Raw genomic sequence first — 56,558 nt, forward strand, 5'->3', positions numbered from 1 at the left:
CCACCGTACAGACCGTACCCGAAACCGACACAGGTGGTCAGGTAGAGTATACCAAGGCGCTTGAGAGAACTATGTTGAAGGAACTCGGCAAATTGCACGCGTAACTTCGGAAGAAGCGTGACCCTTATATGCGCAAGCATGTGAGGGTGGCACAGACCAGGGGGTAGCGACTGTTTACCAAAAACACAGGGCTCTGCGAAGTCGCAAGACGACGTATAGGGTCTGACGCCTGCCCGGTGCTGGAAGGTTAAGAGGAGGGGTGCAAGCTCTGAATCGAAGCCCCAGTAAACGGCGGCCGTAACTATAACGGTCCTAAGGTAGCGAAATTCCTTGTCGGGTAAGTTCCGACCTGCACGAATGGCGTAACGACTTCCCCGCTGTCTCCAACATAGACTCAGTGAAATTGAATTCCCCGTGAAGATGCGGGGTTCCTGCGGTCAGACGGAAAGACCCCGTGCACCTTTACTATAGCTTTACACTGGCATTCGTGTCGGCATGTGTAGGATAGGTGGTAGGCTTTGAAGCAGGGACGCCAGTTCTTGTGGAGCCATCCTTGAAATACCACCCTTATCGTCATGGATGTCTAACCGCGGTCCGTCATCCGGATCCGGGACAGTGTATGGTGGGTAGTTTGACTGGGGCGGTCGCCTCCGAAAGAGTAACGGAGGCGCGCGATGGTGGGCTCAGACCGGTCGGAAATCGGTCGTCGAGTGCAATGGCATAAGCCCGCCTGACTGCGAGACTGACAAGTCGAGCAGAGACGAAAGTCGGTCATAGTGATCCGGTGGTCCCGTGTGGAAGGGCCATCGCTCAACGGATAAAAGGTACGCCGGGGATAACAGGCTGATGACCCCCAAGAGTCCATATCGACGGGGTTGTTTGGCACCTCGATGTCGGCTCATCGCATCCTGGGGCTGGAGCAGGTCCCAAGGGTTTGGCTGTTCGCCAATTAAAGCGGTACGTGAGCTGGGTTCAGAACGTCGTGAGACAGTTCGGTCCCTATCTGCCGTGGGTGTAGGAATATTGACAGGATCTGTCCCTAGTACGAGAGGACCGGGATGGACATATCTCTGGTGGACCTGTTGTCCTGCCAAGGGCATAGCAGGGTAGCTATATATGGAATGGATAACCGCTGAAGGCATCTAAGCGGGAAACCAACCTGGAAACGAGTGTTCCCTATCAGAGCCGTGGAAGACGACCACGTTGATAGGCCGGGTGTGGAAGTGCGGCAACGCATGAAGCTTACCGGTACTAATAGCTCGATTGGCTTGATCGTTCCCATTGCCAGTGCTCATCAAAAAAAGATGGGTCTGAAAACGTGTTCAAATAAATAAAGGCTTTCTGCCTTCCAGCTTCTCATTGGGCATAAACCGCTAGCGCGGTTTAGCCCAAAGTTGCGCTTTGCCGACCTGGTGGTTATGGCGGGGTGGCTGCACCCGTTCCCTTTCCGAACACGGCCGTGAAACGCCCCTGCGCCCATGGTACTTCGTCTTAAGACGCGGGAGAGTAGGTCGCTGCCAGGTCTGCTAATCGCAACGTTGTTTAATAAAAATCTTCTCGTCACACTCCGAAATACGGCCAGACCGTGTTACAATAGGCCGCTCATGCGGCCTTTGTCGCTTCTGGATAGCACAAACGCTTCTGGAATTTTGTAGGAACCCATAATAAGGGTGCCCACACGCGATAAACCCTTCGGGTTTACGCTGGAAACACGCGATAAACCGCTTCGCGGTTTACGCTGATGACGCAAGCCGGAAGGCTTGCTTTGGCGCGACAAACCCAAAGGGTTTGCGCTGGTGACGCGGGGTGGAGCAGCCCGGTAGCTCGTCAGGCTCATAACCTGAAGGCCGCAGGTTCAAATCCTGCCCCCGCAACCAATCTTCCCAAATACAATATCACCGGCGCGGAGACGCAATCTTCCATCGCGATCGGTAGCAACGCGCCTTTTATCCTTCGGGCTTCAGAATGCAGCATTGCTCCGGCATCGGCACCAGCACCGCGCTGCCTCCGGCAGCCATCGGCTCCGACAAGGCGCCATTGGCAACGATAGCGCCGGCCGGCGTCCTGCATTGATATTGATAGGCACGGCCGAGATAGGTGCGTGTGCCCAAAACCGCCGGTAACCCATCACCTTCGCGCCGAACCGAAAGCCCGTCCGCGCGGCAGCCGAGGACAAAATCGTCCGGAATCGGCCCGAAAGCGTCCTGCGATAGCGTAATACGAGCACCTCCGCCAGCTTCGGCTGTGACGAAGGCACTCTCTCGCTCAACAACACGCAGCCGCAGGAGGTTCTCGAAGCCGACGAAGCGGGCGACGAAGCCGTTGGCGGGCTTGCGGTAGAGGGTCTCGGGTGTGTCGAGTTGCATGATGCGGCCGGCATTCATGATGGCGACGCGATCGGAGATCGAGAAAGCCTCTTCCTGATCATGCGTCACATAAAGCGATGTTGTGCCATTGGCGCGCTGCAACTGGCGGATTTCGACGCGCATGTCGACGCGCAGCTTGGCATCGAGATTGGAAAGCGGCTCGTCGAACATGAGGAGCGGCGGCTCGATGACGAGGGCGCGCGCAAGCGCGACACGCTGCTTTTGGCCACCTGAAAGGGCGCCGGGCAGGCGGTCGCCCAGGCCGGAAAGACCGACGCGCTCCAGCATGTCAGCTGCCTTCAGCCGGCGTTCCTGCGTCGGGATGCGGCGTTGCTTGAGGCCGAAGGCGACGTTTTCAAGCACCGTCAGATGCGGAAACAGTGCGTAGTTCTGGAACACCAGCCCGATATCCCTGGCATGCGCCGGCAGCGTCGTCAGATCGCGGTCGCCGAGCTTAATCGCGCCGCTGGTCGGCTGCAGGAAGCCGGCGACGAGCCGCAGCGTCGTCGTCTTGCCGCAGCCGCTGGAGCCGAGCAAGGAGACCAGCTCGCCGGCTTCAACCGAAAGCGAAAGATCCTGCAGGACGGCCGTCTTGCCGTAATGGGCGCTGATGGAATTAATGGAGAGCGATACGGTCACGGGCGGCTACTTTGTCAGGAAGGTGAGGCCCAGGGTTGCTTCGACGATCGCCATGACCGCGACGGTCACGAGCATCAGAAGCACGGAAACCGAGGCAATGGTCGGGTCGAAGAACTGCTCCATATGGGCAAGGATCTGGATCGGAAGGGTGGAGATGCCAGGTCCGGTCAGAAAGACGGAGACCGAGACATCGTTGATCGAGGTGATGAAGGCGAGGATGAAGGCGGCGATGACGCCGGCGCGGATATTCGGCAGCACCACGGTCAGAAATGTCTTCAGGGGCGGACAGCCGAGGCTGATCGCCGCTTCCTCGATCGAAAAATCGAAACTTGCGAGGCTGGCGCTGACGACGCGCACCGAATAGGGCAGCACCAGCAGCGCATGGCCGATCAAGAGGCTCGGAAAGATCGGCAGACCGAGCCCGATGGTGATCGATTTCATCAGCGAGAAGCCGAAGACGATTTCCGGAACGAGGATCGGCAGCACGAAAAGCGTCGAAAGCCAGCGCGGCAGTTCGACCCTGTAGCGGCTGATGGCATAGGCGGCGGGAATGCCGATCAGCAGCGACAGCGCGGTTCCGAGGGAGGCGAGCTCCAGACTGGTGATCGCCGTCGTGCGGAAGGCCTCGATCTGAAAGATATTCGAGAACCAGCGCAGCGTCAGGCCCTGGGGCGGGAAGGTGAGATAGCTCGTGTCGCTGAAGGCGGCGCCGATGATGATGACGAGCGGGGCCAGCAGGAACAGGAAGACAAGGGCGGTGAAAGCAACAAGCGCGGGATGGACCGTTCGGGTCATGATCACACCGCCATCGGGTTCAGCCGCCGTGCGAGACGGCTCATGATTGCGACAATACCGATCGTGACCACCACCATAATGGCGGCGATCGTCGAGGCGCCGACCCAGTCGAAGGTGACCATGGCGCGCTGATAGAGGAAGGTGCCCATCATCATTTGCTTTTCGCCGCCAAGCAGCTGCGGCGTTGCGTACGAGGTGAAGCTGCCGGTGAAAACCAGCACGGCGCCGACGATCAGGCCCGGCGTGGCGAGCGGCAGGATGACCTGGCGGAAAGTTGCGGCCGGCGTTGCGCCCAGCGAAGTTGCCGCCTGGATGAGATCCTGCGGTATGCCTTCAAGCACGCCGACAAGGGTCAGGATCATCAAGGGCACGAAGAGATAGACCATCGCGACGATCACCGAGCCCTCGGTGTAGAGCATCGAGAGCGGCTCGCCGATGACGCCGATCGACAGCAGGATAGAGTTGAGAATGCCGTTCTTGCCGAGAATGATCAGCCAGGCGAAGGAGCGTACGACGACACCGGTCAGCAGCGGAAAGACCGCGGCGATGATCATTACGCTCTTGGCGCGGCCCGGCATCTGCGCGATGACGTAGGCAGCGATGAAACCGACGATCAAAGAGATCGCCGTCGTCATCAGCGCCACTTCGATCGTCCTGAAGAGCACGGTGCGGCGAAAGCCGCTGGCAAAGAAGGCAACATAAGGAGAGAAGATCCCCTTTGCTTCACCGAAGGTCGCCGCGATCGTAATGATAACGGGAACGAGCAGGAAGAACGTTACGGCCAGGATCGCCGGCGTCGCCAAACCCCATTTCATCAAATGCTTCATCAACCGAATTCCGTGAGAATGCCGCAGGAATGCGCGGCAAGCCCCGTTACATGCCGAAAATCTCGTTCCAGCGGTCGACCCAGTCCGGCTGCGCTTCGATCAGCTTCTGATAGTCGATACGGCTGAGTTTGGCGATCATATCGGCCCCATAGGTCCAGAGCTTTGCCTTTTCCGGCGGCAGCACAACCTTGGTCGAGACCGGGGCATCGACGCCCTGTTCGGCTTCCGCCTGCTGCACGTCCTTCGACAGGATGAAATTGATGAACTGATGCGCAAGCTCGACATTTTCCGAGCCTTTCGGGATGTTGACCGCATTGAGCACGGCGATATCGCCCTCCTTCAGATCGGCCCAGGCCATCGTTGGAACGGCCGCGCGCAGAGATGAGAGAACAAAATCCTGCGTCATCGCGACCCTCGCTTCGCCTGTCGAGATCAGGTTCACCAGTTCCGAGCCGGTATTGTAGTTCTTGACCACGTTCGGCTTCAGCGCCTCGATGGCTTCAAATGCCTTGTCGGCATCGGCATAGGGATCGGCGCCCGCATGCTTGCCAGCCTGGAGCACCGTCAGCGGCCCGCCTGTCGTCGTGATGCCCGGCAGCGAAACCGCACCCTTCAGGTCGTCGCGCCACAGATCGTTCCAGGAGGTAATCGGCGGGTTCACCTTCGCCATATCGTAGACGATGCCGATGCGGCCGATCGTGTAAGCCGGGCCGTAATTGCCTTGCGGCGCCTTGGCGATATCATAGAGATCGGCAAGGTTGGGGAGCTTGCTGCGGTCGATTTCCTGGAAGAGGCCCTGCTGAATGCCGAGCTGCGAATAGCTGTCGGTGAGATAGATGACATCGACGCCCTTGCCGCCCCGCAGCTTGAGCTTGTTGAGGCGGTCGGCGTTGTTGCCGGTTTCGAAGACGACGTCGCAGCCACAGATTTTCTTGAAGGGCTCGATGATATTGGCCTGCATCTTCTCGCCATTATAGCCCCACCAGGAGACGGTCAGCGTCTTTGCCTGCGCAAAGGCCGGCATAGCGGTGGCCGCGGCAAGGAGAACAAATCCCGCGGCGCGGGCAAAGGTGAGGGCTTTCATTCTCGAAATCCTTTTGATCAATGAAGTCGGGCTGATATTTCAAGCTTCGAGAATACTATTTTTCGAGCATCGGCTTTACAAGCCCAACAAATGGGCAGGGTGGCAATTTTTGCCTTTGATAGGATGAAACATCTTATGTCGTCACATTGCGCCGCCTGGTTATCGCAATCGTTGATATCGGCGCCCCCTTCCTTCCAGGCGGGAAGGTGGCGCGCCGCAACGGCCTCCTTTCACATGCGATATTCCGCTGGTGGGCAAGCAGCTTTACACGCGGATCGGTCATCTCTACCTTCAACGGACCGAATCCTGCAGGCATGCTTTTCATGACATCCCCGAAAACAAACCTTCCCGACGATCTGCTCGTCAATGCGGCGGACGAAGTGCTGATCCGTCAGGATCTGACGCTGACCGCGCTCGGCCGCCGTCCGGCGGATCGCCTGCTGCGTGTCGGCAAGCTGCTGGATGTGCATAGCCGCACCTGGCTGGACGATCAGGAGATCGTCATCAAAGGCCGGCGCATCGCCTATGTCGGCCCGGCCGGCAGTTATCAGGGGGAGGTGAGCGAGCGCGTGCATGAGCCGCATCTCGCAGCGGTTCCCGGTTTCGGCGAAGCGCACAAGCATATCGAAAGCTCGCATCTGACGCCGGAATGGGAAGCGGCTCTGGTCATGCCGCATGGCGTCACCTGGACTTGCGAGGCAAGCCACGAATTCTCCAATGTCAATGGCGCCCGCAATCTGGAATTCTGGCTGGAAGCGCGCCGCCGCGGTTCGCCGATGAAGATTTTTCCCCTGCCGGGATCGGCCGTGCCGCCGACGGCTTATGAATGGGGCGGCGGCCACTTCGGCTATGACGAGCAGAAGTCGTTCCTGAATGAAAGCCTGATGGTGGCCGGCCTTGACGAGGTCATGGACTGGCCTTCGGTCAGCAATCCCGAGAATCCGGCTTACGATCGTCTCTGGGGTATGATCCGCGCCACCTTCGAGCAGCGCGGCGTTGTCGAGGGACATGGCGCGGGCCTGCGTGATCTGCCGTCGATCAATGCCTTTGCCGGCGCCGGTCTTGCTTCCGATCACGAGGGCTGGTTCCTGGATGAGATCTGGGAAAAGCTGACGCATGGCCTCTTCATCGAGCTCAGGCCGCATTCTCTGCCCGACGTCATCAAGGGGCTGATCGAGAAAGGTCTGTCCGACTGGTCGCAGATCGCCTTCGTCACCGACGACCGCAGCGCCAGTGATACGCTGAAGATCGGTGCAACGGATCATAATGTCCGCCTTGCGATCGAGAATGGGCTGGCACCCGAAATCGCCATTCAATGCGTGACGATCAATCCCGCCCGCCACATGCGGCTCACACCTTGGGTCGGCTCGGTTGCGCCAGGCCGCTACGCTGATATCGTGCTGCTGGACGATGTGACGACGCTGTCGATTGGCAAGGTTTGGGCAGATGGTAAGCCGGCTTCAGAAGGCGGGCTCTTCCTCGGCGTCAGGCCCGAGATCGCCTGGCCCGATTGGGCAACGAAGACGGTTCGCAGCGACCGGATGGTCACAGCTGAAGATTTTCGCATTGCCGCGCCGTCGGGTGCGGCCACGGCAAAGGCGGCGCTGCTGCGGCCGTTCCACTGGGCCGATGATTTCATCACCATGGATCTGCCTGTCAGCGATGGCGCCGTACAGCGCGACCCCGATCGCAACGTCACGAAATTTGCGATCGTCGACCGCTTTTCCGGACAAGCCAAGGTCGCGCGCATGTTCTGGCTGGGAACGGGGCCGCGCACGCCTGATACCGCCCTTGGCTCAACGCTTGGTCACGACAAGCACAATATCTGGGTCGTCGGCTCCTCCGACCAAGCCATGGCCATGGTCGCCAACGCACTGCAGGAGCAGCAGGGCGGCTGGGTACTCGTCTCGGGCGGCAAGGTCGTCGCCCGTGTCCGCTACGAAGTCGGCGGCCTGATGACGGCGCGCTCGGCGGCGGAACTGGATGCGGAGATGCAGGCGCTCTATAAGGCCGGAGCCGAGATCGACTGGATGTACGAGCCGACTTTCTCGCCGCGCTGGTGGCCTGGCTTTCCCGAGCGGCTTTCCTTTGCGACGCTCACCTGCGCGCCCTGGCGCTGGGTGCTGGTCGCTCCCTCGGAAAGGGCACCGGAAGGTTTCGTCAATGTTGCGACCGGTGAAACCCATCCCGTCGTCTGGTAGGGATATCCGGCCGGCTATGCCGAATATCCGCCCGCCGATGAAAGGTGGCAAGGCCCTCTCATGGGACGGCAATCCATGCTTGACGGGGGAGGCAGGCTTGTCAATTATCCGTTCGGTTACTTATGTCGAGCCGCAAGCTGCTGAGGCTGGGCGTGTCAATGACGTGTTGGCTGGCGGTGGCCGGCAACAGTGCGGAGGAGGCTCTGGTGATTGCAATCGATAGTGACACCCCGCGGATAAGATCGGCGTTTTCAACACTCGGATGTGCCGAACTAGAACTGAATGAAGCCCTCGAATTGGCGGCGAACCACGGAATCGAGGCGATAGAAATCCGCGCCCTTGGGGGGACCGTCGATCTGGTCAGCTATTTTACCGAAAGGTTTGGTTCCCCGGCGGGTCTGGCCAAGGTACTGGAGGGCTCCCCCGTGGGCGTCTGCGCCTTCAATACTTCCCTGCGTCTTGTCGGCGCGACCGCACAGGCAAAGGAAGAGTTTCTGCGCTATCTTCCGTGGGCGGAGGCTGCGGGCGTCCGTTCACTCCGGGTTTTCGATGGGGGCGAAACCGCCGATCAGAGCGAGTTGGCCGAGGCATCGGCGACGCTGCAATGGTGGCGTGAGACCGCGGCGCGCGAAGGCTTCCGCGCCGCCATGGTCATCGAGACCCATGATTTTCTGGCGTTGCCGGACGCCATTCCGCGCTTCCTTGAAATAGCGCCCGATTGTGCGCTCATATGGGATACGCATCATACTTGGCGCAAGGGCGGGCAAGATCCTGTCGAAACCTGGAAGCAGGTTCGCCGCAATACGCACCATCTTCATGTCAAGGACAGCGTTTCCCGGCCGGGGCCAAGGTTGCCTTATAGTTATGTACAGCCCGGCACCGGCGAGTTCCCGATGACGGCGCTGTGTTCGGCGCTCGGTGCCGATGGCTATGGCGGCATCGTGAGCCTGGAATGGGAAAGATTGTGGCACCAGGATTTACCGCCCTTAAGCTCAGCCCTGGAGGCGGCGCGGCGAAGTGGCTGGTGGCCCGGGCTGTAAGGGATGAATAATCGTTGAAGCGCATGAATATTTTCATTGGGCTGGGACGAAGAACGCTGCATGGAGATTGACTTTTGCGGTGCTCGTTAATTAGTCTATTAGTAATTTATTAAATAAATATCTCGTCGGCACACCCGCGCCGGTTGACTATGGTCTTCGGCGTAATATTTCCAGCTCGATGAGGGAAGCCTCAATGTTTGAGGTCGACGGTATCTGGACGATGGAAGAGGCAGTTTACCACAGCTATCGCGAGCCGAATGCTTCAGAGCGATGTGCGCCGCACTTGGCTGCTGCTTCCTGATACTTTTCCGCCGCGCCCCTCAAGGGAGATCCGATGGACTGTAATGCAAGGCGAGAGGAAGAGGGGCATGGAGCCCTGATCTTGAAGGCGATCGCTGCCGGGGGGGGCTGGGTTTGGCGGTCTGCTTCTCGGACCCCGCCGGCGAACTGCCGCAGTCTGCTGCGGATACGGGATAGGAGGCGAAAGCCACCGGCTGTAATTGCGCACGCATTGAATGCGGACGTATTGAACCCCCGGTTATCAACCGGGATGGCGCCCTGAAACAGGGCGCAAATCAAAGCGGCGCGACGGCCCCACTGCGGAATCGCGCATGATGCAATTCCAGCGAGGCGTCGCACGAAGAACCAAATCAGATCCGGGAAAAGATCATGGATTCTTTCATTGAGACAAAAAACGCCGCTCCGCCGAAGCCTTCCTCATTCTACGGCTGCGTGAAGATCGTTTCGGCCTATGTCAGTCACAATACCGTCCCCGTTCACAGCCTTTCCAGCCTGATAAAGGATGTCCATGAGGCTCTGCTAACATTGGAGCGACCGGCTTCGACCGTCGATCGCTCCAATCTGGTACCGGCGGTGGATTTGAAGAAATCCGTAACGAACGACTACATTATCTGCCTCGAAGACGGAAAACGCTTCAAAACGCTGAAGCGTCATTTGCGCGTGCAGTATGGCATGACGCCCGAGGAATACAGGCGGAAGTGGGGTCTTTCTCCCAACTATCCGATGGTGGCGCAGAATTATGCCAATCGGCGTTCGGAGCTTGCCAAGATTTCCGGCCTTGGCGCGAGCGGCCCCAAGAAGGAACGCGTCGACTGAGCGATACCGCAACAAAAATGGCGCCCTCGTCAGGGGCGCCATTGCCTTTCGGGGCTTTCCAAGCCGATATCGGTCGTCGGTCAGAAGACCTGGCGCAGCACGATGAACAGCACGAAGGCCAGTGCGATCGAGGCAGGCAGCGTCAGGATCCAGGCCATCAGCATGTTGCGCACGGTCGACCATTGCAGGCCGGAACCGTTTGCCGCCATGGTGCCGGCGACGCCGGAGGACAGGACGTGCGTGGTCGATACCGGCAGGCCGAGATGGTCGGCGGCACCGATGGTCAGCATGGCGACGACTTCGGCGGCGGCACCCTGGCCGTAGGTCAGGTGCGTCTTGCCGATCTTTTCGCCGACGGTCACGACGATGCGCTTCCAGCCGACCATGGTGCCGAGACCGAGTGCCAGCGCTACGGCAACCTTCACCCAGAGCGGGATGAACTTGGTCGCGTGATCGACGGCGGCGTGATAGTTGGTCACGGCCTTCAGGTCGTCGGCGCTCATCGGCAGCAGCTTCTGCTTGTCGATCAATTTCAGCGATTCACCGATCAGGTAGATATCGTTACGAACGTTGCTGACAAGCCCGTTCGGCAGCTTCTCGACGGTCGGATAGGCCGCGATCTCGGCGCTGGTCGAGTGGATGTAGGCCTGCAGCGCAGGCGTGGTCGCATCCGACCAGGTCTTGCTCTTCACGGCATTGCTGACGGCAGCTTTCGGATCGGCCGGAGCGGCAACGCCAGGCTTCACATACTTGCCAAGCACGGTCTCGACCTGCGTTGACGCAGCCTTGTAAGCTTCGAGATAGTTGACATCGGGCGTGCGGTTCAGCGCGAAAGCCGTCGGCACGAGGCCGATGAGGATGAGCATGATCAGGCCCATGCCCTTCTGGCCGTCATTCGAGCCGTGGGCAAAGCTGACTCCGGTGCAGGTGAAGATCAGCAGGCCGCGGATCCAGACCGGAGGCGGTGAATTGCCCTTCGGCGCTTCATAGAGCTCCTTGTTGCGGATCAGCACCTTGGCGACCAGCAGCAATATCGCAGCCATGGCGAAGCCGATGATTGGCGACAGAAGCAGTGACATGCCGACGCTGCTTGCCTGCGACCAGTCGACACCGCTGGTGGCGGAGCCGGCGGGTGCCAGGAACTGATTGGCGAGGCCGACACCGATGATCGAGCCGACAAGGGTGTGTGAGCTCGAGGCCGGCAGGCCGAGATACCAGGTACCGAGATTCCAGATGATGGCGGCGGTCAAAAGCGCGAAGACCATCGCGAGACCGGAGCCGGAGCCGACCTGCAGGATGAGTTCGACCGGCAGCAGCGCCAGGATGCCGAAAGCGACGGCGCCGGACGAAGTCAGAACACCGAGGAAGTTGAAGAAGCCGGACCAGATGACGGCGAACTCCGCCGGCAGCGAGCGCGTATAGATGACGGTGGCAACGGCATTGGCAGTGTCGTGGAAGCCGTTGACGAATTCGAAGCCGAGCGCGATCAGCAGGGCAAGGCCGAGCAATATCCACGGAACGGCAGCAGCCTCGGCAAGGTCGCTGCCGAGGGCGTAGCCGACATACACGAGACCGGCGAGGACGACGACGCCGAAGATCGGCAGAAACCATTTTGCCGAACTGCCGGCGCCATGAATCGGATGATCGGCATTGCCGCCTTCCGCATTGTTTGAAACGAGGTCGACCATCCCAAACTCCCTTGTTGCAATTGATATTGCCGGTGTAAGCCTCCTTCATGAAACTCTCGTGACGCGGGAGCAGGCTGGGGCGAACTGCAAACGCGGGCTGTGGCAGGTCTTTCGGCCCTCGGCAGGGGCCTGGGATTGATCTTGTTTTTGCCGCTAAAACGCCATTTTCGGTTCAGGCGGCGTTCATACCTCCGGCGTTTAAATCCCCATGTAAGGGACTTGGATAGAAGGCCATTTAAGATGAGATCGTCCGTGATTGCGATCGCTGCCTTGTTCGGCAGCCTGGTTGTATCTTCGGCAGAGGCAATGCCTATCCCGGCCGTTGGGACAACGGCCTCGGTGCCGATCGTGAAAGTCGACTATGCCTGCGGCCGTGGCTGGCACCTGACGCGCTGGGGCGAATGCCGTCCCAATCGCTGGGGCCCGCCGCCCCGGCGCTGGGGCTATTACCGGCCGCCGCCGCCACCGCCATGGGGCTGGCACGGCCATCGCCATTATCGCGATGGCTGGGGCGATGGCCGCTGGCGCGATCGTCCGCGCTATTGGTAAGATCACAAACACCGCCGCATCTTGTGGCGGTGTTTTCTTGAGGGGAGTTCCGGCAAAACAAACAGACAGAGCGGCTCTTAAGGCTGAGTTTTCGGCCGTAACGCGCGTGCTGCGAGCCACAATCCCGCGAGAACGAGCAGGCCGGCCGATAAGATCGCGGCAAGGCTTTTCGCATGGACCGCGATGTCGGCAAGCTTCGGCCGGATGAGATCGGCCGTATTGAAGCTCTCGCCGCTGAATTTGCACAGGATGAGCGAGAGGTTATTGCGCACGAGCGCCGTGTCGATGTCGGAGACGAGGTCGTCGACCGGTGCCTTTTCCACTTTCATCACGCGCATTTGCAGCAGTACTGCTTTTGCTGCCGCAAGATAGGCGTGCGAACATTCGTTGAAAGGGCTTTCTTCGTCGCTGACGCTGTCCGGCATCAGCCCCCAGAGGCAATAGGCGCGCTGGATCTCCGCGAAGTTCAAGAGGCGGCGGAAGGTTTCGTCGGTATCCGATACGCTCTCGGCAAGCGAGATGATCCGCCCGTAATAGGGAGCGATCACTGCCATTTCGCCATGGGTGAGGCTGGGGATCGGAATGCCGGTCTGGCTGCCGGAGGAACCGCCATGTGCCGCAACCGAAGCCGGCCAACCCGATAGCATGAGAAGGATTGCAAGCAGGATGGCGCCTGAAGATTGGCGTCTCCCGCGCATGTTGCCATGCGCGGGATGCGATCTACCTATCACGCTAGGCCCGGCGCAGGCTGGCATTGCGGTAGCGTGTCTGCGGCAGTTGGCGTTCTGCCCAGGCTCCGAAGGCAAGGCCGAGCGTCGTCCAGAGAATGGCGTGCATGCCGAGCGACGTGAGCCGGAAGCGCCAGAGCACGACGGCGGAGAAGTGCTCGGGCACTTCGTTGATCGAAGGAAGCAGATATTGGATCAGCGCGATAAAGGCGATGTAGCCGATACCGGCAATGATCGCACCATTCCAGGAACCATATCGCGCCGTCAGCCTGCGTGCGAAGCCCACGGCGACAATCATGCCGACGATCGAGGCAACGATCATGACGAAGAACAGCTCGGTTCTCGCGCCGATCGTATCGGGATTGCCGACGGCCGGCGGGTTTGCCGGATACTTGATGTCGGGCACGACCGAGATCGCGACGAAAGCGGCGAGCCCGAGCAAAGCTGCCGTCGCGCGAGCACCCAAGGGGCTGATGCGGCCGTAGATGAAGGAGAAGACCAGCGCGAACAATCCGCCTATTGCGGTCGAAAAGATAACGCTGCCGGTGAAGAGGCCGATGCCCGCCTGCGTGGCGCGGCTGACGATTTCCGGCTCCGGCGCTTCGCCGGCAGCCTGTGCGGCCTTTGCCTCAAAGCCAATGGCCCAGTCGACCAGCGGTTCGCCGAAGATGTGGGCGAAAGCAAAAACGAAAATACCGGCAAGGGCCCCGACGATCATGCCGCGGAGCAAAAGACGTCCAACCATGTGCTTGACCCCTTAGTGGCAGGGGAAGCCGAGCAGGTGACGGGCGTCATGCACGAATTCATGCACATACATGCCCGAGATGAGCGAGGTCGCGCCTTCTTCTGCGCCGATGAAATAGATCGCGAGCAGCATCAGCAGGCCGGCGAAAATGGCCCAGGGCAGGATTTGGCCGAGCGGAATCGGCTGCGGAACTGCGGAAGGGGCGAAAGTGGTGTCGGACATTGTATTTCCCTCGTTAAGAAAAGCGCGTTCCATTTGCGGAAGGGTTCTTGCGGGAAGGGTCTGGCTCTCGAGGGCGAAGTTTCCGTCTCGATTACAGTGGCGCGACCGCGCCGGGATTCCACCGGCTTCCACACCCGCAAGCGCAAGTTTATAGCTATCTGCCGATATGATTGTCAATCAAGCGCCATAGCGATGCGAAATCGCGACAAGAGCGCGGCAGGGGATGGAAATAAAGGAATCTTATGAAAACGCGTTTGAGTTGGATTTGTCATGGGGCGACCCAAGCCAATCGGAATGGCTGCTTTCCGGATGACGAACCCTTGGAGGCGAAGGCGGCACAGCAGGCTCAATCCTTATCTTTCGGGCTTGCGGCAATCGATCGGGTCTGGGCCAGCCCCGCCTTGCGTGCCCGCCAGACTGCCGCAGTCCTCGGCCTTGAGGCCATCCCCGACGTGGCCTTGCGCGAATGCGATTATGGCGACTGGCGGGGGCAATCCCTTGCCGAACTGCATGAAAGGGATGCGGAATCCCTGGCGCTGTGGATGACGGATATCTCGGTCGCGCCGCATGGCGGCGAAGCCCTGTCCTCGGTCATCAAGCGTGTGGGCGAATGGATGGGGAATCACATCGACGATACCGGCCATATCGTCGTCGTCACCCATGCGAGCGTCATTCGCGCTGCCGTTCTGCAGGCCTTGCAGGCGCCGGCGGCGGCATTCTGGGCCGTCGACGTCGAGCCGTTCGGCATCGTCGAGATGACGAGCGACGGCCGGCGCTGGCAGCTTCGTTTCCCGAAGATGACGATATAGGGCGATAACTGCGCGAAAGCGAAGGGAAGGACCGTGTCGGTCGCTCCACAAAGGTGGAGATGCTACGGTGCTCAGCGCGCCGCCTTTGTCCGCTGCCGCTCGAAATGGACGAGATAGACGGCCAGGGCCAATGTCATGGCAGCCAGTCCATACCAGGTGATGGCATAGACGAGATGGCTGTTGTGGAAAGTGATCTGCGTTAGCCCGCCCACGGGCAATCCGCCGGGATTTTTCGCATCGTCGGCATCGATGAAGTAGGGCGCAGCACTCTGCAGCCCGCGGGCTTCGGCGATGGCCGTCACGTCGCGTGAGTACCAGCGCTCCTCCGCCGGCAGGTTCGAACGCAGCAGCGTGCCTTTGGGCTCGCTGATCCGCAGCAGGCCGGTAACGGTGGTCTCGCCGGAAATCTCGCCTTCGACGCGCGTCGCCGGATTGCGTTTCTCTGTGGGAACGAAGCCGCGGTTGACGATGATGATCGTGCCGTCTGCAAGCTTCAGCGGCGTCAGCACCCAATAGCCTGCGCCGAGCGCGGTCGAGGCGTAAACCTGCGTTTCCTTGTCGTTGAGGAAAGTGCCGCTTGCCTGGACATGCTTGTATTCGGAGTTTTCGGCCGTGATATCGGCCCATTGCGCCGGACCGGGTGCCTGAACCGGCGGCGCATGCACGCGCGCGTCGACTCTCGCGATCAGATCCAGCTTCCAGTGCAGCCGCTTCACCTGCCAGGTGCCGAGCCCGATGAGGAGGGCGGTCAGAAGCAGAAGCAGCGATACCCAAATAACGAGGGTAAGCGTGGAGCGCGGCTTGCCCTGAGATGTGTTCGAGGAGAGGTCGGTCATGGCGCTGGTCTCCGGGGACGCGCTGGCGCATGATTTCGTGCGGTTCAATTCTCTTCGCTGAAGATCATGCGTGGTCGGGAAGATTTGGCTGCGCTTTCCGGCATTTCAAGCATGCAGCGCGCAGCGTCCGGCGGATTTCGCGCCGGGAAGAGGGCGGGCCTTCGCGTGAAGGCCCGCCGCTTGAACTTATGGCATGTTGCGCATCATCTCGGGCGACATGGGCATCATGTTCGCGTTGAGGTGATGCATGACCCAGAGCGAGCCGGAGAGCGCGATGATGACGATCACGATGGTGAAGATCAGCGCCATCATGTTCCAGCCGCCTTCCGAGCGGGTGTTCATGTGCAGGAAATAGATCATGTGCACGACGATCTGGATCGCGCCGAGGATCATGACGATCACGCCGGTGAGAGCCGGGTCGGAGAAGACCTTGCCCATGACCAGCCAGAAGGGGATCGCGGTCAGGATGACGGAGAGGATGAACCCCGTCATGTAGCTCTTGAAGGTGCCGTGTGCCGCCTCGTGGCCGCCATGGCCGTGGGCGTCGCCGGAATGATGCGGATGGTTTGCGTTCGAGCTCATCCGAGAACTCCCATGAGGTAGACGAGGGAAAACACGCCGATCCAGACGACGTCGAGGAAGTGCCAGAACATCGACAGGCACATCAGGCGGCGCTTGTTTTCCGGGATCAGGCCGTAGCGGCCGACCTGCACCATCAGCGTGATCAGCCAGACGATACCGGTGGTGACGTGCAGACCGTGCGTGCCGACCAGCGTGAAGAAGGCCGACAGGAAGGCGCTGCGCTGCGGGCCGGCGCCATCGAGGATCAGGTGATAGAATTCGTAGAGTTCGAAGAAGATGAAGAGAGCACCGAAGATGCCGGTGATCGTCAGCCACATCAGGGTGCCCGACTTGTTGTCCTTCTCCATCGCCAGCATGGCGAAGCCGTAGGTGATGGAGGAGAAAAGCAGCATCGCCGTATTGAGGGCGACGAGCGGCAGCTCGAAGAGGTCGGCCGGGGAGGGGCCGGCCGCATAGCTGTGGCCGAGCACGGCATAGGTGGCGAAGAGGACTGCGAAGATCAGGCAGTCGCTCATGATGTAGATCCAGAAGCCCAGCATGGTGCTGCCCTCCGGATGATGCTCCTCCTTCAGATAGAAGGCGGGTGTTTCGCCGTCCATGGGAGCTTGTGCAGAGTGGGTCGTCATGGTCTTACACCTGTCCTGCGAGCTGCTTCGTACGCTCGTTCTCGGTCTTGACGACCTCGTCGGCGGGAATGTGGTAGTCGCGCTTGTAGTTGAAGGTATGGCCGATCGTGATGACGATCATTGCGACGAAGGTGATGGCAGCGAGCCACCACATGTACCAGATCATCCCGAATGCGAAGCCGATGGAGAGCACGCCGAGGATGATGCCGGTGCCGGTATTCTTCGGCATGTGGATCGGAATGAAGCCTTCGGTCGGCCTGACGTAGCCGCGGTTCTTCATGTCCCACCACGCGTCGTGATCGTAGACGATCGGAGTGAAGGCGAAGTTGTAGGCCGGCGGCGGCGACGAGGTGGACCATTCCAGCGTACGGCCGTTCCAGGGGTCGCCGGTCACGTCGCGAAGCTCTTCGCGCTTCATGAAGCTGACGGCGAGCTGGATCAGGAAACAGCCGATGCCGATCGCGATCAGGACAGCGCCGAAGGCTGCGATGATGAACCAGATCTGCAGGGACGGATCGTCGAACTGGCTCATGCGGCGGGTCACGCCCATCAGGCCGAGAATGTAGAGCGGCATGAAGGCGAACCAGAAGCCGATCTGCCAGAACCAGAAGCTCATCTTGCCCCAGAAGGGATCGAGCTTGAAGCCGAAGGCCTTCGGGAACCAATAGTTGACGCCCGCGAACATGCCGAAGAGCACGCCGCCGATGATCACGTTATGGAAGTGGGCGATCAGGAACAGCGAGTTGTGCAGCACGAAGTCGGCCGGCGGAATTGCCAGCATGACGCCGGTCATGCCGCCGATGGTGAAGGTCACCATGAAGCCGACCGTCCACAGCATCGGCACTTCGTAGCGGATGCGGCCGTGGTACATCGTGAACAGCCAGTTGAAGAGCTTCGCACCCGTCGGGATCGAAATGATCATCGTCGTGATGCCGAAGAAGGAGTTGACGCTGGCGCCAGAGCCCATGGTGAAGAAGTGGTGCAGCCAGACGAGGTAGGAGAGGATCATGATCACGCAGGTGGCGTAAACCATCGAGGCGTAGCCGAAGAGGCGCTTGCCGCAGAAGGTGGCGACGACTTCGGAGAAGACGCCGAAGGCCGGCAGGATCAGGATGTAGACTTCCGGGTGGCCCCAGATCCAGATGAGGTTGACATACATCATCGGATTGCCGCCGAGGTCATTCGTGAAGAAGTTCGTGCCGGCATAGCGGTCGAGGGTCAGCAGAGCGAGCGTGGCGGTCAGGATCGGGAAGGATGCAACGATCAGGATGTTGGTGCAGAGCGAGGTCCAGGTAAAGACCGGCATCTTCATGAAGGTCATGCCCGGCGCGCGCATCTTGACGATGGTGGCGATCAGGTTGATGCCCGAAAGCGTCGTTCCGATACCCGCGACCTGCAGGCCCCATATGTAATAGTCGACCCCGACATCGGGACTATAGGCAATGCCGGAAAGCGGCGGATAGGCCAGCCAGCCGGTCTTCGCGAATTCGCCGATGAAGAGCGAGATCATGATGACGATCGCGCCGGCCGTCGTCATCCAGAACGAGAAGTTGTTCAGGAACGGGAAGGAAACGTCGCGCGCGCCGATCTGCAGCGGCACGACGAGGTTCATCAGACCGGTGACGAAGGGCATCGCCACGAAGAAGATCATGATGACGCCATGGGCGGTGAAGATCTGATCATAGTGATGCGGCGGCAGATAGCCTTCGGAGCCATTGAAGGCGATCGCCTGCTGCAGGCGCATCAGCAGCGCGTCGGAAAAGCCGCGCAGCAGCATGATCAGCGCCAGCACGATATACATGATGCCGATCTTCTTGTGGTCGATGCTGGTGAACCATTCCTTCCAGAGATAGCCCCACAGACGGAAGTAGGTCAGCAGCCCGAGAACCGCGATGCCGCCGATGGCGACGCCGATGAAGGTCACGACGAGGATCGGCTCGTGGTATGGAATGGACTCGAGCGTCAGCCGGCCAAAGATGAATTTATAGAGGTCCGGGTTGGAAAACATGGATTGCCTCTGTCCCTTATGAATGTCTTGTTATTGAGCGCACCGGATCAGTGACCCTGATGCTGCGCCGAACCGGTCGACGGATCGGAAGAAGAGCCGTTGCCCATATCCATGCCCGGCATGGAGTTGTCTCCATGCTGCATGGTATGGCCGGCGCCGCCATCGGCCTTGACCGGCGTGACCTCGGCCGAGGCGCCGTCGCGATTGTCGTAGATCAGGCGCTCGCGGTTTTCGTGGCTTTCCTTGCCGCCGCCGCCTTTGGCGTCGATATGCATCATCTCGCTCATGCACATCTTGCTGGGATCGGCGCACATATTGAGGATGGCGTTGTAGAGCCCATCGTCGACAGCGTTGAAGTAGCGCACCGGCTCGCGTTCGCTGGGCTTGGCAAGCGCCAGATATTCCTGGCGGCCGAGTGCGGTGCCCTGGCTCTTTGCCTTTTGGATCCACTGGTCGAAATCGGCCTGGTTGAAGCCATGGAACTTGAAGCGCATGTGCGAGAAGCCGATGCCGCTATAGTTGGCGGACATGCCCTGGAATTCGCCCGGATGATTGATGACGGCGTGGAGCTTCGTCTCCATGCCCGGCATTGCATAGATCTGGCCAGCCAGCGCCGGAACGAAGAAGGAGTTCATGACGGCCGAGGCCGTGATCTTGAAGTTGATCGGGCGATCGACGGGAGCTGCCATCTCGTTGACGGTGGCGATGCCGTATTCCGGATAGAAGAACAGCCATTTCCAGTCGAGCGCCACCACTTCGACGGTCAGCGGCTTCACGTCGGGGCTGATCGGCTTGTTGGCGGCGATGCGGTCGAGCGGGCGGTAGGGGTCAAGCTGATGCGTGCTGATCCAGGTCACCGCACCGAGCGCGATGATGATCGCAAGCGGAGCGGACCAGATGACCAGCTCCAGACGCGTCGAATGGTGCCAATCCGGCTGGTAGGTCGCTTCCTTGTTCGACTGGCGGTATTTCCAGGCGAAATACAGGGTAAGGACGATCACCGGAATGATGATGATCAGCATCAGCACGACCGATATGATGATGAGGTCTCGCTGCTGCATGGCGATATCGCCGGAAGGGTTCATCACCACCAGATTGCAGCCCGATAGCAGCAAAAACAATGGGATGACAGACAAACGGCTGAAAATCTTCGATAGTCTTAGCACGTCTTAAAGCTCTTTTTGTTTCGACCCTACCGCGACTAAAGGACGGCGGTCATGAACGATATGAGGTGTTTCGTCGCACCGCAGCAAGATAGAGTGCATTGCGGTATGGAATGCTGTCCCACGTATCGGGAAAACCCTCAGAGATCCAGAAGGTTTTCTATTGAGGCAATTGGCTTTGGGCGGCGCTAATATACTGGGATCGGAACAAATGGCTATCACCGGCGGTTGTTCTCCTCCCGGAACGAGGCTCCAAGGACAGATGATGACTCGGCTGATTGCCAATTTGCGAATTATTTCATGCTGGAGACTTGATATGTTCGCACGTTTGATCGACATTTTCATTACGCGCGAATTCGTGGAGGAATTCGTGCTCGGAGAGGGAGGCTCCCGCGCATGGTCAGCGTAACGCATGAATCACTGAATCCCACATCTTCAACTCTGGAGAGCGATGCCCGCAGCATGCATGCAAGGGGCTCGGTCGCCCCGGGCAATATCGCCATCGGCGTGATCATTGGTCGCACTTCCGAGTTCTTCGATTTCTTCGTCTATGCCATCGCATCGGTATTGGTCTTCCCGAAGCTGATCTTCCCCTTCGCCGACCCGCTGCGTGGCACGCTGCTTTCCTTCCTGGTCTTCGCGCTCGCCTTCATCGCCCGCCCGATCGGTTCGTTCATCTTCATGGCGATCGACCGCCGTTACGGACGTGGAGTGAAGCTTACGATTGCGCTGTTTCTGCTCGGCGGCTCGACAGCGGCGATGAGTTTCCTGCCCGGCTATTCCGAAGTCGGCGTCTACGCGATTATCCTGCTCGCCATCTTCCGCATCGGTCAGGGCCTTGCGCTCGGCGGCGCCTGGGATGGTCTTGCCTCGCTCCTCGCGCTCAACGCCCCGACCAACCATCGCGGCTGGTATGCGATGATCCCGCAGCTCGGCGCACCCATCGGCTTCATGCTGGCGAGTGCCCTGTTCGCTTATTTCGTGACAAGCCTTCAGACGGCGGACTTCCTCGATTGGGGCTGGCGCTATCCATTCTTCTGCGCTTTCGCGGTCAACGTTGTCGCGCTCTTTGCCCGTCTGCGTCTGGTGGCGACAGAGGAATTCGGCACGCTGCTGGAGCGTCATGAGCTCGAGCCGGTGAAGATGACGGAGCTGCTGCGCGTACATGGCCGCGACGTCCTGATCGGCGCATTCGTGCCGCTGGCAAGCTTTGCGACCTTCCATCTGGTCACGGTGTTCCCGCTCGGCTGGGTCACGCTCTATAGTGAGCAGAGCTCGGGTTCTTTCCTGCTGGTGGAATTCCTCGGCGCGATCTGCGGCATTCTCGCCATCATCTGTTCCGGTATGCTCGCCGACCGGATCGGCCGGCGCAATCAGCTCGCCATCGGCGCGGTGCTGATCGCCTGCTTCGCCTTCGTTGCACCCTGGCTGCTCGATGGCGGCGCGACTGGCCGCCACATCTACGTGGTTCTCGGCTTCACTCTGCTCGGCCTCTCCTTCGGGCAGGCGGCCGGCGCCAGCGCTTCACGTTTCAGCCAGAACTACCGCTACAGCGGCTCGGCTCTGGTGTCGGATCTCTCCTGGCTAATCGGCGCCGGATTTGCGCCCTTTGTGGCGCTTGCTCTCTCCAGCCAGTTCGGCCTCGTCTATACGAGCCTCTATCTGCTGTCGGGCGTCGTCTGCACGCTGGTCGCCATCTTCTTCAGCAAGACGCTGGAGACGCGGGACAACTGAGTTAGATCTTCGAGCTGAACGAAAAGGCCGCGGCATGTAGATGCCGCGGCCTTTTCGTTCGTGTCGAATGCTTGAGCCAGGCGGGCCACGCCACCAGCATATTCCTTACGTGGATCGTGCTGTTTTCCTTCGTGACGGTTGGTGCGAAAATCTTGACTCCCATTATCAAACTTTTGTGATAAGCAGAAACCACCGTAAACTTGAAAAAAACGGTCAGGAAAAATATAGGCTACCGCATCGCCGCCCGATGACGGTGGTTTCCAAGCGAGAGGACTTAATGACTTTTTCCTTTTCTCATCTCACCAGCGCGCTGGCGCTTGCCGCAGGACTTGCCGTTGCTCCGATAATGGCGCATGCCGCCGAATCCGAAGGCATCGTCGTCTATAATGCCCAGCATGAGGCATTGACGCAGGCATGGGCGGATGGCTTCACCAAGGAAACCGGCATCAAGGTCACGATCCGCAACGGCAGCGACATGCAGTTCGCCAACCAGATTGTCCAGGAAGGTGCTGCCTCGCCGGCCGACGTGTATCTGACGGAAAACTCGCCGGGCATGGCACTGGTCGATGCCAACAAGCTTTTCGCCCCGGTCGATGCCGCGACACTCGCCCAGGTGCCGGAAACCTTCAAGGCAGCCGACGGCAACTGGGTCGGCGTCGCCGCCCGTTCCACCGTTTTCGCCTATGACAAGACCAAGCTGAAGGAAGCCGATCTGCCGAAATCGCTCCTCGATCTCGCCGATCCCAAGTGGAAGGGCCGTTGGGGTGCTTCGCCGGCCGGCGCCGACTTCCAGGCGATCGTCAGCGCGCTGCTTGAGCTGAAGGGTGAGGACGCAACCCGCGCCTGGCTGAAGGCGATGAAGGAAAATGCGAGCTTCTATAAGGGCAACAGCGTTGCCATGAAGGCCGTCAATGCCGGCGAGATCGAAGGCGCCGTCATCTATCACTATTACTGGTTCGGCGATCAGGCCAAGACCGGTGAAAACAGCAGGAATGTTGCTCTGCATTATTTCAAGAACCAGGATCCGGGCGCCTTCGTCAGCATCTCGGGTGGCGGCGTTCTGGCATCCAGCCAGCACCAGAAGGAAGCGCAGGCTTTCCTGAAGTGGATCACCGGCAAGGGTGGCCAGGCCGTTCTGCGCGATGGCAATTCCTATGAATATGCCGTCGGCAATGGCGAGGCTTCCAATCCGAAGCTCGTGCCGCTCTCCGACCTCCAGGCTCCGAAAGTAGAGCCTTCGAAGCTGAACAGCAAGAAGGTTACCGACCTGATGACGGAAGCGGGTCTCATCTAAGGCGAAAGCCCGCGGGGAAGCCCGTTTCGCGGGCTTTCGCACGGGCTCGGCTCTTGCATCGCGGTCGCATGCCCTGCTAGTGGCATGGAATGGCCCCAAGGCCGATCGATCGGGCAACCGCCGTAAGCGGCGGTTGTCTTCCTATTTCAGGGCGTGAAAGGCAGCTCGGATTTGCTGCAGAAGAACACATATGCCGGCGAGGCCGCCGCCATGCGAATGCCTCAGTTGACGGCTGCTCCCCGCAGCCGCGTTCGGCATGCCTCCGTCGTCGCCCTTGCTTCGATCGTCGCGCTTCTGAGCCTGGTGCCGCTCGGCTTCATCGTCTGGATCACGATCGATACCGGCTGGGCAGAAGTCAGCGCCCTTATTTTCCGCAGCCGCGTCGGCGATCTGCTCGTCAATACCATCCTGCTCGAAATCTGCACCATTCCGCTTTCCATCCTGCTCGCCGTCACGCTCGCCTGGCTGACCGAACGCACCGATATTCCCGGCGCGCGCCTCTGGTCCTGGCTGGCGGCCGCACCGCTTGCCGTCCCCGCCTTCGTGCACAGCTACGCCTGGGTCAGCCTCATGCCGAGCATGCGCGGGCTCTTGAGCGGCGTGCTGGTATCGGTGCTTGCCTATTTTCCCTTTCTCTACCTTCCGGTCGCGGCCGCTCTGCGCCGGCTCGATCCGGCAATCGAGGATGCCGCCGCCTCGCTCGGGCTTGGCCCCTGGCGCGTCTTCTTCCGGGCGATCCTGCCGCAGCTTCGCCTCGCCATCTGCGGCGGCTCGCTGCTGATCGGCCTGCATCTCCTGGCGGAATACGGCCTCTATGTGATGATCCGTTTCGATACCTTCTCGACCGCCATCGTCGACCAGTTCCAGTCGGCCTATAACAGCCCGGCCGCCAATATGCTCGGCGGCGTCCTCGTCTTCTGCTGCCTGCTGCTGCTCGGCATCGAGGTCTTGGTGCGCGGCAACGAGCGCTATGCCCGCATCGGCTCCGGTGCGGCCCGTCCCGCCGATCGCCGTCGTCTCGGCTGGTTCGTCGTTCCCGCTGTCGCGCTGCCCATCGTCACCGCGGCACTGACGCTCGGCGTTCCCTTCGTCACCCTGGCGCGCTGGCTTTATCTTGGCGGCGCAGGCGTCTGGCGGATCGATACGGTCGGTTCGGCCTTGCTGCAGACCATTCTTCTCGCGATCGCCGGCGGCCTCCTCGCCACCATTGCAGCAGCCCCCATGGCATGGCTTTCGGTGCGCGCGCCTGGCCGGATGCAGCGCATTCTCGAGGCCTGCCATTATTATGTCGGCTCGCTGCCGGGCGTCGTCGTTGCGCTGGCGCTAGTGTCGATCACCGTCCGATTGATCCTGCCGCTCTACCAGACCTTTGCCACCCTCCTGCTTGCCTATGTACTGCTGTTCCTGCCGCGCGCCATGGTCGGCCTGCGCGCCAGCATTGCCCAGGCGCCCGTCGAACTCGAGCGTGCCGCCATGGCGCTCGGCCGCACGCCGGCGCAGGCGGTACGGCAAATTACCATGCGGCTCGCGGCTCCCGGCTTTGCGGCCAGCGTGGCGCTCGTCGCGCTCGGTATCACCAACGAACTGACGGCGACGCTGATGCTCTCTCCCAACGGCACGGAAACGCTCGCGACGAAATTCTGGTCGCTGACCAGCGAGATCGATTATGTTTCGGCGGCACCCTACGCCTTCATGATGGTCGTCCTGTCGCTGCCGCTCACCCTTCTTCTCTACGTGCAATCAAAGCGAACGGCCGGACAATGACCTTTCTGGCGATCAAGAATATCAGCAAGCGCTATGGTCCCGTCCATGCGCTCGACAATATCGACCTTATGGTGGCTGCCGGCAGTCGCACGGCCATCGTCGGCCCGTCCGGCTCGGGCAAGACGACGTTGCTGCGCATCATCGCCGGTTTCGAAACCCCGGATGCCGGCCAGGTGATGCTTCAGGGCGAGACCCTGGCGGATGGTGAAGCCATCGTGCCGGCGCACCGCCGCGGCATCGGCATCGTCTCGCAGGACGGCGCCCTGTTTCCGCATTTGAGCGTATCGGAGAATATCGGTTTCGGCATGGAGCGCGGCGCGCGCGACCGCGATCAGCGCATCAATGCCCTCATCGACATGGTCGAGCTCGACCGCGGCATGCTCGACCGCCGCCCGCATCAGCTCTCCGGTGGACAGCAGCAGCGCGTGGCGCTTGCCCGCGCCCTCGGCCGCAAGCCGCGATTGATGCTGCTCGACGAGCCTTTCTCCGCTCTCGATACAGGACTGCGCGAAAACATGCGCAAGGCCGTCGCCCGCGTGCTGCAGATTGCCGGCATCACGGCGGTCCTGGTGACGCATGATCAGACGGAAGCCCTGTCCTTTGCCGACCAGGTTGCCGTCCTGCGCGAGGGCAGGCTCATACAGGCCGGCACGCCGCAGGCGCTCTATCTCAGCCCCAGGGATCGCGAAACGGCGCTCTTTCTCGGCGATGCCATCGTACTTTCGGCTGACCTTGATAAAGGGTCCGCCAAATGCGTTCTGGGGCAGATTCCGGTCGATGCCGATAACCGGCAGGGTCGCACCGACGTCATGTTGCGGCCCGAGCAATTGCGCCTCAGTGCGATCGATGAGGCCGGAGCGCGCGCTGCCTGCATAGGCAAGGTGACGGAAATCGAGTTCGGCGGCGCCGTCTGCGCCGTTACGGTCGTGCTCTCCAACGGCTCCGAGACGCTGAACATCAAGAGTTCCGGCGTTGGCCTGCCCGAAGTCGGGAGCATGGTTTCGGTGAGCGTTATCGGAAAGGCACATGTGTTCGACAGGCTCGATGCCTGAGCGTTAATTCCGATTGAAGCGGGCGATGCTTTGGGGAAGATAAGGCATGTCGCGCAAAAGTGTGCAGCGGTTTTGCGACAACGACATGCGTCAATTCAAGGTCCTAAAGCGCAAGAAGCGAATCTGAAAGATCGCGGTGCGCTTTAGGCACGCCATCATCGTGCCCCTACCGAGGAACGCCCATGTCTTTTCCCGATGAGATCGAGCCGGATCTTCCTTTCCTCACATCGCTTCGCCGTAACCTTCATGCCCATCCGGAACTCGGTTTCGAGGAGGAGCGCACCGGCGGCATCGTCGCCACCTTGCTGGAGGAAGCGGGGCTTACAGTGCATCGCGGCCTCGGCAAGACTGGTGTCGTCGGCACGCTGCAGGTCGGCAACGGCACGCGCCGCATCGGCCTCCGCGCCGACATGGATGCGCTTGCCATGCCGGAAAAGGGCAATCGCCCCTATAAATCGACGATTCCGGGCAAGATGCATGCCTGCGGGCATGATGGCCATACGACCATGCTGCTCGGTGCCGCCCGTCACCTTGCCGCCAGGCGCGGCTTTTCCGGCACGGTGCATTTCATCTTCCAGCCGGCAGAGGAAGGCCGCGGCGGCGCCAAGCGCATGGTGGAAGATGGCCTTTTCGATCTGTTTCCCTGCGATGCCGTCTATGGGCTGCACAATATGCCCGGTCTCGCCGTCGACGAGATGGCCGTGGTCGAGGGGCCGCAGCTTGCCTCTTCGGATAGCTGGCGCATCACCTTCCGAGGCACCGGCACTCACGGCGCCAAGCCGCATCTCGGCAAGGACCCGATCACGGCAGCGGCGACCTTCCTGTCTTCGCTGCAGACCATCGTCGGGCGCGTCGTCGATCCGCTGCAGCCGGCCGTCGTCAGTGCCTGCTCGCTGCAGGCGGGCGATCCCAAGGCGCTCAACGTCATTCCCGATACGGTCGAGATCGGCGGTACGGCGCGCGCCTATACGCCTGATGTCCGCGATCAGCTGGAAGAGGAGATCGGACGCCTGGCGCATGGGACCGCAGCCATGTTCGGTATTACCGTCGATTATCAGTTCGAGCGCCGCATCCCGCCCGTCGTCAACGATGCCGATGCTACGGCGCGGGCGCTGAAGGCTGCGACGGCTGTTTTTGGCGAGAATGTGCTGACCCGCTTTCCGCCAACGACAGCCGGCGACGATTTCGCGTTTTTCGGCCAGAATGCTCCCGGCTGCTATGTCTGGCTCGGCAACGGTCCCGCCGTCGACGGCGCCCTGCATCACAATACGGCCTATGATTTCAACGACGAGGCAATCGCTTCGGGCGTGGCTTTCTGGACGACATTGGTCGAGCAGGAGCTGACGGAGGGCTGAGACAGCTCCCAACGCGCCTCACCGCCGTATATCCTCTATCACCGCAGCGTGAGAGTTTGGGATATGATAGTTCTCCGGCCGCTTCTCAGCGCTCAGCCTCTCGCAGCAATGCGTCGAATATGATCCGTCGCGCCCTTTCGGGGTCGATCTCCGCGGCGAAATGGGCATTGAATTGCCCATGCGAGGCCCGCATTTCGACGACGGTGCGCCCACGCGTATGCTGTCCGTGCAATTCCGCATCGATCCGGGCATGCCGCAGAGTGGCAATGTCAGGCTCGACGAAAATGGCCGCCGCCGTCGGGTCGTAGATCGCCATGGCCGGTCGGCCGCGGCTGATGGCGATGTTGACATAGCCCTCCAGCAGGTCCGCGAGCATTTGCGCCTTTTCGCCGTCAATCTCGCGGATGCGGACGACATCCTCCGGCCAGGCCGGAACCTTGCGGCAGATATCGAGGTCGATCATGCGCAGCGGCAGGCCGTGCGCCAGCACGATGGCAAGCGCCTCCGGATCGGCAAAGGCATTGAACTCAGCCGATGCCGTATGATTGCCCGAGGTGACGCCGCCGCCCATCCAGGTCAGCTCATCGATGCGGGCGGCGAGATCCGGCCGTGCCAATGCCAGGGCGGCGATGTTCGTGAGCGGCCCGAGCGCCAGGATGCGCTTCGGCCCGCTGCCTTCGGGAAGCCAGTCGCATAGTGCGGTAAAAGCGTCGCTGAATGGAAGTGGATCCGCCGGCGGCAGGCTTCTGCCTGTGGTGGGAATGCCGCTCTGGCCGAGAATGCCTTGCGCCGTTTCCAGCTTGCAAAACACGGGCAGCTCGCGGCCGGTATGGATCGGAAAGGTCCAGTTGAAGACGGCGGCGGCACTCGCCGCATTGGCCTTTACATGAGAGAGCGGCGCATTGCCGCTGACGAGCGAAACGCCATCGACGGCAAGATTCGAATGTGCCACCACCAGGATGGCGGCGATGTCATCAAACCCCATGTCGGTATCGATCCAGATCCCCATAGTCTATCTCATTGATCGCCGCGAAATGCCCGATGTCTGTCCGGCCGCGCTGTCAGGGTTGCAGCATTCCTGCCGCCCGGTGGGAATGACCGCGGGCGCGCAAAAGGCATGCGCACCCGCAGATCGCTTAGTTGGCGAGCGCGTCGAGAATACGGATCCAGGAACGGATGCCCTTGTGATAGGAACGCAGCTCGTATTTCTCGTTCGGTGAATGGATGCGGTCGTCGGAGAGCCCGAAACCGACGAGCAGCGATTCCATGCCGAGCATCTTCTGGAAATCGCCGACGATCGGGATCGAGCCGCCCATGCCGATGATGAGGGCGGGCTTCGGCCATTCGTTGGAGAGTGCCGTCTTTGCCTTGGTCAGCACCGGCGAATCGTAGGAAAGCTGAATGGCCGGCGAGCCGCCATGCTCATGGAATTCCACCGAGCAATCCCCAGGGATCTTCGAGCGCACATAGGCGCGGAAGCTTTCGCGGATCGCCGCCGGGTTCTGCTGGCCGACGAGACGGAAGGAAACCTTCGCCGATGCCTTGGCCGCAATTACCGTCTTGAAGCCGGCGCCGGTATAGCCGCCCCAAATGCCGTTTACTTCCGCCGTTGGCCGCGCCCAGGTGAGTTCCATCACCGACCGGCCCTTCTCGCCGGAGGGGATCGACAGGCCGACGCCGCCGAGGAATTTTTCGGCCGTCATGCCGAGCTTCTCCCAGGAGGCCTTGATATTGGCGGGCGTTTCCTCGACGCCGTCATAGAAGCCGGGAAGCGTGATGCGCCCCGTCTCGTCGTGCAGGCCGGCAAGAATATCGGTCAGAATGTGGATCGGATTGGCGGCGGCGCCGCCGAAGAGACCCGAATGCAAATCGCGATCGGCCGCGGTGACGACGATTTCCTCGCCCACCAGGCCGCGCAGGCCGGCCGAGATCGCCGGCGTATCGCCGTCCCACATGCCGGTATCGCAGACGAGGGCGAAATCCGCCTTCAGCTCGGCGGCATTCTCTTCGAGAAAGGGCTTGAGCGAGGGCGAGCCGGATTCCTCTTCACCTTCGAAGAGGATGGTGATGCGCACCGGAAGAGCGCCCCTGGTTTCCTTATAGGCGCGCACCGCCTCGACGAAGGTCATCAGCTGCCCCTTGTCGTCAGATGTGCCGCGGCCGGTCAGGATCTTGCGGCCATTGCCCAGGTCCTTGATTGCGGGAGCGAAGGGATCGCTTTCCCAGAGCTCGAGCGGATCGACGGGCTGCACGTCGTAGTGGCCGTAGAACAGCACATGCGGCGCATCGGCGCTGCCGGCGTCGTGATGGGCGACCACCATCGGATGGCCGGGCGTGTCGCGCGCGGAGGCTGTAAAGCCGAGTGAGTTCAGGTAAGTGACCAGCCACTCCGCCGCCTTGCGGCATTCGGCCTTGTAGTCCGGGTCCGTCGAGATGGACTTGATGCGCAGCAGCTCGAAGAGATTGTCGAGGCTGGAAGGAAGGTTGTGATCGGCGCGGTCGAGAACGTGCGATAGATCGGTCATATCCGACTCCTTACATGAGATTTGGAGCGACGATAGACCAAAGGCAGACGGGTTTCGAGGCGTTAAAACCGAAAATTTACCGTAGCTTGTCTGTTCGGATCGAGTCTTGCGTTTATGTGATTATATGCGCATGTGATTTACAAGTTTTTTAGATTATTGGAAATAACCTCAATCCTGAAGGGTATTCCGAGGGCGTGTAATGTTTTCAGTGATTGCATGTATTCGTGACGATCATGACTTCAGGCTGATTCTCGTGGCAGCAGCCACCTGCCTCATTGGCAGCCTTGCCACCATGCTTCTTTTTTCGCGTGCACAGGAATGCCAGTCGCATCAGCGTCGCTATTGGATTGCCGCTGCGGCCTTTGCCAGCGGTGTCGGTATCTGGGCGACGCATTTCATCGCCATGCTTGCCTATGAGAGCAGCCTTCCCATCTCTTACGGCGTTTCGCTGACCGCGCTTTCGGTGGTTCTCGGCATTGTCGGTTCATGGCTTGCCATGACCGTCGCCTTCGAGTGGAACAACCGCCTCTCCTTTGCAGTCGGCGGCATGCTGATGGCATTTGGAATAGCCGCCATGCACTTTTGCGGCATGCAGGCCATCGAGGCGTCGGTGCAGCTCTCCTTCGACATGCCGCGAGTGGCTATTTCCATCACGGCCGGTGCCGTCTTCTCCTCGCTGTCCTTCCTGGCGTTTCGAAGCTTTCACGGTTTGCGGCACATCGTCATTGGTACTCTTCTGCTGTTGCTGGCGATTTGCTCCCTGCATTTCACCGCGATGAGCGGCGTGACGCTGACGCCCGAAGTGGGCATGCCGGGTGCCGCCCTTTCCATGGATCGAAGCATCCTTGCCGGCATCGTCATGGCCGCCGCGATGGGTCTGATCCTCATCGCTCTCGGAGCCGTCTTCATCGACCGTCATCTGACCGATCTCCGTGGCTTCGCCAATGCTTCGCTCGAAGGCCTGCTCGTCATCCGCGACGGCCGGGTGATCGATGCGAACGAACGATTTTTCGCCATTTCCGGATGGTCGCAGCAGCAGGTGATTGGCGTCCCGCCCGAGACCTTCCTGGCGATCGACACAGATGCCCAAAGTGATGCCGCCATTCCGTTGGAAACAACTCTGTCCGGCCGTGACGGCAAGGCGATCCCGGTCGAAACGGTGCGCCGCTCCATCACCTACCGCGGCCATGAATGCAGCGTATTGGTCCTGCGCGACCTGACCGAGCGGCGCCAGGCGCAGCAGATGATCGAGCATCTGGCGCACCACGACATATTGACGGATCTGCCCAACCGCACGCTGTTCGACCAGCGCATCCGTCAGGCGCTGCAGATGGCCAACCGCAAAGGCGGGGAAGTTGCCGTCTTCTGCCTGGATCTCGACCGCTTCAAGGCCATCAACGACGTCTTTGGCCATGCCGAAGGCGATCGCATTCTCTGCAAGGTCGCCGGCATCCTGCAGCGCGCGATCGAGGAGGGCGATACGGTGGCAAGGCTAGGCGGCGACGAATTCGCGATTGTCCAGCCCAAGCGCCTGCAGCCCGAGGGAGCCACGCGTCTTGCCGAGCGCATTCTTTCGGAATTTAGCGTAGAGATGGATACTGCCCGGGATCCAACGGCCGTCGGCGTCAGCATCGGCATCGCCATCTATCCGCGCGACGGCACGAGCGCCGGGCAGCTTTACGCCAATGCGGATATGGCGCTTTATCGCGCAAAGCATGCGGGCCGGGGCCACGCCTGCTTTTTCGATGCCGAAATGGACAAGGCCGTGCGTACCCGGCGCCAGCTGGAGAACGATCTGCGCCAGGCCATTCTGCGCCGCCAGCTCTTTCTGGAGTATCAGCCGATCTATGATGTCGGCAGCGACGGTGTCAGCGGCTATGAGGCCCTGCTGCGCTGGGCGCATCCGGAGCGCGGCGTCATTGATCCGGAAACCTTCATTCCCATTGCCGAGGAAAGTGGATCGATTGTTGCGATCGGCGAGTGGGTGCTGCAGCAGGCATGCCAGGAGGCGACGCGCTGGAGCGAGCCCGCGAGTGTCGCGGTCAACCTCTCGCCGCTGCAATTCATGATCCCGACCCTCTACGATCAGATCGAACGTATCCTGCGCAAAACCGGTCTCGATCCGCGGCGCCTCGAGCTGGAAATCACGGAGGCGGCGCTGATGCGCGAACGCACGGCCGTTATAGCGACATTGCAGCGGCTGCATCGCCTCGGCGTTCGCGTGGTCATGGACGATTTCGGCACCGGCTTTTCCTCGCTCAGCAACCTGCGAGCCTTTCCCTTCGACAAGATCAAGGTCGATCGCAGCTTCACCGGCGCGCTTGAGCACGATCCCGCAGCCCGCTCGATCGTTCGCGCCATCATCGGCCTCGGCCACAGCCTGAACATGCCGGTGGTCACCGAAGGTGTCGAAACGGAAACCCAGCGCCGGATCGTCATAGAGGAAGGCTGCGCTCAGCTTCAGGGGATATTCTTCGGCAAGCCCGATGTCGGACCGAGCCAGTTCCAGCCGATTTTGAACAAGGCCGTCGGGCAGTGCTGAGGCGCGCTGCGCACTTTTCCCGGAATCGCCTTAAAGCTGCCTGGCATTCTCCAGCACGCGCCGAATATATTCCAGCAGCAGCTCGCGTTCGAATTGGCGGAAATTCTTGAGAAGATCCGTGTCGGCGGCCATGGCGGCCTCGATGGCTTCCGCCTGCATGGCGGTGGCCTTGTTCGTCAGGAAGATCAGTTGCGCCCGTTTGTCCGAAGGATGCGGGCGGCGCTCCACCAGGCCGTCCCGCTCCATGCGCGAAAGCGTATTGGCCATCGTCGCCTGTTCGATGTCGATTCTTTCGAGCAGCTGCTTCTGCGTCAGCCCGTCCTCTGACCACAATTCCAGCAGGATCGGAAACTGACCGGGGGAAAAGCCGAGCTTCGCCGCGCGTTGTTGTAGCGCGCGGGCGAATCCCTTCGCCATCTGACTGGCAAGGTAGGCGGCGGAGTCCATCCGATTAAATCCCATGATTGCAAATATGCCCATAATTCCAGATCAAGACAATCAGCAATTCTCGCCGCAAACTTCCTTTGAAATAAGCAAGTTCGGCGAATCTTTTCGCCGCCACCGGTTGCATTTTTGGGCATGAAAAAGCCGCCATGGCCTGGAGGGGACGCCATGGCGGCTCATGAAAGAGGGACAAAGGCCCGGAGAGGGGATAGGCCTTTGTCCTAGTCTGACATGGCGGGGGACAGGCCGGTTGTCAGACCCGCGGCGTATCAATCGCCGGTGATTAGGATTTGAGGTTTCGAATGTGGTTTTTCAAGGGAATGCGCAGATTAGATTGATTAAAAGTTAGTAACGTTTCGGTGAGAAATCTCACCGTGTCACAACGCTGCAAAACTGAAGTTTATATGGACGTTGGGAGTGCGTCAGGCTATCCATGCTTCCATGAAAAAAGGTGATCATCTCTTCCTCGTCGACGGCTCTGGTTTCATTTTCCGGGCCTTTCATGCTTTGCCGCCGCTGACGCGCAAGTCCGACGGATTGCCCGTCGGTGCCGTCTCGGGTTTCTGCAACATGCTGTGGAAGCTTTTGACCTCGGCGCGCGACACCTCGGTCGGTGTGACGCCGACCCATTTCGCCGTCATCTTCGACTATTCGTCAAAGACGTTCCGCAAGGACATCTTTCCGCAATACAAGGCAAATCGCTCGGCGCCGCCGGAAGAACTGATCCCGCAGTTCGGTCTCATCCGCGAGGCGACGCGCGCTTTCAACCTGCCTTGCATAGAGACAGACGGCTTCGAAGCCGACGACATCATCGCGACCTATGCCCGTCAGGCGGAGGCTGCCGGCGCCGACGTGACGATCATCTCGTCCGACAAGGATCTGATGCAGCTCGTTACGCCCATGGTCCATATGTATGACAGCATGAAGGACAAGCAGATCGGCATTCCCGATGTTATCGAGAAATGGGGCGTGCCCCCGGATAAGATGATCGACCTGCAGGCCATGACCGGCGATTCCATCGACAACGTTCCCGGCATCCCCGGCATCGGCCCGAAGACGGCGGCGCAGCTTCTGGAGGAATTCGGCGATCTCGATTCCCTGCTTGCCCGCGCCGGCGAGATCAAGCAGCAGAAGCGCCGCGAAAACATCATCGCCAATGCCGAACTCGCCCGCATTTCGCGGCAGCTGGTGACGCTGAGGACGGATGTACCGCTGGAACTTGCGCTCGATGCGCTGGTGCTGGAGCCGCAGAACGGCCCGAAGCTGATCGGCTTCCTGAAGGCCATGGAATTCACCACCCTGACGCGGCGCGTGGCGGAAGCCTGTGATTGCGACGCGGCGGCAATCGAGCCATCGGTCGTCAAGATCGAATGGGGCGAGAGCGCCCATGGCCCGGATCTCGATGTCGGCGAGAATGTCGATCTCGTCGCCGGCAGCGTCGTCGAGGCAGAAGGAGCATCCGTCCCGGCGCCATCGGCCAAGGCGCGTTTGGCTTTGGATGGCACCACAGAGCCCGAGGAGCTCGCCAGGGCGCGCGCTGCGAGTTTCGCGAGCGCGCCGATCGATCATTCGAACTATGTGACCATCCGCGATATCGCCACGCTCGACCGATGGATCGCGGATGCGCGCGAAACCGGCATCGTCGCCTTCGATACGGAAACGACCTCGCTCGATGCCATGCAGGCCGAGATCGTCGGTTTCTCGATGGCGATCGCCGATAACCGCGACGATCCGTCGGGTTCTTCCATCCGCGCCGCCTATGTGCCGCTCGGCCACAAGACCGGTGTCGGCGATCTGCTGGGCGGCGGTCTGGCCGACAATCAGATCCCGCTGCGTGACGCGCTGCCGAGATTGAAGGATCTGCTGGAGGATGCCTCCATCCTCAAGATCGCGCAGAACCTGAAATACGACTACCTGCTGATGAAGCGCTACGGCATCGAGATGAAGTCGTTCGACGACACGATGCTGCTCTCTTACGTGCTCGACGGCGGCGCCAATGCAACGCATGGCATGGACAGTCTTTCCGAGCGCTGGCTCGGCCATAAGCCGATCGCCTACAAGGACATCGCCGGCAGCGGCAAATCCAATGTCACCTTCGATCTCGTCGACATCGACCGGGCCACGGCCTATGCTGCCGAGGACGCAGATGTTACGCTGCGCCTTTGGCTGGTATTGAAACCCCGGCTTGCAGCGGAAAAACTCTCGTCCGTTTACGAGCGGTTGGAACGGCCCCTCGTGCCGGTGCTCGCCCATATGGAAGAGCGCGGCATCACCGTCGACCGGCAGATCCTCTCGCGCCTTTCCGGCGAGCTGGCGCAGGGCGCGGCCGCTCTCGAGGATGAGATCTATAATCTGGCCGGCGAACGCTTCAATATCGGCTCGCCCAAGCAGCTCGGCGATATTCTCTTCGGCAAGATGGGTCTTGCCGGCGGCAGCAAGACCAAGACCGGGCAATGGTCGACCTCGGCGCAGGTGCTGGAGGATTTGGCGGCGGCCGGCTTCGAATTGCCGCGCAAGATCGTCGACTGGCGCCAGCTGACCAAGCTGAAGTCCACTTACACGGATGCATTGCCGAGTTATGTCCATCCCGACACGAAGCGCGTCCATACCTCCTATTCATTGGCCTCCACCACGACGGGGCGCCTCTCCTCCTCCGAGCCGAACCTGCAGAATATTCCGGTGCGCACGGCGGAAGGCCGCAAAATCCGCACGGCCTTCATTTCGACGCCGGGACATAAGCTCGTCTCGGCCGATTACAGCCAGATCGAACTGCGCGTACTGGCGCATGTCGCCGATATCCCGCAGCTCAGGCAGGCATTCGAAGACGGTGTCGACATTCATGCGATGACGGCGTCGGAAATGTTCGGCGTGCCGGTGGATGGCATGCCGAGCGAAGTGCGCCGTCGCGCCAAGGCTATCAACTTCGGCATCATCTACGGCATCTCTGCTTTCGGTCTCGCCAACCAGCTCTCGATCGAGCGCTCGGAAGCCGGCGACTACATTAAGAAGTATTTCGAGCGCTTCCCGGGCATCCGCGATTACATGGAAGGCGCCAAGCAGGCGGCGCGCGACAACGGCTATGTCGAGACCATCTTCGGTCGCCGCATCCATTTCCCCGAAATCCGTTCGTCTAATCCCTCCGTCCGCGCCTTCAACGAGCGTGCCTCGATCAATGCGCCGATCCAGGGTTCGGCCGCTGACGTGATCCGCCGCGCCATGATCAAGATGGAGCCGGCGCTGGCGGCAGCCGGGCTCAGCGATCGTGTGCGCATGCTCCTGCAGGTGCATGACGAACTGATCTTCGAAGTCGAGGATGCCGATGTCGAGCGCACGACACCAATCATCATCTCGGTCATGGAAAACGCCGCCATGCCGGCGGTCGACATGGCCGTGCCGCTGAAGGTCGATGCGCGCGCCGCCCATAACTGGGATGAAGCGCACTGAGATGCCTATCCCGCCCCTTGCGGGCGGGAAAGCAAATCAGCGTTTAGCCGTCAGGCTAAGTGCTAGATTTCGCAAGGGCGAGGGTAGGTAGGGGCGCGCCAGTGTCCTGGAACAGAATGAGCAAGAAAAGACCCTCTCTTGCAATTTCAATAGCTTAGGAATTGCGCTGGCTTTTGAATGTGCGGATGCTCTCTTTGCGCAATTCCTAAACCAGTGAAATTGCTTTCTCGCCCGCCAGACGCGAGATAGGCTTTCGCGTATACCGCGTCTTCTTCAGCTTCAGCCGCCTACTTCCTAACCAGCACCTCTAGCACCGAAATAATGGCTCGTTCGGCTTCTTCGAGCGTGCCGCTATTGTCGATATCGGTGACATCGTAGCTGCCCTGAACGGTCAGCGCGCTTCTTTCCAGGCGCTTCAGCACGTCGTCGCGGCTCTCGCGTCCGCGCGCCATCAGGCGCTCGGCCAGCACTTCGCGTGACGCCGTGATGTTGATTACCTTCAGATGCGGGAATGCGCTTCGGAAGTGATGGAGCGCCGAGCGCGAGCCATTGGCGATCACCAGACGGCCCTGTGCAAGCTCATCGAAAACGTCGGCTGGAATGCCGTATTTCAGGCCATGCGCTTCCCAGGAGACGGCAAAGGCGCCTGCCTGCTCCATCGCATCGAAATCTAGTTCGGAAACGCTTCTGTGGTCTTCGTTGCCGGCATCGCCGTCGCGGGTGATGACGCGGCGGACGAAGTGCACATCGGATCGGCCGGCAAAATGCCGGGCGGCGAGATTCATCAGCGTATCCTTGCCGGCGCCGCTCGGACCGACGACGACGGCCATGATGCCCGCCGTCGTATCCCAAAGACTGCTATTAGCCGGCTCGAGATCGGCGCTCGCGTTCATGCGACCCGTCGCCCCTCTCGCCAGACCGAGCGCGTGACCGGAACGCCGTGATCGCGGCGGACGCGCACGAGATCGGCGCGCAGGCCCTCGGCAATGCGGCCGCGATCGTTCAGGCTGACCGTCCTTGCCGGCGTTGCCGTCACCATGGCGATCGCCTGCGGCAGCGAAATCCCTTCGACTTCGTCCGCGAGGATGAAGGGTGCATGCAGCAGGCTGAGCGGCACGTAGTCGGAGGACAGCACATCGAGTACGCCAAGCTCGGCCAGATCGCGGGCGGCGATATTGCCTGAATGCGACTTGCCGCGCACGATGTTCGGCGCGCCCATCAGCACGCTCATACCGGCGCCGTGGGAAGCCTTCGCGGCATCGATGCTGGTCGGGAACTCTGCCAGGCGAACGCCGTAGTTAATAGCTTCATCCACATGGGCGAGCGTCGCGTCGTCATGGCTGGCGACCGTGATGCCCCGTTCGGCGCAGACCTTGGAGATCGCGTCACGATGCGGCGTGGCATATTTGGCCGATTCTTCCTGGCGCTTGGCGACGAATTTGGCAAAAGCCTCGTCGCTCAGGCCGCGCTTCTTCTGGTAATAGAAGATGTACTGATCCATGGTCTGGAACTGGCGCTGGCCCGGCGCGTGGTCCATCAGCGAGACCAGACGCACATAAGGGTCCTTCTCGAAATCCTGGAAGTGGTCGAGAACGTTGTCGGCGGAGACTTCGCAGCGCAGGTGAATCAGGTGCTCGGCCCGCAGGCGGTCTTCGCGCTGGGCCGCCTGGATGGCGTCGGCCATATCGCGCATCTCGCCCTTTTCGAAACCGCCGTCCTCGTCCGAGCCCATGCGCAGGCAGTCGAATACGGTGGTGATGCCCGAGGTGACGATCTGGGCATCATGTGCCTGGATGGCGGCCGTCTTGTTCCAGCGAACGCCCGGACGCGGCGAGTAATGCGCTTCGAGATGATCGGTGTGCAGCTCGACCAGGCCGGGGATCAGATAATCGCCCTCGAAATCCTCGCCGATATCGGACTTGCCCTCGGAAATGCCGGCAATGCGACCGTCACGAATCAGCACGGAGCCCTCGACGATCTTGTCTTCAACGACGATGCGGGCGTTGGAAAGGACGGTTTCTTTGGTCATGTCGGATCTTTCATGTTAGGCGCCGGCAAGCGGCAGCCAGGAACGGACGAAAAAGGGAGCGCCGCGCTCTTCTTCGGCGAAGATGGCGAGGCCAGAAATATCGAGCGGTTTGCCGGTATGCTCGGCGAAACGTTCGCGCAGCACGTGGTGCATCTCGGCCTGCCGCTCGGCCGGAACGCGCCCCGTCAGCGTCATGTGGAAACGGAACTCGTCATTGACGTACGGATAGCCCCAGCGCAACAGATTGGCGCGCTCTGGTTCTGTGAGGCTTTCCGGCTTGCGTCTGGCGATGTCATGGTCCGAAAGCGGTGCGCGGAGAGGTTCGAAGGTCTTGACTACACGCCAGGCGAAATCCTGCAGCGGCTGGTAAAGCGAGCCGGGGACGAGGGCGAAGAATTGGCCGAGCTGGCCGAGCACGAGTTCCGGAACGGTGAAAGCCTTGGTCTGCGTCGCGAATTCGGCGGCGACTTCGAGGAGATCGCGCTCGGTCACCGAAGCGGCCAGCTCGAACGGCGCCTTCAGCGTCGCGTGAAAGCCGTAGCGGCGCGGATCGGCCGTCAGCTCGGCATGGCCTTCCGGCAGCGGACCCATGGCCTTGTCGGAAAAAATCTCACCGGAAAATGCGTCGCGGCCTAGCCAGCGGGCGGCGAGCGATGTCAACGGATCGTCTTTGGGCGGCGTGAAATAGAGAGCATAGCGCAAGGCTGCATTCCTTGGAAAATCGGCTGCGCGGGACACTGTTGGGTGATTTGCGACAAACCGCAAGAGCAGCAAGGCAGCAACGGTCCGAATCCGGCTAAAGCCGGCTTGATCGCTACGGTCTTGCCGGCCTGCGCTACCGGATTCCCGTGACAGAATGATGATGGGAAACGATTTTTTCCCAATCTTCGTTATTTCGCTCGCGTCCCCATCAGGCGCGAGCGCAAGGCGTTGGATGCCGCGTCGAACAGGAAGACGACGATGAGGATCAGCAGCACCATGTAGGCGACGTTTTCCCAGTTGGAATTGGTGCGCATCGCTTCCCAAAGCTTGAGGCCGATGCCGCCCGCGCCGACGGCGCCGATGATGGTCGCGCCGCGCACGTTGGATTCCCACTGATAGAGCGTCTGGCTGACGATGACGGGCACGATCTGCGGCATGATGCCGTAGCGATGCACGAGAATGGTCGGCGAGCCGGTGGACTTCACGCCCTCGCGCGGCTTGTTATCGATATTCTCAAGGCCCTCGGAATAGAGCTTGCCGAGCGTACCCGTCTCCGTGAGGAAGATCGCGCCGCTGCCGGCAAGCGGGCCGGGACCGAAGGCGCGTGTCAGGAACAGCGCCCAGATCAGCATATCCACCGAACGCAGGAAGTCGAAGAGCCGTCTCAATACCTGATTGAGCACCCGGTTGGGCGTGATGTTGCGGGCCGCCAGGAAAGCGAGCGGGAAAGCCGCAAGCGCGCCGAGCAGCGTGCCGAGAAAGGCCATGACGATGGTCTGGAACAGCTTGGTCCAGACATCGCCGTGCTGCCATGCGCCATTGTTCCAGATATTGTCGAATGCCAGCGACAGATTGGATTGCGCCGGGTCCAGCCGCGGCCCGGATACGATCAGGCTGATGACTTCGCTCGCCGGCTTGTCGAAGAAGGGTGAATGCGTATCGAAGACGAAGTTGGCCCAGCCGAGGAAACGCTTGCGGATCTTCACGCGGTCGGTGGAAATGCTGGCGTCGCCGGCAAAGCCGAGATTGACCAGGATATTGTCGTCATAGACGGTCATCCAGCTGGGAACGGGTTCGGAGCCGGCGATCTTCGGCACATCGCCGGCAATATCGATCGGGATCGTGATGCCGTGCGCGGTCACGATGGCCTGTGTTTTGGTGACCGTTATCATGCGGCTCGTGCCGCTGACCGAGACGGTCATGCTGCCATCGGGGTTGGTCTTCACCCAGTCGGGGTGAGGATTGTCGCCAAGCGGCGAAAAGCGCGGATATTTGATGCTGATTTTGTCGCCGGAGATGCGGAACTCCGGCTGCACGTCATAGCTTACCCATTCGCTGAGATAGATGCCGACGCGCTCCCAATGCGCTTCCGAAATGACCTTCGGCAGATCGAAGAACCAGACTGCATAGATGCCGTAGAGGATGACGCCGATGAACATCATCAGCGCGCCGAAGCGCTGGCGGAAGGACCGGTGAAGGATCTCCGGATACCGCGCTTCGATTTCCTGCATGCGGCCGGCGTCGATGACGGACATGGTCAACCTCAATGCTGCAAAAGGAAGGCATGTTCGCCGACGAGACGGCGGCGGAGCCATGCGGAAAACTGATCGACGGCGATGATCGTCAGGAAGAGAAGCAGCACCAGCGCCAATGTCTTGGCGCCAAAGCCGCGCGAAATCGCGAGTTTCAGCTCCTCGCCGATGCCGCCGCCGCCAACGGCGCCGATGATGGTGGAGGCGCGAACGTTGATCTCCAGACGCAGCAGCGCGTAGGACATGAAGTTCGGCAGCACCTGCGGCAGTGCGGCAAAGCGCACGCGCTCGCTCCAGCTCGCACCGACGGCGCGCATGCCCTCGTCGGGCTTCATGTCGATATTCTCGACGACTTCATAGAAGAGCTTGCCAAGCGCGCCGATCGTATGCAGGCCGACGGCGATGATCGCGGCGATCGGGCCGATCGACAGGATTGCCGAAAACAGGCCGGCGATGACGATTTCCGGAAAGGCGCGCAGAAGTTCCATGATGCGCTTCGTCACCAGCCGGATCGGATGGGACGGGGACATGTTGCGGGCGGCGAAGAAGCTCAAAGGCACGGCAAAGACGACGCCGATGATGGTCGATACCAGCGCCACGTTGATCGTGATGATCATCAGCTCGAAATATTCGGGAATGTAGAAATCGCCCCAGATATAGACGCGGCCGAGAGGGAAATTGAATTCCTCGCCGCCGGCGCCATTGGCCCCGTTCGGGCTCGGCAGGTCGAAGAGCGCGCGGTAGACGTCGGCCCAGTCCTTTGGAATGAGCCAGCTCAGGAAATCGAAGAGATGCGGCAGCCGGTCAAAGAAATGCCCGGCGTTGTTCTCGTCGGCGAAGCGCACCGAGCTGACGAAGGCGACGAGCAGGATCGCGAGACCGATGCCGGTGTAGAGGCGGCGCTTGGCCACCATCTTGCTCCAGGCGTCGCCGATCTCCTTGGCGCTCTGCGGCGCGCTTTGCATGTTCGGGTGCGTATCGGCGATCGTCATGAAATCCTGCCCTTGTGAATCGCAAAGGGGTGTGAACAGCAAAAGGGCGGCCGTTGCCGGCCGCCCCATCATAAGGGTGCGGATCAGCCGCCGATGGCAGCTTTGCGAACGTCGATAACGGCGTTGTAGAACTCCGGGGTAACCTTGACGTAGCCCTTGAAGTCGCCGCCTTCGATGGCGTTGAAGCACTTGGCGTCGGTGGTCGGCAGCTTCATGAAGAAGTCGGCCAGCTTGGTCTGCCATTCGGTGCCGAGAGCATTGCGAACGACGAGCGGGCCGTTCGGGATCAGCGGCGAACGCCAGACTTCGACGAGCTTGTTCGGGTCGACGGCGCCCTTGTCGACTTCCTTGCGGAAGGTACCGGAGGTGTAGCCGTCCTTGAAATCGCCAACGCCCGAGGAGTCGTCGACGGCAACGTCGACCTTGCCGTCATAGGCGGCTAGCAGGTTGTTCTCATGGCCGCCGTTGAATTGGGTCGAGCCGAAGAACTTGTCGTTCGGAACGCCGGTGGTCTTCGGAATCTGCGTCAGCGGAACGAGGTAGCCCGAGGTGGAGTCCGGATCGGCGTAGCCGAGCTTCTTGCCCTTGGCGTCCATGATCGTCTTGATGCCAGAGGACTTGAGAGCGAGACCGATCGAGTAATAGCCGGTGGAACCGTCCGTCTGCTGCGTGGTCAGGATCGGGGTAACGGCCTTCGGGTCCTTGATGGCAACGGCCGCGTAGCCGGAAGCGCCGAGTTCTGCGAAGTCGAGAGTGCCGCCGAGCAGGCCCTGGATAACGCCGTTATAATCGGCGGCCGGGAAGAGCGAAACCTTCTCGAAACCGAATTCCTTCTTCAGGTGGTCGGAAAGGCAGGCGTAGTTGCGCAGGCGGTCGGCTTCGTTTTCGCCGCCGAGAATGCCGACGCGGAATTCCTTGAGATCTGCAGCGTTGGCGGCGGCGCCGACTGCGAGCGCAACGAGCGCCGTAGCGGCAAAGAGTGCTTTCTTCAACATGGGTTCGTCTCCTGATTAACCGGTGTCCCCGGATGTCTTCGGTCTGATAGAAGAAATGCGCCCTTGACGCGGGCCTTCGATCCCGGCCGTCTCTCTTAGAGACCGGCCAGTGCCAGCGGTTGCGGGCCGGCAGATTCAGTCGCCGCGGCTTGCACGGCCGGATCGGCAATGTTGATGGATGTCGACGTCATGGTCTCGTCGATGCCGGCGCCGTCCTTGTCGGTGCCGTAGATTTCCTTGACGGCGGCAGCCGTCAGATCGGTCGGTTTGCCGTCGAAGACGACCTTGCCGGCCGCCATGCCGACGATGCGTTCGCAGTAGTTGCGGGCCGTATCCAGCGTATGCAGGTTGGTGATGACGGTGATGCCTTCGCGCTCGTTGATATCCCGCAACGCATCCATGACGATCTTGGCATTCAGCGGATCGAGCGAGGCGATCGGCTCGTCGGCCAGCATCATCTTCGGCTGCTGCATGAGCGCCCGGGCGATGGCGACGCGCTGCTGCTGGCCGCCGGAAAGCGTGCCGGCCATCTGCAAGGCCGTCTGCTCGATACCGAGGCGTTCGAGCGCAGCGATGGCTTCGATGCGTTCCTCGCGCGTGAAGACGGACAGCAGGCTCAGAACCGTCGATCGATGGTTGAGGCGGCCAAGCATGACGTTGGTGAGCACGTCGAGGCGCGGCACGAGGTTGAACTGCTGGAAGATCATGGCGCAATCGCGCTGCCAGCTGCGCAATGCGCGGCCGCTGAGCTTCGAGACCTCGGTGCCGGCGAAATGGATGGAACCGGAACTCGGATCGGCGAGGCGGTTGATCATGCGCAGCAGTGTGGACTTGCCGGCGCCGGAGCGGCCGATAACGCCGACCATCTGCCCCTGCGGTATGTCCAAAGTCACGGAATCGACAGCGAGCTTGTTTCCAAACCGGCGCGAGACATTCCTGAGTTCGAACATAGTGCTTCCCTTTCGCGGCTGCCGGGCTGCAGAAATTTCAGCGGTACCGGTGCTAAGAATGGGCGCGTGCCCCCTGCCTCGAAGGGAGTTTCGACGGGGTTGGGCGCCAATTACAAGGCAACCGATTAGTCCCGCTTCATGAAGCTCCAATGTCAGTTTTATGTAACTGCTGTTACAATTCCGGTCGTTTTTGCAAGATTAGCCGGCTGACGGCTTTGGTTGAGTTTGGTCGTCAAACATGCCGGTCGGCAGGCCGTCGATGCTGAAGCTGTTCTTCTCGCGCCGGTATTCCTCGATACCATCAGGCCCCTTGGCTTCGGCCCATTGGTCGAGGCTCGGCCTCTCGCCTTCATAGGTGAAGAGCGGCACGCCGAAACCGCAGGAGGTCTGCACGAGATCGAAATCCAGCCGTACGATCTGCCGTGCGCCGAGCGGCTCTTCGCGCGCGTAGTATTCCTGCAGCAATTCGCGATATTCGGGGCTCGAGCGATGGATGATCCGGCCGCGGCCATAGAGGCGCAGGATCATTGGCGGCCCCTCGACGGCGCAGAACATGATCGTCAGCCGCCCATCCGCCTTCATATGAGCGGAGGTCTCGTTGCCGCTGCCGGTGCGGTCGAGATAGATGGCGGTGTTCGGGGAAATGATCCGAAGGCACAGTGTTTCGCGCGGCGAAACATTGACCCGGGACTCTCCCGTGGCCGATGCCGTGAAGAAGATGTGCTGCCGCGCGATGAAATCTCGCAGCCGGTCGTCGAGGCTGGAAAACTGCTTTGCCATGAAGAACTCCTCCCGATCCGGGTATTAGAAGGACCACCTGAAAGCTGGATCCCCCGTCGGTGCCTTACAAGTCCGGTTCGGGCGGAAACGGTTCTCAGGCGCCGTAACGATCCAAAAAATCTTCCGCAGACAGGGCGCGGAAGTCGGCAAGCGCGGTGCGCAGGCGCTCGTGATCCCAATCCCACCACGAGAGTTGGTCCATGCGCGCGCCGACCTCGGGCGTGAAGCGCTCGCGGATCAGCCTGGCTGGCACGCCGCCGACGATCGTATAAGGCGCGACGTCCTTAGAGACGACCGCGCCGGCTCCGATCACGGCGCCGTTGCCGACCGTCACCCCCGGCAAGATGGTGGCCCCGTGGCCGATCCAGACATCATGGCCGATGACGACGCGATGATCGCGCCGCCAGGTGAAGAAATCGGTCTCCATATCGGCGTCCGGCCAGTAGTCGGCGGCGCGATAGGTGAAATGGTGCAGCGTGGCCCGCCATGTCGGATGGTTAGTGGCATTGATGCGCACCGCGGCGGCGATGTTGACGAACTTGCCGATCGTCGCGCACCAGACTGCGCCATCCTGCATGATGTAGGAATAGTCGCCGATCTCGGCCTCATCGATGCGGCAGCGGTCGGAGACTTCCGTATAGCGGCCGAGCGTCGAATTGCTGACGCTCGCAGAGGGGCTGATGAAGGGCGTTTCGCCCAGTTTGCGGCTCATGCGGCGGCCTTCCGCGGCGAGAACTGCGAAACGTCGAGAATGCGGCTGCCGACCGCCTCGCGGACCTCTTCGTCATGGAAAATGCCGAGCAGTGCGACGCCGGCTTCCTTCTTCTGCTCGATCATGTCGACGACGACGGCCCGGTTGCGGGCATCGAGCGACGCTGTCGGCTCGTCGAGCAGCAGGATGGCATGGTCGGTGATGAAGCCGCGGGCGATGTTGACACGCTGTTGCTCGCCGCCCGAGAAGGTGGCGGGCGGCAATTGCCAGAGTTCCTTCGGCAGGTTCAGCTGCGCCAGGAGCTCGGCTGCCCTGTCTCGGGCCTCGTTCACGGCCACGCCGCGGGCCAGCAACGGTTCGGCAACGACATCGATGGCGGCAACGCGCGGCACGGTACGCAGGAACTGGCTGACATAGCCCATGGTCTGACGGCGGACATCGAGCACGGTGCGCGGATCGGCAGTACCGAGATCGACGATCCTGTCCTTGTGGGTAATCAGGATCTGGCCGCTATCGACGGCATAGTTGCCATAGATCATCTTCAGCAGCGAACTCTTGCCGATGCCGGACGGGCCGCCAAGCACGACGCATTCGCCCGCGGCGACGGAGAAGGAGACATCGGCGACGACGGGCAGGCGGATGCCGTCACGCAGATGCATGGTGAAGCTCTTGAAGACTTCAGAAACGACGAGTGGGGTTGCCATGTTTGTTCCTCAGACCTGCAGGATCGAAGAGACCAGCAGTTGCGTATAGGGTTCGCGCGGGTCGTCGAGCACGCGGTCGGTCAGGCCGTGTTCGATCACCTGGCCGTCCTTCATCACCATCATGCGATGCGAGAGGAGACGGGCAACCGCAAGATCGTGGGTGACGATGATCGCCGAAAGGCCGAGATCGTTGACGAGGCCGCGAACGAGGTCGAGCAGGCGGGCCTGCACGGACACGTCGAGACCGCCGGTCGGTTCGTCCATGAAGACGAGGCGGGGACCGGTCACCAGATTGCGGGCGATCTGCAGGCGCTGGCGCATGCCGCCGGAGAAGGCGCGCGGCTGGTCGTCGATGCGGTCGGCATCGATCTCGACCCGCTCCAGCCAGTCGATGGCGGTGGTGCGGATGTTGCCATAATGGCGGTTGCCGATCGCCATCAGCCGTTCACCGACATTTGCGCCGGCCGAGACCGTCATTCGCAGGCCGTCGGCCGGGTTCTGATGCACGAAGCCCCAGTCGGTGCGCATCAGGAAACGGCGCTCGGCCTCGTTCATGCGGAACAGATCGCGATAGGTTTCGTCGCGCATGTGGTATTCGACGCTGCCCGTCGTCGGCAGCAGCCGCGTCGAGATGCAGTTGAGCAGCGTCGTCTTGCCGGAGCCGGATTCGCCAACGATGGCGAGAACTTCGCCGGGCCAGAGCTCGAAGGACACATCGCGGCAGCCGATGCGGCTGCCGTAGAACTTCGAGACGTCCTTGACCTTGAGAAGGGGTGAGTCACTCATTCGGCGGCCTCCTTGCTACCGGACAGTCCATCTGGCGCCAGCCCATTTGACGCCAGCATTGGGCCGGCATGGCCGTGGGCGCGACGATCCTCGCAGAAATCGGTATCGGAGCAGACGAACATGCGTCCGCCCTTGTCGTCGAGGATCACCTCGTCGAGATAGACTTGCTCGGCACCACAGAGAGCGCAGGGCTTGTCGAAGCGCTGCACCTCGAATGGATGATCCTCGAAATCGAGGCTGACGACCTCGGTATATGGCGGCACGGCATAGATGCGCTTTTCACGGCCGGCGCCGAACAATTGCAGCGCGTCCGACAGATGCATTTTCGGATTGTCGAACTTCGGCGTCGGCGAGGGGTCCATGACGTAACGGCCGGCGACCTTGACGGGATAGGCGTAGGTCGTGGCGATGCGGCCGTTGCGGGCGATATCCTCATAGAGCTTCACATGCATGAGGCCGTATTCCTCGAGCGCGTGCATCTTGCGCGTCTCGGTCTCGCGCGGCTCCAGAAAGCGCAACGGTTCCGGGATCGGCACCTGGTAGACGAGCACCTGGTTCGGGCCGAGCTTGGCCTCGGGAATGCGGTGGCGCGTCTGGATGATCGTCGCCTCGTCCGTGCGGGTGGTGACGGCGACATTGGCAACCTTCTGGAAGAAGGCACGGATGGAGACGGCATTCGTCGTGTCGTCCGCCCCCTGGTCGATGACCTTCAGCACGTCCTGCGGACCGATGATCGATGCGGTTACCTGCACGCCGCCCGTGCCCCAGCCGTATGGCATCGGCATTTCTCGGGAAGCGAAGGGCACCTGATAGCCGGGGATGGCGATCGCCTTGAGGATGGCGCGGCGGATCATGCGCTTGGTCTGCTCGTCGAGATAAGCGAAGTTGTAGGTGGCGAGTTCGGTCATTCGGCTGCCTCCGTCATGGGCTCCATGCCGCGGTCGCGAGCGGCCTCGAATTCGCGGCGCATGCGCCGCACCAGGTCGAGCTCGGCCTGGAAGTCGACATAATGCGGCAGCTTCAGATGTTCGACGAAGCCGGTCGCCTGCACGTTGTCGGAGTGGGAGATGACGAATTCCTCGTCCTGAGCCGGCGCAACGATGTCTTCGCCGAGTTCCTCGGCCCGCAGAGCACGGTCGACCAGCGACATAGCCATAGCCTTGCGCTCGCTCTGCCCGAAGACCAGGCCATAGCCGCGGGTGAACTGCGGCGGTGCCTTGGGCGAACCCTTGAACTGGTTGACCATCTGGCATTCGGTCACCTGAATGCGGCCGAGCGAGATGGCAAAGCCGAGTTCCGGCACATCGAATTCGACCTCAACTTCGCCGATACGGATTTCGCCGGTGAAGGGGTGGGTGCGGCCGTAACCGCGCTGGGTCGAATAACCGAGTGCCAGCAGGAAGCCTTCGTCGCCGCGGGCGAGCGCCTGCAGGCGAAGATCTCGGGTCATCGGAAATTCCAACGGTTCGCGCGTGAGGTCGCCGATCTCATGATCGACCGGCATGGTACCGTCACCCTCGATCAAGCCTTCCTGATCGAGGATTTCCGAGACACGCATGACGCGGCCATCTTCCGCCGGCCGCTGCATCGGCTCGTCGACAGGTTCATCCGTCAGGAGGCTCGGGTCGAGCAGGCGGTGCGTGTAATCGAAGGTCGGGCCGAGAAGCTGGCCGCCCGGCAAATCCTTATAGGTCGCAGAGATGCGGCGCTCGATCTTCATGGCCGCCGTGTCGAGCGGCTGGGAATAGCCGAAGCGCGGCAGGGTCGTGCGATAGGCTCTGAGCAGGAAGATCGCTTCGATCATGTCGCCACGCGCCTGGCGAACGGCGAGCGCGGCGAGCGTGCGGTCGTAAAGCGAGGCTTCGGCCATCACCCGGTCTACCGCAAGCGCGAGCTGCGCCACGATCTGGTCGATGCCGATGGCCGGCAGCGACCGGTCGCCGCGGCGGCGGTCGGCCAGCAGCCGGTGAGCATTGGCGATGGCGGCTTCGCCGCCCTTAACGGCAACATACATATGTTACATCTCCGTCGCAGTGATCTTGGTGGTGCGCGGCAGGCAGAGGAATTGCCGGCCCGCCGTCAGGATGAGATCGACGCCGCGCGGGAAAAGAGCGCGATTATCGTTCCAGATGCGCAGCAGCGCATCCGGCAAACCGATCGGAGCGATCATGGCGATGTCCTTGATGCCCGGGCCGGAAAGCGCCAGGTCCTTGCCGCCTTCCAGGCTTTCGATCTCAAGCACGATCGTTGTCGAGCGGTCCGGATATTCCTGGGTGCCGACGCCGAACTGACTGGAGGAGGAAAGCGCCATGCCAGCTTCGACAAAGGCAAAATGTGCCTCCAGCCGCTCGGATATGATCGGTGCGCCGGTATGGAATGCGAGCCATTCCGGCAGGCTCGATCGCGCGAGGCTATTGGAGAGCCAGACTGGCGTGTCGTGATCGCAAAGAGTGAGGCCGATGGCGCCGGCAGCGATGCCGAGCGGAGCGGGCGGCGCGATGTCGCTGGTAATAGTCTGCAGCGTCCCTGGGCGCGCCATGGCGTCCATCGTCATCTTGAAGACACTCTGGGCATCGAAAACCGGATCGGTAAAGCCGCCGGTGAGGGCCTCATTACCGAAGGTCGGGGTGCTGGAAAGGCTCATCAATCTTCTCCGCGAACCATGGTGAAGAAATCGACGCGGGTCGCCGCCGTCTCTTCCGCGCGCTTGCGATCATAGCTTTCGATACGTTCGGTCACCGGCTGCAGGATCGCCTTTTCGACGAACTCCTTCGTGGCCGATTGCTGCCAAAGCGCATCGAAGATGGCCGAAAGCCGAGCCTTTTCCCGATCCGTGCCAAGCGCGTGCGCATGGCCGATTGTGTTGGATGCCAGCCGGACGGTAGCGCGTGTTACCGTGACTTCGCCGAGGTTAAAGGGGGAACCGCCACCACCGATGCGGCCGCGCACCATGACGAGCCCGGTCTCGGGGCCGCGCACCGGCTGCACCGCCGGCTTGCTCGGCAATGCTTCCCAGGCCGCCTCTAGCTCGTCGCGTTCCGCCTGCGCCAAAAGGTCGGCAACGCGCTTGCGTTCCCGACGCTCCTGTGCGGCCGCTTCCTGCCTTTGTGCTGAATTCATCTCGTCACCTTCTAAATGTCTATTGATATAGACAACCATACAAGATAGTCTTATATCTATTAGCGAGTCATGACAAGCGTGTGACAGGGCGAGTGGGCGAAATGGCAGGGCACAAGATTCAGAGGCAGACGGGCGTGGCGCTCTGGCGGCAGCTCGCCGATCGCATTCGCACGTCAATCAATCACGGCGATTTCGACGAGACGGGCATGGTGCCGCCGGAAACGGTGCTGGCGCTGCAGTTCGGCGTCAACAGGCACACGATCAGAAGCGCGCTCGCGGCATTGGCGCAGGAAGGCATCGTCCGGGCCGTGCAGGGGCGGGGGACGCTGATCGAGCGCAAGGAGCGGTTGAGCTTCCCGATTTCAAGGCGCACGCGATTTTCGCAAGGGATCGGCGATCAGGTGCGTGAGACCCGCAGCGTGCTGCTTGCATCGGGAGAAGAGGCCGCCAGCGCCGAATTGGCCAGGCAGCTAAAGATCAGGACCGGCACGCCGCTGATAAGGCTCGAAACGCTGGGTCAGGCGGATCATCGGCCTGTATCGCGCGCCACCAGCTGGTTTCCGGCGGATCGTTTCGGCGATATCCCGGAGGTCTATCGGACGACCGGTTCGATCACCAAGGCATTCAAGGAGCTTGGCGTTCCTGATTACGTCCGCGTCGTCACCGAGATTACCGCGACGCATGCCGACGAAGGCGATCTCGCCGATCTGCAGCTATCCCCTGGCGCCATTGTTCTCGTCGCCCAGGCGGTGAATGCGGATCTCGACAATGTCCCGGTGCAATACTCGATTTCCCGCTTCGCCGCCGACAGGGTGCGCTTTACCGTCGAGAATTGAGGCCGAGCTACGAAGTCGGCTGAAAATCGTTCGGCGGCCATTGCTGTGCGGCATGCAGGATGCGAATTATGCGCACCGTCTCGCCGGCGACGTCATAAACCAGCAAATAGTTTCTATGCACGACGAGTTCTCGCGTCCCGGACACGCGGCCGGGTCGGCCCGTCATTGGATGGGTGATGAGCTGTTTCGACCGTTTGGCGAAGAGTTCGTCTAGCGCGATTGCTGCGGAGGCATTCTCGGCCTCGAGGTAGATATAGATGGCGCGTCGATCAGCTCTTGCTTCGGGAGTCCAGGCAAGTTTCACGAAGAACGCCCGCTGAGTTTGCGGCGTGTTTCTTCTCGTAACGCGGCGAATTCAGCGTCTATGTTGTCGTCAGGAATGAGATCGCCGGCGTTGGCTGAGGCAAGACCGGCCTGCACCTGCTGGCGAAACCACATGTCATAGTCAGCGGCATCCTGCTGGCGCCGTACATAATCGCGCATGAAAGCCCGGAGCAACTGCGCACCGGTTTGATCATGCGCTTTCGCAGCCTCGCTGAAAGCTGCTTTCAGCTCTTCTTCAACTCGGAAGGTAAATGTCGCGTCCGTCATATCCGGCCTTTGTGTTACGCACGTAGTATAATGTAACACATTCCGATAAGGCTGCCACCGCTCATATCGCCTGCTGGGCATGAGGAGTGAAGACGGGTTCTCTATCAATCAAGATTGCGTAGTTCATACGAGGTAGTCCCCTCTCCCCGCTTGCGGGGAGAGGGCTAGGGTGAGGGGCTTTCCAGCCCAAATAGATTGCGCTCAATGCGCGCCGGACATGTCGCCGAGGACTTCCTTCGAGGCGACGGTGGAATCGGCCTTGAGCTTGTAGACCATCGGTACGCCGGTCGCGAGGTTGAGCTCCAGGATCTGCGCCTTGCTCAGGCGATCGAGAACCATGACGAGCGAGCGCAGCGAATTGCCGTGGGCGGCGACAAGCACGTTCTGGCCGGCGAGCACGCGCGGCAGGATTTCCGTCAGGTAGTAGGGCCAGACGCGGGCGCCGGTGTCGCGCAGGCTTTCGCCGCCGGGCGGAGGAACGTCGTAGGAGCGGCGCCAGATGTGGACCTGCTCCTCGCCCCACTTGGCGCGGGCGTCATCCTTGTTGAGGCCGGAGAGATCGCCATAGTCGCGCTCGTTCAGCGCCTGATCCCGGATGGTTTCGAGGCCGGGCTGGCCGATTTCATCGAGGATGATTTTCAGCGTGTGCTGGGCGCGCGTCAGGGCCGAGGTGAAGGCGATGTCGTACTTGATGCCGTAATCGGCCAGAGCCTTGCCGCCGGTCTTTGCTTCTTCGACGCCAAGCGCCGTCAGATCGGGGTCCTTCCAGCCGGTAAAGAGATTCTTCAAATTCCAGTCGCTCTGGCCATGACGAACGAGGACGAGAGTACCGCTCATAAAATTTCTCCTTGATAGGGCAATTCCAGGAAAGGTGCGTAGCGGTTTTCCGTCCGGAATTGCGAGACAATAAAAGGCTGGAGCGGATCGGCAGGTCGCTGCCGACCCGCTCCGGGAGGGATCAACGCGTGGAGAGCCCGAGAACATCGAGCATGGAGTAAAGGCCAGGTTTCTTGTCGCGCGCCCAGAGCGCGGCCTGCAGTGCGCCGCGGGCAAACAGCGACCGGTCGCCGGCATTGTGCGACAGCGTCAGCCGCTCGCTTTCACTGGCGAAGATCACAGAGTGATCGCCGACCACGCCGCCGCCGCGCAGGGTCGCAAAGCCGATCGTGCCCGCCGGGCGTGCCCCCGTATGGCCGTCGCGCACGCGCACGGAATTGTCGTTGAGATCGATGCCGCGACCCTTCGCCGCCGCCTGGCCGAGCAGCAGCGCGGTGCCCGAGGGCGCGTCGACTTTGTGGCGGTGATGCATCTCCAGCACCTCGATATCCCAGTCGTTCGAAGGGAGCGCGCGTGCCGCCTGTTCGACGAGCACGCTCAAGAGGTTGATGCCGAGGCCCATATTGCCCGATTTGACGATGCGGGCATGGCGCGCGGCGGCCTTGAACTTGGCTTCGTCCTCATCCGAGCATCCGGTCGTGCCGACGATGTGGACGATACGCGCCTGGGCAGCGAGACCGGCAAAGGTGACGCTGGTTGCCGGCGTCGTGAAATCGATGACGCCTTCGGCGTGGAGGAAAGCGGCCAGCGGATCGTCGGTGACGGCAACGCCGATCGGTCCGAGCCCGGCGATCTCGCCGGCGTCCTTGCCGATGAAGGCGGAGCCGGGACGGGCAACGGCCGCGTGCAGGGTTACTCCATCGGTTGCATGAATGATGCGGATGAGAGTCTGTCCCATGCGGCCCGCCGCGCCAACCACCACCAGCTTCATCGCATCGTCGCTCATGTCGTCTCTATCGTCTATTTGCGGGAATTGCTTGAAATCGCCGGTAGCTGCAGGTTGTTGAGCCGAGCGTAGAGACCATTATCGGCCGTCGCAAGCGTCTCATGGTTGCCCTCTTCGACAACACGGCCGTTCTGCATGACGACGATCTTCTCGGCGCGGACAACCGTCGACAGGCGGTGCGCGATGACGACGACCGTGCGGCCGCTCATCGCCTCTTCCAGCGCCTTCTGGACAGCGGCTTCGGATTCCGTGTCGAGCGCCGAAGTCGCTTCGTCCAGAAGCAGGATCGGCGCATTGCGCACCAGCGCGCGGGCGATCGACAGCCGCTGGCGCTGGCCGCCGGACAGCGTCACGCCGTTTTCCCCGACCGGTGTGTCATAGCCCATCGGCTGCGCCTCGATGAAATCATGCGCATAGGCAAGGCGCGCCGCTTCCTCGATCTCGGCATCGGTCGCATTCGGGCGGCCGTAGCGGATATTGTCGCGGATCGTGCCCTCGAAGAGATAGGGCTGCTGCGAAACATAGGCGAGCTGTTGCCGCAGCGATTGTTTCGTCACATGCGCGATATCCTGCCCGTCGATGAAGATGCTGCCGGCCTTGGGGTCGTAGAAGCGCGGAATGAGATTGATGACGGTGGACTTGCCGGCGCCGGAAGGCCCGACAAGCGCGGTCGTCTGCCCGCCCTCGGCCGTGAAATTGACACCGGACAGGACAGATTCGTCGCCGTAGGCGAAATGCACGTCGCGGAACTCGATGCGAGCCTCGGTCACCTTGAGCGGCTTGGCATCCGGCAGGTCGCGCTGGCGCGGTTCCATGTCCAGCAGCTCGTAGATCATCCGCGCATTGACGACCGCGCGCTCCAGCTGCACCTGCAGCTTGGCAAGGCGGCGGGCCGGATCATAGGCAAGCAGCAGCGAGGTGGCGAAGGAGAAGAATACACCCGGCGAGACATTGTCGTAGATCGACCGATAGGCGGCATAGGCAAAGAGGCTGGCGATCGCGAAGCCGGCGACGGTCTCGATCAGTGGACCGTTACGTTCGGAAAGACGGGCGATGCGGTTCTGCCGGTGCTCGGCTGCCGTGATCAGCTTGTTGATCTTGCGCTCGAGCTCCTCTTCCATCGTGAAGGCCTTGACGATGGAAACGCCTTGAATGGTCTCCTGCATCGCGCCGAGCACATGGCTGTTCAGGACCACCGCATCGCGTGTGGCCGCGCGCAAGCGCTTGGAAATATAACGCAGCGCCAAGAAGAGCGGCGGCGCGATGACGACGAAAGCGATGCTGAGCACCGGATCCTGGAAGACCATGACGCACAGGAGGGCGATGAAGGTCAGAAGGTCGCGCGCGGTCGACGTGATCGTCAGGTTCATGACGTCGCGGATGCCCGAGACGTTCTGGCTGATGCGGGCAGCGAGCTGCGCGGAGCGGGCTTCGTTGAAAAAGCCGACCGACAGCGTCATCAGATGCGAGTAAAGGCGGCGCTGGTAGCGGGCGATGATGTTATTGCCGATCTTCGACAGGATGACCGACTGGAAATATCCGGCAAAGCCGCGCACCACGAAGACAAGGAAGATGCTGAAGCAGATTTTCCAGGCATCGACGATATCGCGGGCGATGAAGGCGCTGTCGATGACCGATTTGACGATGTAGCCGATGTAAGCAGTCGAAAGCGCAACGAGGATCAGGCAGGTAATCGCGATGGCGTAGCCGCGAATATGATCGCGGCCGTTCTCGGCGATAATACGCTTCAGCATGCCGGTTATGGCGTCGCTGTCGACGTTTTTGCTTTTCGGGTCAGGCAATTTCAATAATCGGCTTCCTGTCTTGAATCAAGCGAGCCGCAGCTGGCACATGCTTCCGCGGCTCTATTAAAGAGTTAGCATGGCTTTGGCTAGACATGCCTTGCCGTGCTGGTTAAGGCCGATCACGGAGCCAGGCCCATCATAGAAGAAGGCGGCCCCTTCAAAAAGATGGATGCGCCGGGTGTTTCGGCGCGCCATGGGCTGTTTTTGGCGAGCGGTCAACGCCGCCAGCGACGGCCTTCTGTCGCAAGACCGAAGCTCGTGGGTTTGCGGGCATAAGCCGCAAGTCCGGAAAGGGCGGCCAGCGGATTGACGACCACGTGGGTCGGGATCGTCTTCATCATTTCCGTGTGGGGTGCCTTGTCCTCGAAGGCGGCGCGGAATTCCGGCTTCTGCAGCGCCGGCAGGATCTTCTGCGGAATGCCGCCGGAAAGATAGACGCCGCCCCGCGCCATGAAGATCATGGCGATATCGCCGGCGACGCGGCCGAGATAGGTGACGAACAGCGTCAGCGTCTCTTCGGCCTGCCTGTTAGTGCCGGCGAGTGCATGATTGGTGATGTCGGCCGGTTCCTTGAGGCTCGGCTCGATGCCGTCGGCAGCGCACATGGCGTGATAGAGGTTCTGCAGACCACGGCCGCAGATCACCTGCTCGGCCGAGATGCGGCCTTCGATCGGCTCCAGATGCGGCCAGATCTGCAGGTCGCGTTCCGTGCGCGGTCCGAGATCGATATGCCCGCCTTCGCCGGGCACGGGCACCCATTGATGCTGAGTATGGACCAGGGCGCCGACGCCAAGTCCGGTGCCCGGCCCGAGCACGGCGCGCGATGCGGTCATGTTTCCAGATGCTTGGCCGATGGTCTGGCGATGCTCGTCGGAAATCTCGGCGATTGCCAGTGCCTGCGCCTCGAAATCGTTGATGACGAGCACGTCCTCGATGCCGAGATTGGCGATCATCGTCTTCGGACGGATCACCCAGTCGCAATTGGTGAGCGGAATCTCGTCGCCCTGCACGGGGCCTGCCATGGCGAGAATTGCCGAGCGGGGCCGGACCTTGCTGTTTTCGAGGGCGAGCTTGATCGCATCGTCGATCGTGGCGAAATTCGCCGTCTGCACGACCGGGAAGTGCTCCTGCTCGGAGTCCGCATCGGCAAGGATCGAGAAGCGTGCATTGGTGCCGCCGATATCGCCGATCAGGATTGGGAAAGGCAGGGGGGTATCGCTGTGATTGAGCTCGGGCATGGCCAGGTCCGTGGTCTGCCGCCGGCAAGGCGGATTAATGGTTTAGTGTTTTGATCAGCCGCTCGGCAGTGGATTCGTTGAGCGCCATCGGAATGTCGTAGAGAACGGCAAGCCGCGTCAATGCCTTCACGTCGACGTCGTGCGGCATGGGGGTGAGGGGATCGATGAAGAAGACGAGCATGTCGATCTCGCCGGTGGCGATGAGCGCGCCGATCTGCTGGTCGCCGCCGAGCGGCCCGCTTTTCAAGCGGGTGACCTTGAGGTCCGGACAGGCATCCAGCACGCGGCCGCCCGTTGTGCCCGTGGCGACGATGTTCCAATCGGCAAGGGCCGCCTGATTGCGCCGTGCGAACTCCGCCATCGCGTCTTTCTTCTGATCATGCGCGATCAATGCGATGCATTTGCTGCCGGCCATGAATCCTTGCTCCGCACGATGTTTTCAATCGATTTATCCGCCTTCTATACCAAGGGGGCGCATTTTGAAAGACGCCTCCGGCAAGGACGGTCCCGGACCTATTGCTGCGGAATCTGGCCGGGCGGCGTATTCCCAGAAACCGGCATCGCGTCGGTCTCGGCCGAAACGCCGGCAGCTTTGGCGCCGGATGCAGCCGGGCGTGCGGACGCAATCGAAGGTGCCGCCAATACGGCCTGGCAGGCCTTGGGCAGATCGGCGACCATGACTTCGCGGGGCTTGACCGGCGGCTTGGTGCCGGGCTTCGGCTTGGCCCAGGGCTCAGGCCCGAACCACCAGGCGAGCGACTTGTCGCAGCCATCGCCGGCTGCGACCGGCGCCTGCCCCGTGCAGCCGATGGAGCCGGCGGGGCA

General features: G+C 61.2%; 52 protein-coding genes, 1 tRNA gene, 2 rRNA genes and 1 riboswitch (2 of these 56 cut by a window edge). Of the genes, 16 read left to right on the top strand and 39 right to left on the bottom strand.

What is annotated here, in order from left to right; all coding sequences use genetic code 11:
* The 3 genes from C7U61_RS00485 to C7U61_RS00495 form a co-directional block, all read left to right on the top strand.
* A 23S ribosomal RNA gene (locus tag C7U61_RS00485) occupies positions 1–1,276 on the top strand (it extends 1,687 nt beyond the left edge of the window).
* Between the two features lie 132 nt (positions 1,277–1,408).
* A 5S ribosomal RNA gene (rrf, locus tag C7U61_RS00490) occupies positions 1,409–1,523 on the top strand.
* A 277-nt stretch (positions 1,524–1,800) separates the two neighbouring features.
* Positions 1,801–1,877, top strand: a tRNA-Met gene (locus C7U61_RS00495).
* Between the two features lie 69 nt (positions 1,878–1,946).
* Here C7U61_RS00495 and C7U61_RS00500 read toward each other — a convergent pair.
* The 4 genes from C7U61_RS00500 to C7U61_RS00515 are packed head-to-tail and all read right to left on the bottom strand — an operon-like array spanning position 1,947 to position 5,711.
* Positions 1,947–3,005 (bottom strand): ABC transporter ATP-binding protein, encoded by a 1,059-nt coding sequence (locus C7U61_RS00500; RefSeq protein ID WP_106996201.1) that lies wholly within the window; start codon positions 3,003–3,005, stop codon positions 1,947–1,949.
* Positions 3,006–3,011: 6 nt separating this feature from the next.
* On the bottom strand, positions 3,012–3,803 hold the full coding sequence (locus C7U61_RS00505; protein WP_106996881.1) for an ABC transporter permease: 792 nt from the start codon (positions 3,801–3,803) through the stop codon (positions 3,012–3,014).
* Positions 3,803–4,627, bottom strand: coding sequence for an ABC transporter permease (locus tag C7U61_RS00510; protein WP_106996202.1), 825 nt, complete (start codon positions 4,625–4,627; stop codon positions 3,803–3,805). Before C7U61_RS00510 ends, C7U61_RS00505 begins: the two co-directional genes overlap by 1 nt.
* A gap of 46 nt (positions 4,628–4,673) precedes the next feature.
* Positions 4,674–5,711 (bottom strand): ABC transporter substrate-binding protein, encoded by a 1,038-nt coding sequence (locus C7U61_RS00515; protein WP_106996203.1) that lies wholly within the window; start codon positions 5,709–5,711, stop codon positions 4,674–4,676.
* 323 nt (positions 5,712–6,034) lie between these two features.
* Here C7U61_RS00515 and C7U61_RS00520 point away from each other — a divergent pair, with 323 nt between their 5' ends.
* The 3 genes from C7U61_RS00520 (at position 6,035) to C7U61_RS00535 (ending at position 10,068) form a co-directional block, all read left to right on the top strand.
* Positions 6,035–7,912, top strand: coding sequence for an adenine deaminase C-terminal domain-containing protein (locus tag C7U61_RS00520; RefSeq protein WP_106996882.1), 1,878 nt, complete (start codon positions 6,035–6,037; stop codon positions 7,910–7,912).
* 206 nt (positions 7,913–8,118) lie between these two features.
* On the top strand, positions 8,119–8,952 hold the full coding sequence (locus C7U61_RS00525) for a sugar phosphate isomerase/epimerase (RefSeq protein WP_106996883.1): 834 nt from the start codon (positions 8,119–8,121) through the stop codon (positions 8,950–8,952).
* Positions 8,953–9,621: 669 nt separating this feature from the next.
* Positions 9,622–10,068, top strand: coding sequence for a MucR family transcriptional regulator (locus C7U61_RS00535; protein ID WP_106996205.1), 447 nt, complete (start codon positions 9,622–9,624; stop codon positions 10,066–10,068).
* Between the two features lie 80 nt (positions 10,069–10,148).
* Here the strand turns inward: C7U61_RS00535 and C7U61_RS00540 are convergent, their stop codons facing one another.
* Positions 10,149–11,756 (bottom strand): inorganic phosphate transporter, encoded by a 1,608-nt coding sequence (locus C7U61_RS00540; protein ID WP_106996206.1) that lies wholly within the window; start codon positions 11,754–11,756, stop codon positions 10,149–10,151.
* Positions 11,757–11,996: 240 nt separating this feature from the next.
* On the opposite strand from C7U61_RS00540, the gene C7U61_RS00545 reads away from it, so the two are divergent.
* Entirely contained in the window at positions 11,997–12,305 is a 309-nt protein-coding gene (locus C7U61_RS00545) for a hypothetical protein (RefSeq protein ID WP_106996207.1), read from the top strand.
* Positions 12,306–12,382: 77 nt separating this feature from the next.
* On the opposite strand, the gene C7U61_RS00550 is transcribed toward C7U61_RS00545, so the two are convergent.
* Genes C7U61_RS00550 through C7U61_RS00560 form a run of 3 tightly spaced genes read right to left on the bottom strand, consistent with a single transcriptional unit; the run spans position 12,383 to position 14,000 of the window.
* The gene (locus C7U61_RS00550) at positions 12,383–13,003 is read right to left on the bottom strand and encodes a hypothetical protein (protein ID WP_106996208.1); all 621 of its coding nucleotides are present in this window, start codon (positions 13,001–13,003) and stop codon (positions 12,383–12,385) included.
* Positions 13,004–13,037: 34 nt separating this feature from the next.
* Positions 13,038–13,778 carry a CbtA family protein gene (locus C7U61_RS00555; protein WP_106996209.1) on the bottom strand — a complete coding sequence of 247 codons (741 nt, stop codon included), beginning with the start codon at positions 13,776–13,778 and terminating at the stop codon, positions 13,038–13,040.
* A 12-nt stretch (positions 13,779–13,790) separates the two neighbouring features.
* Positions 13,791–14,000: a CbtB-domain containing protein gene (locus C7U61_RS00560; protein WP_015338334.1), complete on the bottom strand. Its 210-nt coding sequence runs from the start codon at positions 13,998–14,000 to the stop codon at positions 13,791–13,793.
* 58 nt (positions 14,001–14,058) lie between these two features.
* Positions 14,059–14,130, bottom strand: a riboswitch (cobalamin riboswitch).
* 112 nt (positions 14,131–14,242) lie between these two features.
* On the opposite strand from C7U61_RS00560, the gene C7U61_RS00565 reads away from it, so the two are divergent.
* Complete coding sequence (locus C7U61_RS00565) at positions 14,243–14,809, top strand: histidine phosphatase family protein (protein ID WP_106996210.1); 567 nt, start codon at positions 14,243–14,245, stop codon at positions 14,807–14,809.
* 71 nt (positions 14,810–14,880) lie between these two features.
* Here C7U61_RS00565 and C7U61_RS00570 read toward each other — a convergent pair whose 3' ends face one another.
* The 5 genes from C7U61_RS00570 to cyoA all read right to left on the bottom strand — a co-directional run bounded on the left by C7U61_RS00570 (position 14,881) and on the right by cyoA (position 20,027).
* A complete protein-coding gene (locus C7U61_RS00570) occupies positions 14,881–15,645 on the bottom strand; it encodes an SURF1 family protein (protein WP_106996211.1) in 765 nt (254 codons plus the stop codon).
* A gap of 186 nt (positions 15,646–15,831) precedes the next feature.
* A complete protein-coding gene (cyoD, locus tag C7U61_RS00575) occupies positions 15,832–16,227 on the bottom strand; it encodes a cytochrome o ubiquinol oxidase subunit IV (RefSeq protein WP_106996212.1) in 396 nt (131 codons plus the stop codon).
* Positions 16,224–16,853 carry a cytochrome o ubiquinol oxidase subunit III gene (gene cyoC, locus C7U61_RS00580; protein WP_106996213.1) on the bottom strand — a complete coding sequence of 210 codons (630 nt, stop codon included), beginning with the start codon at positions 16,851–16,853 and terminating at the stop codon, positions 16,224–16,226. Before cyoC ends, cyoD begins: the two co-directional genes overlap by 4 nt.
* Positions 16,854–16,857: 4 nt before the next feature.
* A complete protein-coding gene (cyoB, locus tag C7U61_RS00585; protein WP_106996214.1) occupies positions 16,858–18,861 on the bottom strand; it encodes a cytochrome o ubiquinol oxidase subunit I in 2,004 nt (667 codons plus the stop codon).
* A 47-nt stretch (positions 18,862–18,908) separates the two neighbouring features.
* Positions 18,909–20,027 carry a ubiquinol oxidase subunit II gene (gene cyoA / locus C7U61_RS00590; RefSeq protein ID WP_106996215.1) on the bottom strand — a complete coding sequence of 373 codons (1,119 nt, stop codon included), beginning with the start codon at positions 20,025–20,027 and terminating at the stop codon, positions 18,909–18,911.
* A gap of 393 nt (positions 20,028–20,420) precedes the next feature.
* On the opposite strand from cyoA, the gene C7U61_RS00595 reads away from it, so the two are divergent.
* The 5 genes from C7U61_RS00595 to C7U61_RS00615 all read left to right on the top strand — a co-directional run bounded on the left by C7U61_RS00595 (position 20,421) and on the right by C7U61_RS00615 (position 27,223).
* Positions 20,421–21,758, top strand: coding sequence for an MFS transporter (locus C7U61_RS00595; protein WP_106996216.1), 1,338 nt, complete (start codon positions 20,421–20,423; stop codon positions 21,756–21,758).
* Positions 21,759–22,035: 277 nt separating this feature from the next.
* Positions 22,036–23,052: an iron ABC transporter substrate-binding protein gene (locus tag C7U61_RS00600; protein WP_106996884.1), complete on the top strand. Its 1,017-nt coding sequence runs from the start codon at positions 22,036–22,038 to the stop codon at positions 23,050–23,052.
* Positions 23,053–23,262: 210 nt separating this feature from the next.
* On the top strand, positions 23,263–24,816 hold the full coding sequence (locus C7U61_RS00605) for an iron ABC transporter permease (protein WP_245410730.1): 1,554 nt from the start codon (positions 23,263–23,265) through the stop codon (positions 24,814–24,816).
* On the top strand, positions 24,813–25,868 hold the full coding sequence (locus C7U61_RS00610) for an ABC transporter ATP-binding protein (protein ID WP_106996218.1): 1,056 nt from the start codon (positions 24,813–24,815) through the stop codon (positions 25,866–25,868). The genes C7U61_RS00605 and C7U61_RS00610 overlap by 4 nt, the downstream gene beginning before the upstream one ends.
* A gap of 182 nt (positions 25,869–26,050) precedes the next feature.
* Positions 26,051–27,223 carry a M20 aminoacylase family protein gene (locus tag C7U61_RS00615; protein ID WP_106996219.1) on the top strand — a complete coding sequence of 391 codons (1,173 nt, stop codon included), beginning with the start codon at positions 26,051–26,053 and terminating at the stop codon, positions 27,221–27,223.
* An 85-nt stretch (positions 27,224–27,308) separates the two neighbouring features.
* Here the strand turns inward: C7U61_RS00615 and C7U61_RS00620 are convergent, their stop codons facing one another.
* Positions 27,309–28,232, bottom strand: a complete 924-nt coding sequence (locus C7U61_RS00620) for a nucleoside hydrolase (protein ID WP_106996220.1) — start codon at positions 28,230–28,232, stop codon at positions 27,309–27,311.
* 127 nt (positions 28,233–28,359) lie between these two features.
* Positions 28,360–29,748 carry a M20/M25/M40 family metallo-hydrolase gene (locus tag C7U61_RS00625; RefSeq protein WP_106996221.1) on the bottom strand — a complete coding sequence of 463 codons (1,389 nt, stop codon included), beginning with the start codon at positions 29,746–29,748 and terminating at the stop codon, positions 28,360–28,362.
* Positions 29,749–29,947: 199 nt separating this feature from the next.
* Between C7U61_RS00625 and C7U61_RS00630 the strand changes: the two genes are divergently transcribed.
* Positions 29,948–32,290, top strand: a complete 2,343-nt coding sequence (locus C7U61_RS00630) for an EAL domain-containing protein (RefSeq protein ID WP_106996222.1) — start codon at positions 29,948–29,950, stop codon at positions 32,288–32,290.
* 30 nt (positions 32,291–32,320) lie between these two features.
* Here the strand turns inward: C7U61_RS00630 and C7U61_RS00635 are convergent, their stop codons facing one another.
* Entirely contained in the window at positions 32,321–32,737 is a 417-nt protein-coding gene (locus tag C7U61_RS00635; protein WP_106996223.1) for a MarR family transcriptional regulator, read from the bottom strand.
* A gap of 438 nt (positions 32,738–33,175) precedes the next feature.
* Here C7U61_RS00635 and polA point away from each other — a divergent pair, with 438 nt between their 5' ends.
* A complete protein-coding gene (polA, locus tag C7U61_RS00640; RefSeq protein ID WP_106996224.1) occupies positions 33,176–36,178 on the top strand; it encodes a DNA polymerase I in 3,003 nt (1,000 codons plus the stop codon).
* 287 nt (positions 36,179–36,465) lie between these two features.
* Here polA and phnN read toward each other — a convergent pair whose 3' ends face one another.
* The 15 genes from phnN to phnG all read right to left on the bottom strand — a co-directional run bounded on the left by phnN (position 36,466) and on the right by phnG (position 49,480).
* The gene (gene phnN, locus C7U61_RS00645; RefSeq protein ID WP_106996225.1) at positions 36,466–37,071 is read right to left on the bottom strand and encodes a phosphonate metabolism protein/1,5-bisphosphokinase (PRPP-forming) PhnN; all 606 of its coding nucleotides are present in this window, start codon (positions 37,069–37,071) and stop codon (positions 36,466–36,468) included.
* The gene (locus C7U61_RS00650) at positions 37,068–38,207 is read right to left on the bottom strand and encodes an alpha-D-ribose 1-methylphosphonate 5-triphosphate diphosphatase (protein WP_106996226.1); all 1,140 of its coding nucleotides are present in this window, start codon (positions 38,205–38,207) and stop codon (positions 37,068–37,070) included. The genes phnN and C7U61_RS00650 overlap by 4 nt, the downstream gene beginning before the upstream one ends.
* 15 nt (positions 38,208–38,222) lie before the next feature.
* Positions 38,223–38,909, bottom strand: coding sequence for a DUF1045 domain-containing protein (locus C7U61_RS00655; protein WP_106996227.1), 687 nt, complete (start codon positions 38,907–38,909; stop codon positions 38,223–38,225).
* A 188-nt stretch (positions 38,910–39,097) separates the two neighbouring features.
* A complete protein-coding gene (phnE, locus tag C7U61_RS00660; protein WP_106996228.1) occupies positions 39,098–40,444 on the bottom strand; it encodes a phosphonate ABC transporter, permease protein PhnE in 1,347 nt (448 codons plus the stop codon).
* Positions 40,445–40,452: 8 nt separating this feature from the next.
* Complete coding sequence (phnE, locus tag C7U61_RS00665) at positions 40,453–41,433, bottom strand: phosphonate ABC transporter, permease protein PhnE (RefSeq protein WP_106996229.1); 981 nt, start codon at positions 41,431–41,433, stop codon at positions 40,453–40,455.
* Positions 41,434–41,516: 83 nt separating this feature from the next.
* Positions 41,517–42,428, bottom strand: coding sequence for a phosphonate ABC transporter substrate-binding protein (phnD, locus tag C7U61_RS00670; RefSeq protein ID WP_106996230.1), 912 nt, complete (start codon positions 42,426–42,428; stop codon positions 41,517–41,519).
* Between the two features lie 95 nt (positions 42,429–42,523).
* Positions 42,524–43,378, bottom strand: a complete 855-nt coding sequence (gene phnC / locus C7U61_RS00675; protein ID WP_106996231.1) for a phosphonate ABC transporter ATP-binding protein — start codon at positions 43,376–43,378, stop codon at positions 42,524–42,526.
* Between the two features lie 198 nt (positions 43,379–43,576).
* Complete coding sequence (locus C7U61_RS00680; RefSeq protein ID WP_106996232.1) at positions 43,577–44,158, bottom strand: pyridoxamine 5'-phosphate oxidase family protein; 582 nt, start codon at positions 44,156–44,158, stop codon at positions 43,577–43,579.
* Positions 44,159–44,252: 94 nt separating this feature from the next.
* A complete protein-coding gene (locus tag C7U61_RS00685) occupies positions 44,253–44,870 on the bottom strand; it encodes a DapH/DapD/GlmU-related protein (protein ID WP_106996233.1) in 618 nt (205 codons plus the stop codon).
* Positions 44,867–45,574 (bottom strand): phosphonate C-P lyase system protein PhnL, encoded by a 708-nt coding sequence (gene phnL, locus C7U61_RS00690; RefSeq protein WP_106996234.1) that lies wholly within the window; start codon positions 45,572–45,574, stop codon positions 44,867–44,869. Before phnL ends, C7U61_RS00685 begins: the two co-directional genes overlap by 4 nt.
* A 9-nt stretch (positions 45,575–45,583) precedes the next feature.
* Positions 45,584–46,360, bottom strand: a complete 777-nt coding sequence (gene phnK / locus C7U61_RS00695; RefSeq protein ID WP_106996235.1) for a phosphonate C-P lyase system protein PhnK — start codon at positions 46,358–46,360, stop codon at positions 45,584–45,586.
* On the bottom strand, positions 46,357–47,268 hold the full coding sequence (locus C7U61_RS00700) for an alpha-D-ribose 1-methylphosphonate 5-phosphate C-P-lyase PhnJ (RefSeq protein WP_106996236.1): 912 nt from the start codon (positions 47,266–47,268) through the stop codon (positions 46,357–46,359). Before C7U61_RS00700 ends, phnK begins: the two co-directional genes overlap by 4 nt.
* Positions 47,265–48,374: a carbon-phosphorus lyase complex subunit PhnI gene (locus C7U61_RS00705; RefSeq protein ID WP_106996237.1), complete on the bottom strand. Its 1,110-nt coding sequence runs from the start codon at positions 48,372–48,374 to the stop codon at positions 47,265–47,267. Before C7U61_RS00705 ends, C7U61_RS00700 begins: the two co-directional genes overlap by 4 nt.
* Before the next feature lie 3 nt (positions 48,375–48,377).
* On the bottom strand, positions 48,378–49,004 hold the full coding sequence (phnH, locus tag C7U61_RS00710) for a phosphonate C-P lyase system protein PhnH (protein WP_106996238.1): 627 nt from the start codon (positions 49,002–49,004) through the stop codon (positions 48,378–48,380).
* On the bottom strand, positions 49,004–49,480 hold the full coding sequence (gene phnG / locus C7U61_RS00715; protein WP_106996239.1) for a phosphonate C-P lyase system protein PhnG: 477 nt from the start codon (positions 49,478–49,480) through the stop codon (positions 49,004–49,006). Before phnG ends, phnH begins: the two co-directional genes overlap by 1 nt.
* A gap of 101 nt (positions 49,481–49,581) precedes the next feature.
* Here phnG and phnF point away from each other — a divergent pair, with 101 nt between their 5' ends.
* Positions 49,582–50,316 (top strand): phosphonate metabolism transcriptional regulator PhnF, encoded by a 735-nt coding sequence (gene phnF / locus C7U61_RS00720; protein WP_106996240.1) that lies wholly within the window; start codon positions 49,582–49,584, stop codon positions 50,314–50,316.
* A gap of 7 nt (positions 50,317–50,323) precedes the next feature.
* Here the strand turns inward: phnF and C7U61_RS00725 are convergent, their stop codons facing one another.
* The 8 genes from C7U61_RS00725 to mepA all read right to left on the bottom strand — a co-directional run.
* Positions 50,324–50,620 carry a type II toxin-antitoxin system RelE/ParE family toxin gene (locus tag C7U61_RS00725; RefSeq protein ID WP_106996241.1) on the bottom strand — a complete coding sequence of 99 codons (297 nt, stop codon included), beginning with the start codon at positions 50,618–50,620 and terminating at the stop codon, positions 50,324–50,326.
* A complete protein-coding gene (locus C7U61_RS00730; RefSeq protein ID WP_106996242.1) occupies positions 50,617–50,907 on the bottom strand; it encodes a hypothetical protein in 291 nt (96 codons plus the stop codon). Before C7U61_RS00730 ends, C7U61_RS00725 begins: the two co-directional genes overlap by 4 nt.
* 201 nt (positions 50,908–51,108) lie before the next feature.
* Positions 51,109–51,744: a 2,3-bisphosphoglycerate-dependent phosphoglycerate mutase gene (locus tag C7U61_RS00735; RefSeq protein ID WP_106996243.1), complete on the bottom strand. Its 636-nt coding sequence runs from the start codon at positions 51,742–51,744 to the stop codon at positions 51,109–51,111.
* Between the two features lie 121 nt (positions 51,745–51,865).
* Positions 51,866–52,690, bottom strand: a complete 825-nt coding sequence (gene dapB, locus C7U61_RS00740) for a 4-hydroxy-tetrahydrodipicolinate reductase (protein WP_106996244.1) — start codon at positions 52,688–52,690, stop codon at positions 51,866–51,868.
* Between the two features lie 14 nt (positions 52,691–52,704).
* Positions 52,705–54,498 carry an ABC transporter ATP-binding protein gene (locus tag C7U61_RS00745; protein WP_106996245.1) on the bottom strand — a complete coding sequence of 598 codons (1,794 nt, stop codon included), beginning with the start codon at positions 54,496–54,498 and terminating at the stop codon, positions 52,705–52,707.
* Positions 54,499–54,710: 212 nt separating this feature from the next.
* Positions 54,711–55,733 (bottom strand): glucokinase, encoded by a 1,023-nt coding sequence (locus C7U61_RS00750; protein ID WP_106996246.1) that lies wholly within the window; start codon positions 55,731–55,733, stop codon positions 54,711–54,713.
* 34 nt (positions 55,734–55,767) lie between these two features.
* Positions 55,768–56,148, bottom strand: a complete 381-nt coding sequence (locus C7U61_RS00755; protein ID WP_106996247.1) for a methylglyoxal synthase — start codon at positions 56,146–56,148, stop codon at positions 55,768–55,770.
* Between the two features lie 98 nt (positions 56,149–56,246).
* Positions 56,247–56,558: the final stretch of a penicillin-insensitive murein endopeptidase gene (mepA, locus tag C7U61_RS00760; RefSeq protein WP_106996248.1), read on the bottom strand. Its footprint extends 723 nt past the window's final position; 312 of the gene's 1,035 nt are visible here — the last part of the coding sequence; its start codon lies beyond the right edge, outside the window; it ends in the stop codon at positions 56,247–56,249.

Source organism: Rhizobium sp. JAB6 (genome assembly GCF_003024605.1).
GTDB lineage: Bacteria > Pseudomonadota > Alphaproteobacteria > Rhizobiales > Rhizobiaceae > Rhizobium.

What these genes read in the sequence shown, in the direction of transcription:
- phnC (WP_106996231.1), bottom strand. Translation starts at nt 43,378, where the DNA reads ATGTTCGAACTCAGGAATGTCTCGCGCCGGTTTGGAAACAAGCTCGCT.
- C7U61_RS00750 (WP_106996246.1), bottom strand. Translation starts at nt 55,733, where the DNA reads ATGCCCGAGCTCAATCACAGCGATACCCCCCTGCCTTTCCCAATCCTG.
- C7U61_RS00515 (WP_106996203.1), bottom strand. Translation starts at nt 5,711, where the DNA reads ATGAAAGCCCTCACCTTTGCCCGCGCCGCGGGATTTGTTCTCCTTGCC.
- C7U61_RS00565 (WP_106996210.1), top strand. Translation starts at nt 14,243, where the DNA reads ATGAAAACGCGTTTGAGTTGGATTTGTCATGGGGCGACCCAAGCCAAT.
- C7U61_RS00610 (WP_106996218.1), top strand. Translation starts at nt 24,813, where the DNA reads ATGACCTTTCTGGCGATCAAGAATATCAGCAAGCGCTATGGTCCCGTC.
- C7U61_RS00555 (WP_106996209.1), bottom strand. Translation starts at nt 13,778, where the DNA reads ATGGTTGGACGTCTTTTGCTCCGCGGCATGATCGTCGGGGCCCTTGCC.
- C7U61_RS00730 (WP_106996242.1), bottom strand. Translation starts at nt 50,907, where the DNA reads ATGACGGACGCGACATTTACCTTCCGAGTTGAAGAAGAGCTGAAAGCA.
- C7U61_RS00620 (WP_106996220.1), bottom strand. Translation starts at nt 28,232, where the DNA reads ATGGGGATCTGGATCGATACCGACATGGGGTTTGATGACATCGCCGCC.
- C7U61_RS00705 (WP_106996237.1), bottom strand. Translation starts at nt 48,374, where the DNA reads ATGTATGTTGCCGTTAAGGGCGGCGAAGCCGCCATCGCCAATGCTCAC.
- dapB (WP_106996244.1), bottom strand. Translation starts at nt 52,690, where the DNA reads ATGAGCGACGATGCGATGAAGCTGGTGGTGGTTGGCGCGGCGGGCCGC.
- C7U61_RS00550 (WP_106996208.1), bottom strand. Translation starts at nt 13,003, where the DNA reads ATGCGCGGGAGACGCCAATCTTCAGGCGCCATCCTGCTTGCAATCCTT.
- C7U61_RS00680 (WP_106996232.1), bottom strand. Translation starts at nt 44,158, where the DNA reads ATGGCAAAGCAGTTTTCCAGCCTCGACGACCGGCTGCGAGATTTCATC.
- C7U61_RS00510 (WP_106996202.1), bottom strand. Translation starts at nt 4,627, where the DNA reads ATGAAGCATTTGATGAAATGGGGTTTGGCGACGCCGGCGATCCTGGCC.
- phnG (WP_106996239.1), bottom strand. Translation starts at nt 49,480, where the DNA reads ATGAATTCAGCACAAAGGCAGGAAGCGGCCGCACAGGAGCGTCGGGAA.
- C7U61_RS00755 (WP_106996247.1), bottom strand. Translation starts at nt 56,148, where the DNA reads ATGGCCGGCAGCAAATGCATCGCATTGATCGCGCATGATCAGAAGAAA.
- C7U61_RS00635 (WP_106996223.1), bottom strand. Translation starts at nt 32,737, where the DNA reads ATGGACTCCGCCGCCTACCTTGCCAGTCAGATGGCGAAGGGATTCGCC.
- C7U61_RS00650 (WP_106996226.1), bottom strand. Translation starts at nt 38,207, where the DNA reads ATGACCAAAGAAACCGTCCTTTCCAACGCCCGCATCGTCGTTGAAGAC.
- cyoB (WP_106996214.1), bottom strand. Translation starts at nt 18,861, where the DNA reads ATGTTTTCCAACCCGGACCTCTATAAATTCATCTTTGGCCGGCTGACG.
- C7U61_RS00545 (WP_106996207.1), top strand. Translation starts at nt 11,997, where the DNA reads ATGAGATCGTCCGTGATTGCGATCGCTGCCTTGTTCGGCAGCCTGGTT.
- C7U61_RS00600 (WP_106996884.1), top strand. Translation starts at nt 22,036, where the DNA reads ATGACTTTTTCCTTTTCTCATCTCACCAGCGCGCTGGCGCTTGCCGCA.
- C7U61_RS00535 (WP_106996205.1), top strand. Translation starts at nt 9,622, where the DNA reads ATGGATTCTTTCATTGAGACAAAAAACGCCGCTCCGCCGAAGCCTTCC.
- C7U61_RS00735 (WP_106996243.1), bottom strand. Translation starts at nt 51,744, where the DNA reads ATGAGCGGTACTCTCGTCCTCGTTCGTCATGGCCAGAGCGACTGGAAT.
- phnD (WP_106996230.1), bottom strand. Translation starts at nt 42,428, where the DNA reads ATGTTGAAGAAAGCACTCTTTGCCGCTACGGCGCTCGTTGCGCTCGCA.
- phnH (WP_106996238.1), bottom strand. Translation starts at nt 49,004, where the DNA reads ATGAGCCTTTCCAGCACCCCGACCTTCGGTAATGAGGCCCTCACCGGC.
- C7U61_RS00685 (WP_106996233.1), bottom strand. Translation starts at nt 44,870, where the DNA reads ATGAGCCGCAAACTGGGCGAAACGCCCTTCATCAGCCCCTCTGCGAGC.
- C7U61_RS00560 (WP_015338334.1), bottom strand. Translation starts at nt 14,000, where the DNA reads ATGTCCGACACCACTTTCGCCCCTTCCGCAGTTCCGCAGCCGATTCCG.
- phnF (WP_106996240.1), top strand. Translation starts at nt 49,582, where the DNA reads ATGGCAGGGCACAAGATTCAGAGGCAGACGGGCGTGGCGCTCTGGCGG.
- C7U61_RS00605 (WP_245410730.1), top strand. Translation starts at nt 23,263, where the DNA reads ATGCGAATGCCTCAGTTGACGGCTGCTCCCCGCAGCCGCGTTCGGCAT.
- C7U61_RS00570 (WP_106996211.1), bottom strand. Translation starts at nt 15,645, where the DNA reads ATGACCGACCTCTCCTCGAACACATCTCAGGGCAAGCCGCGCTCCACG.
- C7U61_RS00700 (WP_106996236.1), bottom strand. Translation starts at nt 47,268, where the DNA reads ATGACCGAACTCGCCACCTACAACTTCGCTTATCTCGACGAGCAGACC.
- C7U61_RS00540 (WP_106996206.1), bottom strand. Translation starts at nt 11,756, where the DNA reads ATGGTCGACCTCGTTTCAAACAATGCGGAAGGCGGCAATGCCGATCAT.
- phnK (WP_106996235.1), bottom strand. Translation starts at nt 46,360, where the DNA reads ATGAGTGACTCACCCCTTCTCAAGGTCAAGGACGTCTCGAAGTTCTAC.
- phnE (WP_106996228.1), bottom strand. Translation starts at nt 40,444, where the DNA reads ATGTCCGTCATCGACGCCGGCCGCATGCAGGAAATCGAAGCGCGGTAT.
- C7U61_RS00630 (WP_106996222.1), top strand. Translation starts at nt 29,948, where the DNA reads ATGTTTTCAGTGATTGCATGTATTCGTGACGATCATGACTTCAGGCTG.
- phnL (WP_106996234.1), bottom strand. Translation starts at nt 45,574, where the DNA reads ATGGCAACCCCACTCGTCGTTTCTGAAGTCTTCAAGAGCTTCACCATG.
- phnN (WP_106996225.1), bottom strand. Translation starts at nt 37,071, where the DNA reads ATGAACGCGAGCGCCGATCTCGAGCCGGCTAATAGCAGTCTTTGGGAT.
- polA (WP_106996224.1), top strand. Translation starts at nt 33,176, where the DNA reads ATGAAAAAAGGTGATCATCTCTTCCTCGTCGACGGCTCTGGTTTCATT.
- C7U61_RS00615 (WP_106996219.1), top strand. Translation starts at nt 26,051, where the DNA reads ATGTCTTTTCCCGATGAGATCGAGCCGGATCTTCCTTTCCTCACATCG.
- phnE (WP_106996229.1), bottom strand. Translation starts at nt 41,433, where the DNA reads ATGACGATCGCCGATACGCACCCGAACATGCAAAGCGCGCCGCAGAGC.
- C7U61_RS00625 (WP_106996221.1), bottom strand. Translation starts at nt 29,748, where the DNA reads ATGACCGATCTATCGCACGTTCTCGACCGCGCCGATCACAACCTTCCT.
- cyoC (WP_106996213.1), bottom strand. Translation starts at nt 16,853, where the DNA reads ATGACGACCCACTCTGCACAAGCTCCCATGGACGGCGAAACACCCGCC.
- cyoD (WP_106996212.1), bottom strand. Translation starts at nt 16,227, where the DNA reads ATGAGCTCGAACGCAAACCATCCGCATCATTCCGGCGACGCCCACGGC.
- C7U61_RS00595 (WP_106996216.1), top strand. Translation starts at nt 20,421, where the DNA reads ATGGTCAGCGTAACGCATGAATCACTGAATCCCACATCTTCAACTCTG.
- C7U61_RS00520 (WP_106996882.1), top strand. Translation starts at nt 6,035, where the DNA reads ATGACATCCCCGAAAACAAACCTTCCCGACGATCTGCTCGTCAATGCG.